This window comes from Streptomyces sp. NPDC052910 (assembly GCF_055585605.1).
Genome location: NZ_JBVJJR010000003.1, coordinates 567149 through 624819, shown reverse-complemented (window position 1 = coordinate 624819; position 57671 = coordinate 567149). Strand labels below are relative to the sequence as shown.

Below are 57671 nucleotides of genomic sequence, written 5' to 3'. Positions count from 1 at the left end.
AGGTGCCGGTGCTCTTGCGGTGCTCCGGTGGGTGACAGCCGCACGGCCTGCGCCCGGAGCACGGTGGGTGGCGTGGACGGCGCTTGGGCCGCGCGGGTCGTGTGGGCCGGTCGAGTCGGGCGCGCCGGATGAACTGGGGGAGCCGCGGGACCCGCGGGAGCCGGGGGAGCCGCGGGACCCGCGGGAGCCGGGGGAGCCGGGGGAGCCGGGGGAGTCGCAGGGGCGAGAGGAGCCTCGCATGTCGCGGGAGTTGTGCGGGTCTGAGCGGGCACAGACGTCACCTGCGGGGAGGGCGGCCCCTGGAACGGAGACGGCACAGACGGCGCAGACGGCCCCGGCGGCGAGGACGGCAAGGACGGCAAGGACGGCGAGGGCTGCTCCGGCGGCGCGAGCGACGAGGGCCGCTCCGAAGGCGGGGGCGCCGAGGGCTGTTCCGGAGGCGTGGACGGCGAGGGTCGTGCCGGAGAGAGGGACGGCGGTGGCATGGGCGATGAAGGGCGTTCCGGCTCCGACGAGGCGGGTGGCACTGGTGGTCGGGCCGAGGCGGAGGTGTCCGTCGGCGCGCACGGACCCGCCGGCACACACAGGTCCGTTGGCCCGTGGGGGTGCGCCGAACCGTAAGGGTGCGCCGACCCGTGGGGGTACACCGACCCGTTGGGGGTAGCTGCCCCGTAGGGGACGGCTGACCCGTACGGGACCGCCGTCCCACAGGGGCCCGTAGACCCGTAGGGGTCCGTAGACCCGTACGGCTCCCCTGGCCCGTACGGACCAGCGAGCCCGTACGGGCCAGGGGACCCGTACGGAATCGGTGACCCGTAATGGCCCGGCAGCCCGACAGGGCCCTGCGGCCCGGGCAGGATCTCCCCGCGCCGTTCCCGCCACGCCCGGTACGCCGCGTTCCCCCGTGCCAACTCCTCGTAGGCGTCGGTGACATCGCCGTACAGTGCGTCGATCTCGGTGATGGACAGCGCGCCCGTCCGTGACACCAGGGACAGTCGGGCCGTGAGGGGATCTCCGAGGAGGGGGCGGACGACCGTGCCGTCCGTCGGTTCGGCGGTGGCCTGGCAGAGGCGCACGGCCTCGCCGGAGGCGACGAGGTCGGCGGCCGTGGCGGTGTCGCGTACCTGGAGCAGCCGGGGGTTGAGGCCGGCCGCCGAGAGGGCGCGGCGCAGGGCGGCGCAGTCGTGGTCGGCGGTCGGGTCGACGATCCAGGATTCGTCGGCGAGTTCGGGCAGCGCCACGCACGTGAGCGCGGCGACCGGATGCCCGGCGGCCAGTGCGACGAACCGGGGCTCGCAGTCGACCACGACGCGCCGCTCCAGGCCCGGCGGCAGGTGCAGCGGGAAACCGGCCGGTTCCTGGACGAGGGCGATGTCCAACTGGTTGGTGGCGAGCAACTGGACGAGGGCGGCCGACGAGACCTCTATGTGGATTGTGGTGTCCGTGCCCGGGAGCCGTCGGTGGACGCGGCGCAGCCATGCGGCCACGGGCGGGCCGCCCACGCTGCCGAGGCGCAGACACATCCCGCCCATGCCGCAGGCGGCGTCACGCGCCGCCATCACCAGGGCGGTCATCTCGGCCACGATCGGCCGGGCGCGGGACAGCACGGAATGGCCGAGAGGCGTCGGGCGGCTGCCCGTCTGCCCGCGGGTGAACAGCATCCCGCCGATCGCTCCCTCGATGCGCCTGAGCTGAGTGGTGAGCGAGGGCTGGGTCATGCCCAGTTGTAATGCGGCCTTCCGTACGCTCCCGGTGTCGGCGATGGCGCACAGCGCACGGAGGTGCCTGACCTCAAGCTCCACGGTCCGGAGCATAACCGCGCCCCCTTGGCCACACCAGGCACATTCTCGGGCAGGTGTGGGAGCCACCCGTCAACCGCGCGCCGGTGCATGGGCGGTGGTGAAGCGGCATTGAGAGGCAGTGGTGCACGGCGGTGGGGGTGGGGCTGGAGGACGCGGACGGTGCCGGAGTGGGGCGTGTTCGCGGCGGGGCGGCGGCGGTGGAGCGGCGGCGTGAAGCGGCCCCGGACGGGCGCGTTCCGTTGAGGGCACGGGACGGGGCAGCGCATGGCGCGGGCGTCGGGGGGTGATTGGCCGAAGCTATCGCCGATTGGCATCATCCCGGGCGCCGAGGGCTCGGCAGACACTCTGCGGAACCAGAAAGTTCACCGGTGCGCCGTCCGGCCGTGCGTCCCACCCGCGCGGCTCCGAGGCCCACCGCAGGAAATGGAGTCCCCCACATGAACCACTCCATGCAGCGTTCCCTCAGGCGCTCCACGCAGCGCTCCGCCCTGGTCGCCGCGGCGGCCCTCGGCCTCGCCGTCGCCGCCACCACCGCGGCCGTCCCGGCGACCGCCGCCACCCAGGCGTCCCGGACCGGGCAGGGCATGACGAGATCGTCGTACGTCGGCTCCGCCCAGGAAGAGGCCAACAACAAAGCGTTCTTCGACGCCGTCATGAAGTCGGCGAAGGCGAAGCAGGCGGCGTCGCCCGGGCTGCGCACGGTCACGGTGACGTACGACGCCCGCCAGGCGCCGAGCTTCGCCAACCAGATAGCGCAGAGCGCGCAGATATGGAACAGCTCCGTCCGAAACGTCCGCCTCCAGGCGGGCTCCAACGCGGACTTCCGGTACTACGAGGGCAACGACTCGCGGGGTTCGTACGCGAGCACGGACGGCCACGGCCGCGGATACGTCTTCCTCGACTACCGGCAGAACCAGCAGTACGACTCGGTGCGCGTCACCGCCCACGAGACCGGTCACGTCCTCGGCCTGCCCGACCACTACTCGGGCCCGTGCAGCGAGCTGATGTCCGGCGGCGGCCCCGGCCCGTCCTGCACCAACCGCTACCCGAACACCAACGAGCGCAGCCGGGTGGACTCGCTGTGGCGCAACGGGCTGTCCCCCTTCGCCAAGCAGGGCGTACTGAAGAAGATCTACTGACGCGTTTCCGGCGGCGGCCGGCTCACTGACGGCCCATGTGGCCGACGGAGCCGGTGCGGCCGGCGGTGACGGCGTCGGCGACACTCCGGCGGCGGGCTCCGACGGGCCGCGTGACGGACGCGCGGGACGGCCTCGCGAGAGGTGACGCTCCCGCGCGGGCGGCCCGCAGGGGGGATGACGCAAGGACGATCCCGTAGGGGTGCTCTCGTAGAGGTGCTCCAGTAGTGGTCCCCCTGGTCTGTCGCCAAGGTCCGGCATCGAACGCGGTTCGATCCCGATCGGTGCTTGTGCGGTTCGGCGGACGGGAAAGCGGCCTCCCTCTGATCGTGTGCTCTGTCACAGAGGATCAGGGGGAGGTCGCGGCCGTGAGGCCGGCTATGAGGGCGTCTTGCGGGATGAGCGGGTTGGGCGGGATGGGTTCGCGAAAGCATCCCGCTTCCCGGGTCAGGCCTGGTACGCGGGTGGACGGCGGACCTCAGGGCTCATGCTGATCCGGAACACGTTCTCGGTGCGCCTGCCGGTGGTCGCGCTCGCAGCCACGGGCGGGCGGTGTCGAGCGTCACCTCGACGTCGTCGCTCCACGAACAGACCTCCAGCCACGACAGCAGACCGCCCTGGGTGAAGACGAGCACCTCGCCGGGACACTCTCCGTCGTCGGTGGTCAACTGCGCGGCGACGGCCACGACGGTGCCCTTGCCGGCCGGTGCCGGCGCGGGGGTCACATCGTCGGCGTCCAGGGCGAAGAACGCGGTGCCGCAGCCGCACCCGCAGCGTTCGGTCACCCGCACGTGCGGGACTTGCGCCCGCAGCGCACGGCGCACCGGGTCGTCCCCGCTGAACAGGATGCCGAGCGTCTCCTCGACATCGGCGGGCAGTTCTGTCGACACAATGTCAGGTTATGCGCGGCGTCGGGCGAACGCCGAACGGTTTCCGGCGCCATGCGGGCGGGCCGCGGGCGGCCCGCGGACGGGCTGCGGACAACGGAAGGCGGGGAGCGGAGAGCGGAGGGCCGAGGACCGAGGGCGGGTACCCGAGACGGACGCCGAACGGCCCGGCCCTCGGGTGAGGGCCGGGCCGTTCGTGTCATGACGGGTGAGTGCCGAGTGGGCGTACGGACGGATGCGCATCCGGCGGAAGGGCACCGGCCTCGCCTCCGGACGCCGTCCGGTCGTCCCACCGGACGCGGACCGCCGGCCGGTACTAGCCGGCCTCCACCGCCGCGGCCTCCGGCTCGTGCGGACGGCGGACGAGGAACGCCGCGCCCGCACCGGCCAGGAACAGGGCGAAGACGGAGACGGCCGTGCCGATCCACGTCGCGCCGAGCCACTGGCCCCCGAAGTACCCGAGGAACACGCTGTAGAGCGCCCAGGTCAGCCCTGCCAGGGCGGACCAGGGCAGGAACTCCCGCACCGTGCGGTGCATGACGCCCGCACCCAGGCTGACCACCGAGCGGCCGGCCGGCGCGAACCGGGCGACGACGACGAGCGCGCCGCCGCCGCGCAGCAGCGCGGAGCCGAGCCGTTCCTGGGCGGCCGTGAGACGGCGCGAACGGGCGATGGCCCGGTCGAAACGGTCGCCGCCGCGCCAGGCGAGGCGGTAGGCGACCAGGTCACCCAGGACCGAGGCCGTCGCGGCGCACATCACCAGCGCGAACATCTCGGGAAGGGCGGTGTGGCCGTGGGTGCCCACGGCGGAGCCGGCCGCCGCGGTGGCCGCGGTGATCACGAGCACTCCGCTCGGCAGCACCGGCAGAAAGACGTCGAGCAGTACCGAAAGCCCGACGATCGCGTATATCCATGGGGTGTCGGCCAACGCCCCCAACTGATCCAGCACGTCCGATCTCCTGGTACGGTCCCCCGCCGCGATGTCGCAGGGGAGCGGCAGGAGCGGCCTTCACAACCGTACAGAGTACGCCTGAGGCTGGTGGGGCAAGTGAAGGGGGCGCGCGATGTAGTGCGCATCACGTGCCCCCGGTTGCACCCTTGGTGGCTTTCGGTCCCGCCCTCTAAGGGCGGAAAGCGGTTCAGCGGCGGGAGTACAGCCGGCTGACGGCGATGGGGCCCGGGCCGGTGAAGACGAGCAGCAGGAAGGCCCAGCAGAACATCACCGAGGCCTCGCCGCCGTTCTGGATGGGCCACAGCGCCAGCTTCTGGTGCACGTCGAAGTAGGCGTACGCCATGGAACCGGAAGCGACCAGGGCCGCGCCGCGGGTGCCGATGCCGAGCATCACCAGGACACCGCAGACGAGCTGGATGACGGCCGCGTACCAGCCGGGCCAGGTGCCGGCGTCGATGGTGCCGCCGTTGGTGCCGGCGGCGCCGCCGAGGACGCCGAAGAGCGAGGCGGCGCCGTGGCAGGCGAAGAGCAGGCCGACGACGATCCGGAAGAGGGAGAGGACGTACGGCCGGGCGGCGTCCAGGCGGGCCGCGAGCGGTGCGGAGCCGCGGGGGAAAGCGGACGCCGAGTGGGGGGCGGCCTGAGTGGGTGTGGGGGGCATGGGACTGCTCCTCGTGTCGGGGACGGATACGACGAGAGGTCCAAAGGTTAGGTACCCCTAACGATACTTGCAAGTTCAAGTTTCTCGTTCGCTTCGAGCGCTCCGGTCGTGCGCCGGGCGCTCCGGCGTTTTCTCCTCACCCTCCCGGCTTCCTCGCGCATCCGGAACCGGTCGGTCGTCCGGTCCCTCTGATGACAGCGTGCGACGTACGGCGCGCCACCGAAAGCGGAACAACTGGTCGAATTTTCCGAAAGCGGGCGGGGTGGTTCTTTCCGGCTCCCACCCCGTGCGCCCGACCGTTCTGCGGTGCATGCCTGCCTCGCGTGTCCCGTACATCCCGCGTCTCCTCTCCCGCCCCGCGTCTCCTCTCCGCCGCGCGCGCCTCGCTCGGTCTCGCTCGCCTCATCCGTCCTCGCGGAAGCGTGAGGCGACGCCAGTCACGCTCGTCCCGTACCCTGAGGGGAGCAGAAGGGGAGTAGCTCTTCGCCGGACCGTCGACATACTGCTGGGCCTCAGGGTCCGGCCGGCGCCCGGAGGCCGTACCCGTAGGGGTGCAGGCCAGCGAGACCTTCGGCCGCAGTGTCCATGACGCTGCCGTGCCGAAGCGACCCCTGAAACCCCTAGGGCGAATCCCCCGGGACTCGGGGCGGGACCCTTCCGGTGCGGCAGCCCCACCGACGAGGAAACCCTGTGATCAGCCTCACCGTCACCGCTCTGGTCTTCGGCGTGATCTTCCTGGCCGAGCTGCCGGACAAGACCGCCCTGGCCTCGCTCATGCTCGGCACCCGTTACCGCGCCTCGTACGTCTTCGCGGGCGTCGCCGCCGCCTTCGTCGTGCACGTCGCCCTGGCGATCGCCGCGGGCAGCCTGCTCACCCTCCTCCCGCACCGCCTGCTCCAGGCCATCGTCGGCGCGGCCTTCCTGATCGGCGCGGCGATGCTGCTGTTCCAGAAGGATGAGGACGACGAGGAGGTCAGGAAGCCCGCCGATCAGTCCTTCTGGAAGGTGTCCGGCGCCGGGTTCATGCTCATCCTGGCGGCCGAGTTCGGCGACCTCACCCAGATCATGACCGCGAACCTCGCGGCCCGCTACGACGATCCCGTCTCGGTCGGTCTCGGCGCGGTCCTCGGACTGTGGGCCGTGGCGGCCCTCGGCATCGTCGGGGGCCGGACCCTGATGCGCTACGTGCCCCTGACGCTGATCACTCGTATCGCCGCTCTGGTGATGCTGGCGCTGGCCGGTTTCAGCCTCTACGAGGCGGCTGTGGGGTAAGTGGCACGGGGCCGGGTCCTGGGGGCGGAAGGCCGGCCGGTTCGCCGACCGACGCCCCCTCAGGGCAGCTCTCTGGCGCTCCAGCGGTTCGCCTCCCGAACGCGCCTGAGCAGTTCCGCGCGGCGGGTCGAAGCGGGGTCCGCAGGGCTGAAGGTCCCGGAGGGAGGTCGAGACCGACTGTCTGAAGGCCTGATCGTCACGTCGCCCCAGTGGTAGGCGGTCGGCTCCTGTCGGCGGATCCACTCCGGGGATCCAGGGCCAGGGCGAGCGCCCCGTAGTCGTCCGCTCTGCGCGTCCCGCACGCGCCGCAGGTCCGCATGCCGTCCGCCACCGACCAGGCGGAGGGCGGGTGGGCGCAGGAACGGTGCGGGATGGGGGAGACGAGGGAGCTGTTCTGTGTGTTCCGTGTGTTCCGCGTGTTCCACGGGCGCGTGGAGGTCCGGGCCGAGGTCATGAGCGGGCCGCCGTCCGCAGGCACGGAGTCGCCCCGACGGCCGGCAGGCCGACGGCGAACCGTCCGGCGGCGAACCGTCCGGCGGGGCCGGACCGCCCGGACCGCCCGAGGGGCGCGCATCGGAGGCGCCGGGAAGTGGAAGGCCGGGCCACCGCGGCCCGTGGGGCGTTATTCTGAGGACGCATCGAATCTCCTGGTGTTGTCAGGGGTTGGATGTCGGCCTCGGCGGGGCTCGTCCGGTGGTTGCGGCACCGGAGAGCGGATATCCGCCGGGGCTTTTTCTTGTCCGTTTTGCGTATCGCGTATTCCGTTGTGTGCGCCCGTTGTGCGTGTCCGTTGTGCGTGTCCGCCGCGCGCTTCCGTGGGGCGCGTTCGTCCTGCACGTTCGTCACGTGTGTCCGTTGTGCGGGTTCGTCGTGCGGGCCCGTCGTGCGGGTTCGTCGTATAGGCCCGCGAAGTGGCTTTCCGAGTACGCGTGTTGACGCCCTGCCGCAGTGGATCCGGCGCGCCCGGCGGCGTGACCGCGACGCTACTCGCAGTGTTTCTGCGAGTCAAGAAATACTGCGTCTGTACCGTCTCTCAACGCTCTGCGATTCTTGGTGCGACGCGAGGGGAGAGTGCCTATGGCTGCGCGTTTCGGCCTGGTCGTCAGGTCCGCCTTGTGCGGACCGGAAGCTGCGCACGCCTTCGGCACCCTGGTCTCGCGGACGGTCGAGAACATCAGACGGCGTGAATCCGGAACGCTCCTGCTCGCGACGCATCGCACGCCGGACGAATCCGACGTATGCGTCTCCTGCGAGCCGTACGCCGATCGCTCGGCATTCGGTGAACGTGAACGGCGGCCGCATGCCCGGCGGTTCTTCGCCGAGCGCGCACATCGCGTCTCCGGGGCCGAGGCCGCCTTTCCGGAGCGCGCCGACGGGAAGCACGCCGAGGGAGAAGGGGCCGGTGGCGTACCTGCCGGCGGAGGGATGTGAGCGAGCCGGTGGCCGACGCGGGACGCGGAATCGACGAAGACGCCGAGCAACGTGACAGGGAGAGGCGGGCGTTCGGCGCGCTGGTGGCGGAACTCCGGGCGCGGCGCGGCCTGACGCAGAAGGAACTGGCGGCCCGACTCGGCCGTACGACCAGTTGGCTCTCCCAGGTCGAGCGGGGGATCCAGCCGGTCAACCGGCTGGACGTGCTGCACCGGCTGGCGGTCGGACTCGGCGTATCCGTAGGCGAGTTGCGCCCCGACGCGCCGTCGGCCGGAGGAGCGGCGGACCGACCCGCAAGGGCGGCGGACCGACCCGTAGGGGTGGCGGACCGACCCCTGAGGGACGACCGTCTGAGCCGGGCGAGGCTCCTCCTCTCCGGACACCCCGCGCTCGGGACGCTGCTCTCCTCCGGTCCTGCGAACGCCTCCCTCCCGCCGCACACTTCGCCCCGGCCGGACGCCTCCACTGCGCCGGACGCACGGCACGGCGTCCCACCGCTCACCGACCTCCGGGAGGACGTCGAGCGCGTGTGGTCCCTGGCCCACGGCGACCGGTACGCGGAGCTGGGCTCGGCGCTGAACGCGCTGCTGCCCGTCCTCGAACGGCTGGCGCGCACGGCCGGGAAGCGCGAGCGGGCCATGGCGTACGGCCTCCTCGCGCGGACCTATCAGGCGCTCTCGGCCGCCTTCGCCCGGCAGAACGAGGCGGATGCCGCATGGGTGGCCGCCGACCGGTCCATCTCGGCGGCGGAGATGTCGGGGCACGTGCTCGACGTCTTCGCGGGGACCTACCGACTGGCACACGCCTGCGTCCGGCTCCGGAGGTACGAGCAGGCGGAGCACGTCGCGCGGGCCGCGGTGGACGCGCTCGGCCGGCACTGTGAGGAGGCGGCGTCCGCCCCGGAGGAACTGTCGCTCCTGGGCTCCTTCCACCTGGTGCTCGCCCTCGTCCACGCCCGGCGCGGCGACCGCGCGGCCGCCCTGCGGGAGACGGAACACGCCCGGTCGGTGGCGCGTCGCGTCGGTGGCGACCGGAACGACTTCAACCTGGAATTCGGCCCCACCAACGTGGAGATCCAGGCGGTGGCCGTCGCCGTGGAGCTCGGTGACGCCGGCGAAGCGCTCGACACCGGCCTGCGGGTGGACGCGAGCGGTCTGTCCGTGGAGCGGCGGGCGCGGCTGGCCCTCGACCTGGGCAGGGCGCATGCCCAGCTCCGGCACGTCGGCGACGCCGTGGAGTGCTTCCTCGCGGCCGAGCACCTGGACCCGGACATGCTCCGCGGGCACGAGGCGGCACGGTCCGCGATCCGTGACCTGACCCTCCTCGCCGGGCGCCCCACTCCACCGGCGCTGCGGGAGCTGGCGGAACGGACGGGGGCGAGGGGCTGATGCTCTTTGGGCCTTGGGGCCTTCAGGGCTGGGGGCTTCCGTAGTCCCGTAGGGGCGTTTCCTTTACGCCCCTACGGGACCCTTCTGAGCGGACGGTTCGTGAGCGTTCAGTAGCGGCTGTTCCGGCTGTTCCGGAGGGTGCGCACACTTCAGTGGCCACCCATACGGCGCCGGCCGGTGCACCGACGCGCCGTACTCGCCCCGTGGACTGGTTCGCAAGCGGCTCACGGCCTTGGCCCGGAGGACCAGTACGCACGCCGGATGGACGAGGCGCAGGTCACGCGAGGTCCTGTCACAACGCGCCGGGCTGTCCCGTCAGAGAGGTGACAGCGAAAGCGACGTGACACAGGAGTTCCCATGAACGCGCGCCTGAACCTCTTCGACGACCCGCAGACGGCCCGGTTCGTGAAGCACCTCGTCGGGGCGGGTGAGGTCGTGACGGATTCGGGGTTGCCGGCTGTGACGCAGGAGCTGGTGAAGATCCGCGCCAGCCAGATCAACGGCTGTGGCTTCTGCACCGACATGCACACCAAGGAGGCCGTCCAGGCGGGGGAGAACGCGACCCGTCTCCACCTGGTCGCGGTCTGGCGGGAGGCCACGGTCTTCACCGATGCCGAGCGGGCCGCCCTGGAGCTGACGGAACAGGGCACCCGCATCGCCGACGCGGCCGGGGGAGTGCCCGACGAGGTCTGGGCGAACGCCGCCCGGCACTACGACGAGCGGCAGCTCGCCGCCCTGGTGTTCCTCATCGGCCTCATCAACGCCTTCAACCGCATGAACGTCATCGTTCAGACGCCCGCGGGCGACTACCGGCCCGGCCGGTTCGCCTGAAGGGGGTCAGGGGCCTGGTAGCCCGCTGGTGTCCCGCCGTCCCGCCGTTGTGCCGGCCGGGCGCGTGAGAAGAACCGTTCACGCGTCCGGCCGGAGGAAGTCGGTGAGCGCGGAGGCCAGGGCCTCGGGGGCCTGTTCGGCGACGTGGTGTCCGGAATCGATGCCGTGGCCGCGGACGTCGTCGGCCCACCGGTTCCAGATGGCGACGGGGTCCCCGTACAGGTCTTCCAGGTCGTCCCGCAGCGACCAGAGGACGAGCGTCGGACATGTGACGCGCCTGCCGGCGGCCCGGTCGGCTTCCTCGTGCCGCCGGTCGACGGTGAGGCCGGCGCGGTAGTCCTCCAGCATCGCGCGGACCACGTCCGGCCGGCGTACGGCCTGCCTCCACTCGTCGTGGTTCTCCCGGCCCATGGCCTCGGGGTCGCCGTGGTACCAGCGGTCGGGGTCGGCGGTGATGACCCGTTCGGGAATGTCCGGCTGGGCGAAGAAGAACCAGTGCCACCACTGCGTGGCGAACTCGACGGTGATCCGTGACAGGTGTTCCGTCAGCGGCAGGCAGTCCGCGAACACCACCCGGGAGACGGCCTCGGGGTGGTCGAGCGTGAGGCGCAGAGCCACGCTGCCTCCGCGGTCGTGCCCGACGAGCGCGAACCGGGGGTGTCCGAGGTGGCGCATCAGGGCCACCACGTCCCCGGCGACCGCGCGCTTGGAATAGCCCGAGTGATCCGCCGTGAACCGCGGCCCCCGCGACCGTCCGTAACCCCGCAGGTCCGGGCAGACCACCGTGTGACCGGCCCGTATGAGCGACGGAGCGACCTTGTGCCATGTCGCCGACGTGCGGGGATGGCCGTGCAGCAATACGACGGGCGGACCGTCCCCGCCATGGCGGACGAAGAGGGACGCCTCGCCGACGTCGATCCGGTCCGCCTCGAAACCCTCGAACATCCGGCCTCCCGACAGGGCCCGGCGTACGCACCGGTCCCGCCACCGAGACGTACGGCATCAGCGGTCCCTCGTGCTCCGGCAGTCCCGCATGCCCCGGTCGGCAACGGTCATGCGCGGCGGTCTCACCGCTCTCATGGCGGGCGGCGGCGTTCTCGCCCCCCGGCGTCGGTGCTTCGCGGCGTCACCGTCGGTCGCCGAAAGGCGCCGACCGGGACGCCGGCCGGGAGGCGCTGGTCGGGAGGACACAGGACGGTTGCGGGGAGCGTGGCGGGCCGAGGTTAGGGCGGCCGATTCGGCGGTCAGTCGTCGCCGGCGGTGATGTGGAGGGTGAGGGTGCCGTCGGCCGCGGACTCGACGCGGACCCCGGTGAGGTCCAGGACGTGTGCGTCGGGGGCGTGAGCCGCCGCGCGCGGACCGACGCCGATCACGCGCATGCCGGCCGCGCGGCCGGCTGCGATGCCCGCGCCCGAGTCCTCGAACACCACACACTCGTGGGGGCCGAAGCCCAGCTCGGCGGCGGCCTTGAGGAACCCCTCGGGGTCGGGCTTGCTGGCACCGACGCTCTCGGCGGTGACGCGGACGGTGGGCATCGGCAGCCCGGCGGCCGCCATGCGGGCCTCGGCGAGGGGGCGGTCGGCGGAGGTGACGAGGGCGTGCGGGAGGCCGGCGAGGGCGCTCATGAAGGCCGGTGCGCCGGGGACGGGGACCACGCCGTCCATGTCGGCGGTCTCGGCCTCCAGCATGCGCCGGTTGTCCTCGTGGTTGAGCTCCATGGGCCGGTCGGGGAGCAGGAGCGCCATGGTGGCCCAGCCCTGGCGGCCGTGGACCACCTTCAGCGCCTCGTCGGCGTCCAGCCCGTGTTCCTCGGCCCAGCGGCGCCAGCAGCGCTCGACGACCACGTCGGAGTTGACGATGGTGCCGTCCATGTCGAGGAGCACGGCCTTGATCGCACCTATGGACTCTGACCTGGGCATACTGCACTCCTGCGGGGGTGGGGCGGGCGTCGCCGGACTCGCCCCGGGCGAGCGGGGACGCTTTGTTTCTCCACGATACAAAACAGGAGAGGGCGCGCCAATACCGCAGCTCAGTGGTGTTCGCCCCACCCTGCCCGGCGGTAACGGCGGTGATGCGGTGCCGGCGGCGGCGGTGGAGTGCCGCGACGGTGAGGGCCGGGAGCGGGGCCTTGGGTGGGCAGGGCATGCGGTGCTCCGACCAGGAAGGTACGCCGCGAGTGCGGTGGCCGGTCCCGGACGGTTTCCCCGGAGTGGATCAAGCCCGCCGATCACGCCCGGCGGAGTACCTTCACCATGACCTGTTCCCTGGTCACCCCATCCGGCAGCACGCTGCCGGGCTCTCCCGTGACCGTGAACCCGTTGCGCCGGTAGAGGGCGATGGCGGGTTCGTTGCCCGGGAGCACCGCGAGCCTCAAGGCCGTTCCGCCCGATCCCAGAGCCCAGGTCTCGACCGCCGTGATCAGCCGGTTGCCGATGCCACGGCCCCGCGCCTCGGAGCTGACCCAGACGGACCGCAACTCCCTGGTGTCACCGGCGCCGGGAAGGCCGCTGGCCATGCCGACGGCGTGCCCGTTCAGCAGCGCGGCGACGTGGTAGGCGCCGGGAAGCTCCAGGCGCGCACGCCAGCGTTTTTCCTCGCCCCTGTCCCAGTCGGCGAGCCGGACTCTGAATGCGTTCGGCGCGTCAGTCAGCGCCGCGAGGCGGAGCGTCCGCCACAACGGCCAGTCGTCTTCCGAGAGAACCCGCAGAGTCATCATGCCCGCGAGTCTTTCGCCGCGCGCCCGGTGGGTCCACCGTGTTCTTCAACACCCGGCCTCTCGGGGTGGCCCTTACACGTGCACCCGACGGCGTCCCACCCCCGCCGGTCGGTGGCCCTTACATCCTGCCTGCGGCTGACGTGGCGTCACGCGGTAGGCCTCGTAAGGGGCCAGGGCTCGTTCCCCTGGCCGATGCCCGGCCCTTCGGGGATTTCTACCGTGACGGGCATGACGAAGAATTTTGCACGTCGTTCCGCACGTCGTTCCACGCGTTGTTTCGTGCCTCGTTCCGCACGTGGTTTCGCCCCGCATTCCGTGCGCCCCGGACGCGGCCGGGCGAGTACGGTCGCCGCCGCGACCCTGCTCGCCGCGCTCGCCGGTTCCCAAATACCCGCCGTCGCCGCGGCGGCACCGGCCGCCTCCGCCACTTCCACCGCCTCCGCCACTCCCACCTCCACCACCCCCGCCTCCGCCGCCGGCAGATCCGCCGGGCCCGAGGTGCCCGTGCCCACCGTCCGGCAGCCGATCGGGGAGAAGGTTCTCCGGCTGGTCGACGGGTCCCGGGCGGACCCGTGGAAGCCGTCCGCGGGGAAGCGCGAGCTGATGGTCTCGGTCTGGTACCCGGCGCGGTCCGGGCGCGGTGCCACGGCGCCGTACGTCTCGCCGGGGCTCTCCGAAGCGCTGTACGGCAACACCAAGTTGAGCACCGTACGGACCCACGCCGTCGTCGACGCCGTACCGGCGGCCGGCGGGGCGCGGCCGCTCGTGGTGCTGTCGCCGGGCTTCGGGCAGAGCCGGGCGTCGCTGACCTCCGTCGCCGAGGAACTGGCGAGCCGCGGCTACGTGGTGGCCGGTGTCGACCACACCTACGAGGCCGCGGTCGAGTTCCCGGGCGGCCGCATCGAGCAGTGCGCGATCTGCGGCCCCGAGCAGCGTGACAACGCGGCGGTGGTCCGCAACCGCGCCAAGGACCTCCGCTTCGTCCTCGACCGGATCGTCACCGGCTCCCCGGTCGTGCCGGGCCTGCGGGTCGACCGCGCCCGCGTCGGCATGGCCGGCCACTCCATCGGCGGTGCGAGCGCCGTGGAGGTGCTGGGGCAGGACGCCCGGGTGTCCGCCGCCGCCGACATGGACGGTGACTTCTTCACCGATCCGCCCGCCGAGGGTGCCGGGAAGCCGGTGCTGCTGCTCGGTGCGGCCCGGGCCGGCGACCTCGGCGGGCCCATGGACACCTGGAGTCCCGCCTGGAAGCGGATGACCGGCTGGAAGCGCTGGCTGGACGTGGGCAAGGGCGGCCACATGACCTTCACCGACATGCACTGGCTCGCCGACCAGGTGGGTCTGCCGGAGGGCGTGCCGCCGGAGGACGCGGCCGGCGCGTTCGGCACACTCCCCAGCGGCCGCGCCAACGCGCTCACCCGGGCGTACCTCGTCGCCTTCTTCGACAAGCACCTGCGCGACGCGCCCGGGAAGCTGCTCGACGGTCCGTCGGCGGAGTTCCCGGAGGTGGCGTTCCTGAAGCAGGAGGAGGGCGGGAGCCCGGCCCGTCAGCGGTAGCCCTGAGGGGGCACGGACACACGGAGAGAGGGGGCGCGAGAGAACAAGCGGTTCCGCCCGCCGGTCAGGGAGTGCGGGCGGAACCACTTTGTTTCCCAAAGATACAAAAAATCTCGCCCTTCGCGCCAACGCCCCAGGTCAGATGGGGCGTGAGGGGTCCGTGGGGCCGTCGTGACGGCGTAACCCGGCGGGCCCCGGGCGGCCATTCGGACGACGATGGGAAGGCGACGCGCCGGAACCGGTCCGCACCCCGGACCCCGTCCCCGAGGAGGCGCTGCCATGTCCCAGGAGACCCCGGGCACCCCGGGAAGCCCGAGCACCCCGGGAAACCCGAGCACTCCCGGAGTCCCGGGCGCCCCGGACACCCCTGGTGCCGCGACGACCGCGGCGCCCCTCCCCGGCGAGGAGCACCCCGCCCGTACCGTCCGCCTCGCGATCGGGGCCCTGCTGCTGGGCATGCTGCTGGCGGCGCTCGACCAGACGATCGTGTCCACCGCCCTGCCCACGATCGTCAGCGATCTCGGCGGCCTGGAACACCTGTCCTGGGTGGTCACCGCCTACATGCTCGCCTCCACGGCGGCCACCCCGCTCTGGGGCAAGCTCGGCGACCAGTACGGCCGGAAGAAGCTCTTCCAGACCGCCATCGTGATCTTCCTGATCGGCTCGGTGCTGTGCGGCATCGCGCGGAGCATGCCGGAGCTGATCGCCTTCCGGGCCGTCCAGGGCCTGGGCGGCGGCGGCCTCATGGTGTTGTCGATGGCGATCGTCGGCGACATCGTCCCGCCCCGCGAACGCGGCCGCTACCAGGGCCTGTTCGGCGCGGTCTTCGGCGGGACGAGCGTGCTGGGCCCGCTGCTGGGCGGGCTGTTCGTCGACCACCTGAGCTGGCGCTGGGTGTTCTACATCAACGTCCCCGTGGGCATCGTCGCGCTCGCCGTCATCGCGGCCGTCCTGCACATCCCCGTCCGCCGCACCCCGCACCGCATCGACTACCTCGGCACCCTCCTCATCGCGGGCGTGGCCACCTGCCTGGTGCTGATGACCTCGCTGGGCGGGGTGAGCTACCCCTGGTCGTCCTGGCAGATCATCGGGCTCGGGGTGCTCGGGGTGCTGCTGCTGGTCCCGTTCGTCCTCGTCGAACGACGGGCCGCCGAACCGGTGCTGCCCCTGGGGCTGTTCCGGAACCACACCTTCACGCTCTGCTCGGTGATCGGCTTCGTCGTCGGCTTCGCGATGTTCGGGTCGATGACCTACCTGCCGACGTTCCTCCAGGTCGTGCACGGCGTGACGCCGACGCTCTCCGGCGTCCACATGCTGCCCATGGTCGCGGGCATGCTGATCTCCTCCACCGCCTCCGGACAGATCGTCAGCCGCACCGGCCGCTACAAGGTCTTCCCGGTCGCCGGAACCGCCGTGATGTGCGTCGGACTGCTGCTCCTGCACCAGTTCCGGCCGTCCACCAGCACCACCGTGATGAGCGTCTGCTTCTTCGTGTTCGGCTTCGGGCTCGGCCTGGTCATGCAGGTGCTCGTGCTCATCGTGCAGAACTCCGTCGCCTACGAGAACCTCGGCGTCGCCACCTCCGGCGCCACCTTCTTCCGCTCCATCGGCGCCTCGTTCGGCGTCTCCGTGTTCGGCACGATCTTCAGCAACAAGCTCGCCCCGCGCGTCACCGACGCCCTGGCCGGCGTCCCGCTGCCGCCCGGACTGAGCCCCGGCACGCTCACCGCCGACCCGCGCGCCGTCGACCGGCTGCCCGCCGCCGCCAAGGGCGGCGTCCTGGCCGCGTACTCGGACTCCATCACCGACGTCTTCCTCTACGCCGTCCCCGCTGGGATCGCCGCGTTCGTCCTCGCCTGGTTCCTGCGCGAGGAACCGCTGCGCGCCGGGGTCACCGCCCCCGACCACAGCGAGGTCGTCTCCAGCAACCCCGTCGAACGCTCCTCCCACGACGAGGTGGCCCGCGCCCTGTCCGTGCTCGGCAGCCGCGAGGGACAGAAACGGATCTACGAGCGGATCACCGAACGCGCCGGGCTCGACCTGCACCCCGCCGCGAGCTGGCTGCTGCTGCGCACCCGACGGCACGGGTTCGCCGAGCCGGCCGCCCTCGCCGAACGCGTCGACGTCCCGCTGCGCGTCGTCACCGACGCCGTCCGGCAGCTCGAAGCGGGCCGGCTGGTCCGGCGCGAAGGGCTGCGGATCTTCCTCACCGACGAGGGACGGGACCAGGCCGACCTCCTGTTCCGGGTACGGGAGGAGTCACTCGCGGAACTGCTCGGCGACTGGTGGGGCCCGGAGCGGCCCACGGACCTCGACGCCCTCGTCCACGAGCTCTGCGGCGAACTGTGCGGCTCGGACGCGGAGCAGCCGCACGACGGGCACCGGTGGCGGAGCCTGGCCGATCACCGGCACCCATGACGGCGGACCGCGCTGCCCGGTGACGGCCCGTCCCGCCCCCTAGGGGACGTCGCCCGGGCGGCCGGCGCCGTCCTCCAGTTCCTTCCCCAGCCACACCTCGGCGTAAGGGCCACGCACATAGGGCTCGACTGCGGTGAACCCGTGCCGGGCGTACAGCGCCCGGGCCTCGGTCAGGTCGCGGCGCGTCTCCAGCACCACCCGTTCCGCGCCCCGGCCGCGCGCGGCCTCGGCCACGGCACCCAGCAGCGCGTCCCCCAGCCCCCGGCCGCGGTGCGCGGGCCGGACGAACATCCGTTTGAGCTCGGCGGTACGGGCGTCGAGCAGCCGCAGCCCGGCGCAGCCCGCCGGCTCGTCCCCGTACCGGGCGAGCAGGAAGACGCCGTCGGGCGGGGCGAGGTCGTCGCTGGAGTCCTCGGCCAGGTGCCGTTCGATCTCCTCCGGGGTGGTGGTCCGCCCGTGGTGCAGCAGGTACCAGCGGTCCGCGACGTCGATCAGGTACTCGCGGAGGAGGAGGGTGGCCTCGGGCGAGGTGATGGGGTGCGGGGTGACGGTGAGCTGGGGGGTGACGGCGGCAGTGAGTTGTGGGGTGCCGGCGAGCTGCGGGGTGTCCGTGAAGTGCGGGGTGGTCGTGTGTGGCAGGGCTGTCGTGAGTGGCGGGGCTGTGGTGAGTGGTGGGGTGGTGGCGAGCCGCGGGGTTGTCGTGCGTGACGGGGTGGTGGTGAGCTGCTGGGTGGTGGTGAGAGGCCCAGGAGCGGTGAGGGGCTTGGGAGCATCGAGTGGCCCGGGAGCAGTGAGGGACCCGGGAGCAGCAAGTGTCTCGGGAGTAGTGAGGGGTTGAGTGCCGGTGCGAGGGCGCCCGCCGCTGTCGTCGCCGGTGTCGCCGCCTGTGGTGGGACGTGTGGTCGTCATGGAAGGGGAGGGTGGCAGCCGGACCGGGAGGGCGCGCGGGAATTTCCGGGCGGCCGGCGCCGGTGTCCGAGTCACCGGGACGGCGGGGCCGGCGCTCGCCGGCGTATCGGGGGGCCTGGGAGAAGTCGGGAGACCTGAGAGGTCCTGGAGGGAACTTGATGGTCGCCGCACCCTACGGAAAGAGCCCGAACGTCCCGTAAGGGCGACGCCCCCGCCCTCCCGTACGGGGGAAGGATCCGCCGTCCTTTACAACGAGCAATCCGCCGCCCCGTAAGGGAGAAACCCCGTCGTCCCCACCCCCACGGGAACCCTCGGCACCCCTAATGGGCGGGAATGTCGGCACCGCGCCCCCTAGGGGGACGCCTTCCGGCCACGTTCGGCGGCTTTGAGGTGACCTGGGGGTGACCTGCGGCTGTTCTCCAGGACTCAGTAAGGTCTCAAAGAGCCGGACGAGGGTGACCGTCAGGGTGACCGCGATGGGCGACCGGAGGAGCGGCAAGGCGTGGTGGAAGCAGAACGGAGCGGGGCGGCCGATGCTCCGCGGGCGGGTTCACGGACCTTCGTGGCCCTGGGAGCCCTCTGGCTGATCGCCGGGTTCCTGGCGGTGCGCCAGGCGGCGGTGGTGCTGCGACGGCCGCCCGACCGCCGGTTCACCGACCTCGGCGCCTGGATAGGGGAGCACGGCGTCCTGCGGACGCGCGGCTCCTTCTACGAGGACGACCGGTTCACCGGTACCCCGGTCGGCGGCCTGGTGCTCAGACCGCTGACGAACGCCGCCGAGCGCAGCCTCGGCATCGGCTGGACGCTCGCGACGCTGCTGCTCGTCGTCGCGCTCGCACTGGTCGCCGCCCGCGCGCTCCCCGGGCCGCTCTCCCGCCGCACCGCCCTCCTGGCCGCCCCCGTCGCGGTGATCCTCACCGTGCTCTCGCTGCCGGTCCGCAGTACCTTCAGCCTCGGCCAGACCAGCATCATCCCCGTCCTGCTCGTCCTCCTGGCCTGCTGCCTGCCGTGGTTCGCCCGGGGCGACGGGCGGGCGGCCGGCGTCCTCGTCGGCGTCGCGGCGGCCCTGCAGCCGGCCGTCCTCCTCTTCACCCCGCTGCTGTGGCTGACCGGCCGCCGCCGCGCGGCCGTCACCACCGGCGTGACGTTCGCCGCCGCCACCGCCGTGGCCTGGGCCGTGGCGCCCGACGACTCCTGGACGTACTGGGTCCACCACATCGCCGGCGCAGGCCTCGGCGACAAGCCCGACGGGCTGACCAACCAGTCGCTGCACGGCCTGCTGCTCCGCCTCGGCCTGCACGGCCCGGTGGAGATCGCGCTGTACGGGGTGCTGGCCGTCCCGGTGGCCGTCCTCGGGCTGCGCCGGGCCGTGCACTACGCCCGCGACGGGCAGCCGCTGCTCGCCACGGCCATCACCGGCTGCGTCGCGGTCGCCGTCTCGCCCACCGCCTGGCAGCACCAGCAACTGTGGATCCTGCTCGCCCTCGCCGGGCGCGTCGGCAAGCGGCGCGCGGACCGGCTGGTGTGGCCCGTCCTCGTCGTGCTGGTCATGACGCTGAACCACACGATCATCGTCCCGGACCACCCCGTCCTCGTCCCGATCGGCGACAACGCGCCGCTGCTCGCCGCGCTCGCCGCCGCCTGCGCGGTGCCGTTCCTGACCCGCACGTCACCGCTGTGGGACCGGCCGGCGCCGACCCCGGTCGCCGAGCCGCAGCCCGGCCGCTTCTCGTGGGTGCCGCTGCTGCGCTTCTGGAAGCGGCCGCTCAACCGGCCGAACCTGTTGCTGGAGTTGATGCTGATACGGGTGGGTTACTTCGCCTACTCGTACATCCGCGGCAGCGCCCCCGACGAGCGGGCCCTCGCCGAGGCGCACGGGCGGCAGATCAGCGGTGCCGAGGAGTTCCTGCACATCGACTTCGAGCATGGCTTCAACCACTTCGTGGCGGGCATCGGCTGGCTCAAGGACGCCATGAACTACTACTACGGCACCTTCCACTTCCTGGTGCCGCTGTCCCTGCTGGCCTTCATGTACGTACGCCGCCCGGCCACCTACCGGTGGGCGCGCACCGCCCTCGCGCTGGCCACGCTGCTGGCGCTGGTCGGCTTCTGGGCGTACCCGCTGGCACCGCCGCGGCTGATGCCGGGCCGCGGCTTCATCGACACGGCGAACGGTCCCCAGGACCTGTCCAATCCCGACTTCGGCGCGCTCACCGAGCTGTCCAACCAGTACGCGGCGATGCCCTCGCTGCACATCGGCTGGTCGCTGTGGTGCGGCGTGATGATCGCCGTCGTGGCGCCGAAGGTGTGGATGAAGGTGCTGGGGATGGTCTACCCGATGATGACCTTCCTGGTGATCATCGGCACGGCCAACCATTACGTCCTCGACGCGTGCGGCGGCGCACTGGTGGTGGCCTCCGGGTTCGGCATCCAGTACGCGCTGAGCGGCCCGGGCCGGACGGCCCGCGCCCGGATCCCGGCGGCCCGCAGCGGGAGCGACGCACCGGAACCGGCGCCCGCGGCACGGGTCTGACCCGGGCGGTGGCGCGGTCGGGGGTCGCGCCGCGGGCGGGCGGTCGCGTCCCGGGCGGGCGGCGGCTTCCTGGGCGGGCGGTCGCGCTGCGGGCGAGCCGTCGTCCTGCGGACGAGCCGTCGTCCTGCGGACGAGCCGTCGTCCTGCGGACGGGCGGCCGCGCTGCGGGTCCGTGCGACCGGGCGGGAGCCGGAGTTCCCGATCGTCCGGGCGATCGAGGCGCGGGACGGGCGGATCGCCCGCGTGCGGCCGTTCCCACGGGACAGCGCCGCGATCACCGAGGTGTGCGAGGAGCCGGCCCCGGCCCACCGACGGGGGCGCGGCGGGCGGGGGCCGGAGGAGGGGTGACGGCCTCCCGGCGGCGTCTCGGCCGCCGGTCGGTCGTCTGCCCTGGAGAGGGCGTGTCAATCGCCGGTCGTCCGGCGATGTGCGCTGGTCATGCGCCGGTTGTTCGGTGCTGTGCGGCGGTCGTGCGGCGGTCGTGTGGCGGTTGTAGGTCGGTCGTTCGTCGGACGTTCGTCGGTGATCCGCTGATCACTCGCTGATCACCCGCGGGTCGTTCGTCGCCGGCCACCGATCGCCCGCCGTCCATCCGCCGATCCCCGGCCGGTCAATCACCGATCCCCGGCCGGTCTATCGCCGATCTCCGGCCGGTCACCCGCCGGTCATTCGCCGACGAGGACGCGTGACGCCGGGTCGGTCACGTCGGTGACGTCGTAGACCGCGCTGAACGCGGACGTCTTGGCGGCCGTCGGGCACCCGAAGCCGCCCTCGACCTTCACCGGCGTGGGGGCGCCGGAGAGGGTGATCCTCGACGGGTTGTCGGCGTCGCCGTTGGTGAAGACGGCCGGCAGCGCCGCCGGCGCGGTGGGTGCCGCCGTGACGGTGCAGGTCGCCAGGCCCGTCGTGGAGAGCTTGAAGCCTCCGGCGGGCATGCCGAGCGTGGCGATGATCGGGGCGCCGTTCTGCATGGCGACGGTCCAGGTGCCGTAGGTCTCCACGGTCGCTCTGACACCCGGCATGCTGGTCGTGCAGCCGCTGAAGGTGGGCGGGTTGATGTCGTTGCTGACCGGGCCGGAGGCGTTGTGGTTGCCGGGTGCGTCGGGGATCCGGTTGTTGGCGCTGCCGGCCGTGGGCGCGGAGCCGGAGGCCGTACAGGTGACGGTGACGGAGCCGGCCTTGAACGTCGCCTTGCCGTTGAGCGTCGCGGCGAACGAGTGGCCGGCCGGCGTCACGGTGGTGGACGGGGCGTCGGCGGCCGTGGCGGTTCCGGCCGTGGCGGTCCCGGCGCCGGTGAGGGCGAGCGCGGCGGTCAGGGATAAGCCGGCCCCGGCGGCGAGCAGGGTACGGGCGCGGAGGCGGGGGAGCGGTGTGGTCATTGCGGCTCCTTCGGGGGGAGGGGTGGTGCGTGGGGGACCTTGCGAAGGGGGACGCGCGGGGGTGCGGCGGGTGGGGCGGGTGCAGTGGTCGGGGCCGAGGGGGACGTTGTGGGCTCGACGGGTTCGTCCTCCGGTTCCGCCGTCGCCGACGCGGGTGGCGGCGGGGGCGGTGGGTGCGGCTGCCAGGCGAAGACCATGCTGCCGCCGATGACGCCGAGCAGGGTGCCCAGCAGGAACCCGCCGAGGTTGGAGAGCACCAGCGCGGCGGCGGCGCACATGACGGTGACGATCCCGGCGAACATCCGGTAGGAGGGGGCGAACCAGGCGCTCAGCCCCATCATGATCATCACCAGCCCCATCAGGATCGACAGGATGCCGGTGATCCCCTGGACCAGCATGATCTTCAGCGGCCCCAGCGGAATGGCGCAGATCTCGGCCCCCGCGAGGGCGCTGAGCAGACCGCCCCAGAAGGGGCGGCCCTTGCGCCACGTCCGCCAGGCCGACCAGGGGTGACGGCGTGCCTCGGTGCCGGACGTCACGTCAGAAGCACTCCGACTTGCCCTTGTGCAGTGTCAGGTTCAAGCCCGACAGCTTGAACTTCGCCGCGGTGGTGGCGACGGCGGTCTGCTTGACATCCTTGATGGTGACCGTCCTGGCCTGCTGGGCGAAGAGGTCCTGTATGCCCTGTGCCGTATCGGGTCCCTTGTCGAGAGTCGAAGCGTCACGGCCGATCTCGATGTCCTCGAACTCCGCGTCACCCGACAACTGGGTGACGTCCAGCACCAGATCCTCCGCCTTGACCGGGTTGTTCGGGTCCCTGCCGGCGGAGATGTTCAACGAGAACGTGCCGATGATGGGGATGTCGGTCACCACCGACTGGCAGAGGTTGACGATGGTCGCCTTCTTGAGCGCGGTCACCGCCACGGGAAAGGGATGCTCGTCGGTGCTCCGCACGGTGTAGTCCATCCCGCCGTACTGCGCGAACCCCTCACCCTTCATGCTCTTCGCCGAGACCTTGAACTCCTGCCCCGACACCGCGAACGACGCCGCCAGCGCGCCCTGCGCGAGCGCCACGGCCAGCGCGCCCGTGACCGCGAACCCGGGAACGGCCAGTACGGCGAATCTGCGCCACCTGACCCGGCCCGTCACCTGTCTTCCCTGTACGTCCTTCATGCTGCGTCGTCCCCTCGGTGGGCGGTGCGACAGCGCTGCCGGAGTGCCTTGCGTGCCCGTGCCGGCCGCGATGCCCGCGTGGTGGCAGAGGTGCGAGGTGCGAGGTGCGTTGCTATGTGCTGGTGTGCGTGATGCCGGTGATCCATGAGGCGTCCGCCGCGCCAGGCGCGACACGACGGACGCGCGGGGGACGAACTCGCCGTCCCGCAAGGTGTACCCGAGAGTAAGTCCGCCGCCGGGCAGTGGCAAGGCCTGCGGTGGTCGGCTATTTCAGTCAACAACAAAGGGAGTTGGGGTGAATGTGCCAGCCGCATGCTCCGGTTCTGGTGGCGATGACGGCGGCTTGCACTCGGTTGGTGACTCCCAACTTGGCAAGTACGGCCTTGACGTAATCCTTGACGGTGGTCGTGCTGATATTCAGTTGCCTCCCGATCTCGGCGTTCGTGTGCCCGTGCCCGAGCAGGTGGAGGGTCTGACGTTCGCGGGCCGAGAGCGCTCTCAACTTGCCCACCAGATGAACGGGGGCGTCTCCGGAAGCGAACCCTTGACTCAGTCGTCGGACGATCGGCGCGGACAGGCAGCCGGCCCCGGTGGCCAGAGCCCGGACCGACCGCGTCAGTACATCCGGATCGGTGTCCCTGAGCAGGAATCCGGTCGCTCCCAGCCTCAGGACTTCTCCGATATGGCTGTCGCTGTCGAGAGAGGAGAGCACCGCCACGTGAGGCGGAGTCTCCAGCGAGCGCAAGCGGCCGAGCACCGTGAGACCCACTGCCGCGGGAGGCTGAATCCCGAGGAGCACGACGTCCGGGCGCAGATGTGTGGCTGACGAGACCGCTTCCGCGATGGTGCAGGTCGTCGGCACCGTAAGGCCGGCAGCGGCTTCAAGAATGAGCCTGATGCCGGTCCTCAGCAGTGTTTCGTCGTCGGCTATCAGGACATTGACCGTGTTGGGTGCCTCTTTCGGATCGATGTTCCTCACCCCCATGAATGACGCATGGTCCCCACTTGGGATCTCGAGCGAGCGTAACGGCGCTCGGGGCTCGGCCAAGGTGTCCTGACCGCTCGGCCGCACGTCCCGGCTGCCGCACTCCGGCGGTGACCACCCCTCCCATCGGGTGGGGTCCCCCACCGATCGCAGGCTTGGCGACCCTCCCCCGGGGGGTACCGGTGCCTGCCGGCACGGGCGAGGATCCAGCCGCTTCCCTCCGTTCCGCTCGCGGTGACGCCGCGTCAGCCGGGCGTGCGGCTTCCCCGGCCGGCGCCGACGGTCGCGCCGTTCGCTCATGCGCGGAGGAGCACTGTGATCCATTTCCCGTCGGTGCGCGACCCGGAAGAGGTCCGGAATGCACAGAACGACGTCAAGGGCACGGAACCCGAGAGAAGGTGGTGGCACGACGTGGAAGGCGCTGCCGACCACCCTCAGATGCATAGCGCTGGCCACTGTTGCGTCACTCACTTTGAGCATCGCGGCGGAAGCCGCACCCTTGGAACCACGCAAGCCGGCTTCTCCGCGTGGCTTGCGAGTCGCGGGAGAGGAAGAGCCGGACGATTCCACTCAACTGGGTAGGCAGGCACGTAACGACCGTTGCCTGGCCGGTCAGTTGCTCAACTGGGGCGAGGTGGAGACGAAGACCGTGGCCTCCGGCCTGCTGGACGGCCCGGAAGACAAGCTCCACGAAGCCGTCGACGGCGGTTTGTGGTCGCACGGCGGGCCGTTGGGCGAAGCGAAGTACCGCGACGAGAAGGAAGTCCGTGCCTATTGGAAGGCATGGGACACCCAGTACACGGACTGGGCGAAGACGCTGGACCCGTTGAACAAGTACTGGTTCCTCCCGGAAAAGCTGTGGCGCGCGCCGGAGTTCGGCGAGCCGATCCGTCAGTACCTGATCCACGACATCCCCTTTCGGTACAAGCTTCCCGAAGCCACTCAGGCAGCCAAGGATCAGGCCAAAAAAGTGGCAGAGGGGGTGGACGGCGAAGACCGGAAGGTCTTCGACATGCTGGGGCACGCCCACGGTCCCGGCGACATCCGCGCTTTCATCGAACACGGCGGGTATCTGAAGGTCGCTCCGGAACCCGGCACCGTCGAGTTCCGCACGGAGGTCGAGGCTGCCAAGGCCAAATGGGCCGGGTGCGATGTCGGTACGCCTTTCGACGCGTACCGGGTACTGGGCCCTGTCATCACCGCCGCACACCAGGAATGGCAGTCGGAGCTGGCGGCACAGGCGAAGGCCCGTACCGCCATAGTGCAGGCTCAGATCCAGTCGGTACGCCACCTGCGGAGCGCCACTGATGCCATGGTGAAGGCGTCGGGGCAGGCGTGGGTGGCCGATGCCGTACTGCAGTGGCAGAAGTACCAGAATGACCGCCGAAAGGCGAAGCAAGAGGTCCCCGACGCCTCGGTGTTCAGGCAGGCCGATGCGATTCTGAAGGACGCCAGGACAAAGGCCGAGGTCGAGGCCAAGCGCGCCGAGCAGGCGTCCACGGCGGCCAAGGGCGAGGGTGCGAAGATCACCGCGGCCCAGGACGAGGCCGCCAAGGCGGCCGACGCCATCGGGGCGCCGCGCGGCCGGGGTCTGGAGTACGCGCAGCAGTCCGCGCAGGTCGCCCGGGCCTCCGTCGCCGCCACGGAGGCGGCGGCCAAGTCCGCCCGGACGGCCTCCCATGCCACCGAGGCCACCGTCAAGGACAGCAAGACGCTGGCAGCACTCGCCGAGACCCAGGCGCACGCCGTCCAGGCCGAGTATCACCGGGCGGCGGCCCAGGAAGCGGCCGCACAGGCGAAGGCGGCGGCCGACTCGGCCGGCCGGCAGGCCACCGAGGCGAAGGGCGCGGCGGCGAAGGCCGTGGCCGCCCAGGCGACGGCGGAGAAGGCCGAGACCACCGCACGCGATGCGGCGAAGGACGCCTCCGAGAAGCGGGCCGTCGCCGAACGCGAACGGGACAACGCCAAGAAGTACCGGGCCGACGCCGATGCCGAGCGGAAGCGGGCGGCAGAGGCCGACAAACGGGCTCAGGAACAGAGAACACGGGCGGCGGAGGCGCTGGACAAGGCCCGTGGCGCGGGCGGCACGGCGGCCGAGAAGGCCGGGGCGGCCGAGGACGCGGAGTACCGGGCCAGTCAGGCTCGTCACGACGCGGAGGTCGCTGAACAGCGGAAGGCCGCTGCGCAGGCCCGGTCCAAGGCCCTGGAGGCGGCCGCCGCCGCCGCGCAGGGCACCGAGGCCGCCAAGGACGCCAGATCCGCGGCCGACGAGGCGAAGACCGAGGCGGCTGAGGCGACGGATGCCGCGTCAAAGGCGCGTCACGAGGCCGACGAGGCAACGTCCGCCGCTGTCGCCGCTCGTGAGGACGCCATCAAGGCGACCGGTGCCGCACAACGGTCCCGTGCCGCGTCGGATGCCGCCGCTTCCGACGCTGCCACGACGCGCTCGGCGCTCGCGACGGCACACGCCGCCGCCGCCGAGGCGATCGAGGCGTCCGAACAGGCGGCCCGGAACGTGCGCAACGCCGAGAAGGAGGCCAAGAAGGCGGCAGAGGCCGCGGAGACGGCACGCAAGGAGGCCGAAGCAGCACGGTCGGAGGCTCGTCAAGCCGCCGCCACCAGCGCCGAAGCGACCGGGCACGCTCACGCGACGGCACAAGCAGCCGCAGCGGCCCGGGACTCGGCGGCGGAGGTGACGCGGCCGGCGGCCGTGGCCATAGGGCTCGGCGGTCCGTACCAGGAGAAAGACTCCTCGGCGGGCCTGTCGGTGATCGTGGGGCAGACGTCCAAGTCGCTTGCCGAACAGCAGGAAGCCGCGGCGCAGGCGAAGGCGGAGGAGGCGGCCCGCGCCGCCAAGGAGGCAAGAGAACTCGCCGTGAAGGCGTCCAAGGACGCCAAGCTCGCGGCCGAGGCAGCGGCGACGGCAGCGGAAGACGCCGCGCGTGCCGCACGCTCCCTCGCCGAAACCCGCACGTATGCGGCACGGGCCAAAGCAGCGGCCGAGGCGGCGCAGCGAGCCGAGGCGAACACCAATCGGTACAACGAACAGGCCGGTAAGGACGCGTATCTCGCCAACGCGGCCGCGGGGACGGCCGAGTCCGAAGCCTCCGCAGCCCGTGACAGTGCCGATGAGGCGGAAAAGGACGCCGGCAGCGCACGAAAGGCGGCCCGCGCCGCGGAAGGTGACGCATCAGCCGCCCGCGGCGTAGCCGAACGGGCCGACGATTATGCGACGGCAGCCGAGACCTCGGCCTCTCACGCCCGTGACGAGGCGAAGAAGGCGAGCGACGCCGCTACTCGTGCCGAGGCCGAGGAACGGGCGCGCCTGGAAGCCGAACGCAAGAAGGCCATGGAGGCCGGGAACTTCCCCGTTCCCGGCGGTGGCGGCCCCGACCTGGGCACCGACGACGAAGCGATCCTGCTCAAGGCCTGCGGCCAGACCTGCGTCGACGACTTCCGGGAAGCGCGCAAGGCCGCCTCCATGAGTGTCGTCGACTGGGTCAAGGAGAACGGCGCCGAGATCCTCCTCGAGGTGCTCGGCGTCAACAACGTCAAGCGCTGCCTTGGCGAACGGCACATAGAGAGCTGCCTGTGGGGGCTGGTCGACGCCGCGGGCTGGTTCACGCTCATCACCAAGATCAAGCCCATCGGCAAGGCGATCTACCGTGTCGCGACCGGGATCAGCGGGTTCTTCGAGAAGGCCGAGTGGGGCCGGAAGACGACCGACCGGATGCGCCGGATCGTCGAGCGGGCGAAGGCGGAAAAGCCGGCTCCGGAGAAGCCGCAGCCTTGCCTCAAGCCGGCGGCCGGGCTGGGGTCGCGGCAACCGGTCAGCAAGGCCGGGGGCGACCCCAACCCTTGTGGACCGGTCACTTTCCCGCACAAGGGAGACCGGGCCAAGCTGGGGTCCGATGGCAAGTACCACCTGAAGGAGGGGGACCGGAACTCGAAGATAGACAACCCGAACGACTTCGGTGACACCATCACCGACATCGACGTGATAGAGGGCGGGGTGCTGTGGGAAGAGAAGACGGCCGTGCACCCGAATATCGACCCTGTCCGTTGGGCCAGTGAGACGGTGGGGAAGAAGCTGTCCGTGTACATCCGGGCCCGGCAGTACGTCAAGGGATACGAGAAAGCCCCCATCGGCATGTGGTTCGTCAAGTCCGGCACGACGCCCGAACTCCGCAGACAGGTGGAGTTGCGTCTCAACGAGTTCCGTGCGCTGCATCCGGACGTGGACATCCGTTTGAGGTGGACCGATTGAGTTATCTGTTCAACGTTGGTGACAAGACCATCTGGATGCCGGACCTCCGGCTGGGTGCTCTCTACTCAGGCATGGCAGAAGCCGCCGGTGCGGCCCTGGAACGCCCCACAGGGCTGATCGCCATTCCGGGAGAGCTGTACCGGATCGACGTCCCCGCGTTCGAGGATTTCGTCAGGGCGGTGCTGGCCTACCGCGCGGAGCGCCAGGACGATCTCATCGACCGGCTGCTGGACGGGGTGCTCCCGATCTCCATCCGGCTGTTGGAACGCTCCGGCGTCTCCATCGAAGGACGGACCGAACAGGAGCGGCGATACCTCGCCGAGGTCTCCGGCATGAATCTGCGCCTGGTGGCGCCCTGAGGGAAGGCGGGAAGGGAGACCGTTCGGGTCCTGGTCGCGGCGGGGGCGCGGACCCGGGGGTGAGGCAGGCGAAACGGCGGTGGCCGCCCTTCCCGTGCCGGGGAGGGCGGCCACCGCCGTTGTCGTACGGGGTCCGTCAGTACGACTTGTGGGCCTGCCAGTAGGACCAGGCGCCGCAGGGGCTGCCGTAGCGGTCCTTCATGTAGTCCAGGCCCCACTTGATCTGGGTGGCGGGGTTGGTCTGCCAGTCGGCGCCGGCCGTGGCCATCTTCGACGCCGGGAGGGCCTGGACCAGGCCGTAGGCGCCGCTGGAGGGGTTGGTGGCGGTGGGGTTCCAGCCGCTCTCATGCTCGACGATCTTGCTGAAGCACTGGAACTGACCCTCATCCTTGATCATCTGCCGGGCGGTCTCCTGCGCGGCGGCCTGCGGCGCGGCGGTCGCGGCCTGGGCCGGACCGGAGGCGAAGACGGCACCCGCGGCGGCCAGGGCCACGGCGGCACCGGCGCCGGCGGTCAGCTTGCGGGAGGCGAAGCGGCTGATGGTCGAGAACGTCACGGAGGAGAACCTTCCGTCGGGGGCAGGACAGCGCCGCCGGACCGTGGGGTCCCTGGCGGCTCAACCAACCTGCGGGACGGTTCCGGGGCGGTGCAACGACCGCTGTGTACTAGGGCGGGGCGGAGAAAGGCGGGAGCGATCGGGGTCGGGGGTGGGGCCGCGGGTTGGTTCGCTACGAAAGACGGTCGTTTGTGGGGCGGGTCACGTGGGGGCCCTCACGGGGAGGTAATACCCTCGTACCGTGCACATCTCTTACGTCATACGGCGTGCCCAGGCATCCGACGCGTCCGCGCTCACCCGGATGGTCCGGTCCTCCCGCGCGTACGACGGTCACTACGCGCCGATGGTCGAGGGCTACACGGTCGGCCGGGACTACCTCGCCGCCCACCCGGTCTTCGTCGCCGTGGCCGAGGACCCCGCCGTCGGCGCCGGCAGGCGGCTGGGTTTCTACGCGCTCCTGCTCGACCCGCCCGAGCTGGACCTCATGTTCGTCGCCGACGCGGCGCAGGGGATGGGGGTGGGCCGGGCCCTCGTGGCCCATATGAAGGAACAGGCCCGGGCCGCCGGTCTGACCTCGGTGCGCGTCGTCTCGCACCCGCCGGCCGAGGGCTTCTACCGGTCGATGGGGGCCGTGCGCACGGGAACCCTGCCCGTGGTGCCGTCGAGGATCATGTGGGAGCGCCCGGAGTTCACGTTCCGGATCGGCCCGTCGGCGGAGGGTGCGGCGGACGTGGCGGTGGCCTGAGGCCGCCGTCCGGGTGGCTGTGCGCCCGTCCGTCCGCCCCGGTACGCCCCCGCCTCCGTTCGCGCCCGCTACGCCCCGCCTCCGTCCGCGTCCCGCGCGGGGCTGGTCTTCGCCGTCGGCTCCTCGGGTGTCTCCGGCTTCTCGGGTGTCCCCGGTCCCTTAGGCGTCTCCGGCTTCTCGGGTGCCGCTTGCTCCTTGGGTGTCCCCGGCTTCTCGGGCGTCTCCGGCCCCTCGGGGGTCTCCGGTCCCTCGGGTGTCCCCGGGCCCTCGAACCTCACCGGCGCCGCGAAAGCGGCCCGGCGCGTCGCGCGGCGCAGCGCCTTGAGGACCGCCGGGCCCAGGAGAAGCGTGGCCAGCAGCGTGACGACCGCGCGCGGCAGGTCCCAGCCCAGGGACGTGGTGAGGCAGTAGGCGGCGAAGCGGGCCAGGTTGTCGCCGAGCGGATCGCCGGGGACGAAGGAGATGCCCGTGCCGAGACCGGCGATGTAGGGCCAGCCCTGGAGATTCATGACCGTGCCGTAGCCGACCGACGCCACCGCGCCGTACGCCGCCAGCATCAGCAGCTCGCGGCGGCCCCGCAGCCGGTCCGCGCCCGGCAGCAGGCCCGCGCCCAGGGACACCCAGCCCATGGCCAGCATCTGGAACGGCATCCACGGCCCGACCCCGCCGGTCAGCAGCGCCGACGCGAACATCGACAGCGCCCCGAGGACGAACCCGAAGCCCGGGCCCAGCACCCGTCCCGCCAGCACCATCAGGAAGAACATCGGTTCGATCCCGGCCGTCCCGGCCCCCAGCGGGCGCAGCGCCGCGCCCGCCGCCGCGAGGACGCCGAGCATGGCGATGGCCTTGGCGTCCAGGCCGGTGTCGGCGATGGTCGCCACGACGACGGCGAGGAGCAGCGGCAGCAGCGCCGCGAACAGCCAGGGCGCGTCGCGCGAGTGCGCCAGGCCGGACGACGGCGCCGCCAGCAGCGGCCAGCCGAACGCCATGACGCCCGCGATCGTCAGGAGCAGGAGCGCCACGGCCGAGCGGCGGCCGAGGCGGACGGCGCGAGCCTGTGCCGTCACGTGGGTCTGTGCCTTCATGCCGGTCTGTGCCCTGTGTGCCTTCACGCCGGTCTGTGCCGTCACGCCGGTCTGTCTCTTCGCGCGAGACCGGGCCGCCGCCGTCATGAGGGCGCCCCTGGGGAGTCCGGTGAGGAGTCCGGTCCCGTGGGGCCCGGTCTCGTGGAGTCTGTTTCCGTGGGGTCCGTTCCTGACGGGTCCGCTCCTCCGTGTGGCCGCGGGCCCCGGGGGCCCGCCCCTGACGCCTCCGGTCCTGTCGGGGAGGCCCCCGGCGCCCCCGGCCCTGTAGGGGATGTCCCTGACGGGTCCGGTCCCGTAGGGGTCGCCCCTGACGGGTCTGCTCCGTGCGGCCGCGGACCCCGTGGGCCCGCCCCTGACGCACCCGGTCCTGTCGGGGAGGCCCCCGGCGCCTCCGGTCCTATAGGGGATGTCCCTGACGGGTCCGGTGCCGCGGGGGGCGCCTCCGCCACGGCCGCCCCCGCCGTCCCGTCCACCCCCGCCGTCACCGCTGCCCCCGCCGTCCCCAGCGCGTCCCGCACCTGCGCGACGGTCAGCCACCGCAGGGGCGCCAGTACCTTCGCCACCTGCGGTGCGAAGGCCGGGGAGGCGACGACGACGTCGGCCGTCGGTCCGTCCGCGACGATCTCGCCCTCCGCCAGGACGACGACGCGGTGGGCGAGCTCGGCGGCCAGTTCGACGTCGTGGGTGGCCAGCACGATCGCGTGGCCCCCGGCGGCCAGGCCGCGCAGGATCTCCACCAGGCGGGCCTTCGCCGCGTAGTCCAGGCCACGCGTCGGCTCGTCGAGGAGCAGCAGCGGCGGCCGGGCGGCGAGGACCACGGCGAGGGCGAGGGCGAGCCGCTGGCCCTCGGAGAGGTCGCGCGGGTGGGTGTCGTCGGGGACGCCGGGGAGCAGGTCGGAGACGAGGTCGCGGCAGGTGCCGGGGGTGACGGAGGCGTCACGGTCGGCGGCGGCGCACTCGGCGCCGACCGTGTCCGCGCACAGCAGGTCGCGGGGCTCCTGGGGGACGAGGCCGACGTGCCGCAGCAGTTCGCGCGGGCCCGTGCGGTGCGGCGCGGCGCCGCCGACGGCGACCGTGCCGCGCGCCGGTTCGTGCATCCCGACGAGGGTGCGCAGCAGCGTGGACTTGCCCGCACCGTTGCGGCCCATGAGGGCGACGGTCTCGCCCGGCCGGACGGTGAGGTCCACTCCCCTGAGGGCGTCCACCCGGCCGTGCCGGACGGCCAGGCCTGTCACCTCGGCCGAGGCGGCAGGGGAAGTGGCCGGAGCCCCGGCCGGGGCGCCCGTCGGCGCGGTGCGCCGGAAGCGGCGGAACAGGCCGCGCGGCTCCGCCGCCATTGCACGGGCGGCCTGCCCGTCCCGCCCGTCCCGCCCGTCCCGCCCGTGCGGGGCGGGCGCGGCCGGCGGCGGGACGTCCGCGAGGCGCGCGCGGAGCGGTGCCGCGGCGCGCCGGGCGTCCCGCACGGTCAGCGGCGGCGGCGTCCAGCCGGCGAGCCGGCCGAGAGCGACCACGGGTGGGTGCACGGGGGAGACGGCCATCACCTCGCCCGGCGGCCCGGCGACGGGCGGCTCGCCCGGCCCGGGCAGCAGGACCACCCGGTCCGCGTACTGCACCACCCGCTCCAGCCGGTGCTCGGCCAGCAGCACGGTGGTGCCCAGGTCATGGACCAGCCGTTGCAGCACCGCGAGTACCTCCTCGGCGGCGGCCGGGTCGAGCGCGGACGTCGGCTCGTCCAGGACCAGCACCCGGGGGTGCGTCGTGAGCACCGAACCGATGGCCACGCGCTGCTGCTGGCCGCCGGAGAGGGTGCGCAGCGCGCGGTCGCGGAGGCCGGCCAGGCCCAGCAGGTCGAGGGTCTCCTCGACGCGGCGCCGCATGGTGTCGGCGGGGAGCCCCAACGACTCCATGCCGTACGCCAGTTCCTCCTCGACGGTGTCGGTCACGAAGTGCGCGAGCGGGTCCTGTCCCACCGTGCCCACGACGTCCGCGAGTTCACGCGGCCGGTGGGTACGGGTGTCCCGCCCGTCCACGGTGACCCGGCCGTGCAGCGTGCCGCCGGTGAAGTGCGGGACCAGCCCGCTCACGGCGCCCAGCAACGTCGACTTGCCGACCCCGGACGGCCCGACCAGCAGGCACAACTCCCCTTCGGGGACGGTCAGATCGAGATCTCGGAGGGTCGGGGCGGCGGCGTCGTGGTACGTCACGGTCACCTGCTCGAAGCGGATCACCGGGTACGGCTCCTTCGGGGTGCTGCGGTCGCGTCGGGGTCGTGCGGGGTGTCCGGGGCGTCCGGGCGCGCCTCGTGCGGCCCGTCGCCGGAGGACGGGCGGCCGGGGACGGCGGACGGGTGGCCGGGGACGGCGGACGGGTGGCCCGAGGCGGGAGACGGGGGGTCCGTGTCGGGGGAGGGGCGGCCCGGACCGGGGGACGCGTTCCCGCCGGGTGAGAGGCGACCACGGCCGGACGGCGCGTGGTCCCGGCGGCGCGTGGGGTGGCTTGGGTCACCGTGTGGTGAGGCGTCCGGCTTGGGCGCGGGGTGGCTCGGGCCGTGTGGTGAGGTGTTCGGCTTGGGCGTCGGGTGGTTCGGGCCGCCGTGTGGCGAGGTGCCCGGTTCGGGCGTGGGGTGGCTTGGGTCACCGTGCGGTGAGGCGTCCGGCTTGGGCGCGGGGTGGCTCGGGCCGTGTGGCGAGGTGTTCGGCTTGGGCGTCGGATGGGTCCGGCCGTCGTGTGGCGCGGTGCCCCGTTCGGGCGTGGGGTGGTTCGGGTCGGGCTGTGAGGCGTGTGGTTCCGACGCGGGGTGGCTCGGGCCGTGTGGTGAGGTGTTCGGCTTGGGCGTCGGGTGGGTCGGGCCGCGGTGCGCCGAGGCGTCCGGCCCCGCCGCAGGGCGGCCCGGGCCGTACGGCGAAGCGCCCGGTCCGGGCGTCGGGCGACCCCGGCCGTGTCGCGTGCGCTCTCCGCCCCCGCCCCCGCCCCGGCGCCCCGGGAGGGGCAGGGCGGGCAGCAGGCCGACGAGGACCGAGGCCGCGGGCCACAGGGGGAGGTCCGGGGCGGTCAGGGGGACGGCCGGCGGGTGGAGGGCCTCGGGGGCGTACGCGCCGGCCCACACCATCAGGGCCGTCACCGCCGCGCCCGACCCCGCGACCAGCCACGCGGCGGCGTCCCAGCGGTCCGGACGGTAGCGGGTGCGGACCGAGCGGCGGCCGCCCAGCCGCAGCCCGGTCAGCGCGGCGACGACGCCGGCGAGCAGCAGCGGCGTCCCGTATCCGGCCCCTTCGTCGGCCAGCAGCCCGTACGTGCCGGCGCACACGCCCAGCAGGCCGCCCAGGGTGAGGACGGCCGTGGTGCGCCGCACCGCGGGCGGGACCTCGGCCGTACGGCCGTAGCCGCGCGCGTCCATGGCGGCGGCCAGGGCCACAGAACGCTCCAGGGCGCCCTCCAGCACCGGCAGCCCCACCTGGAGCAGCCCCGCGAACCCGCGGTCCGGCCGGCCGCGCAACCTCCGCGCGGCCCGCACCCGTTGGACGTCCGCGACGAGGTTCGGCGCGAACGTCATGGCGACGACGACCGCCACCCCCGCCTCGTACAGCGCTCCCGGCAGGGACTTCAGCAGCCGCGCCGGGTTGGCGAGCGCGTTGGCGGCGCCCACGCAGACCAGCAGCGCGGCGAGCCGCAGGGCATCGTAGAGGGCGAAGAGCAGGCCCTCGGCCGTCACCCGGCCGCCGAGCCGCACGCCCCGCGCCCAGTCGGGGAGCGGGACTTCGGGCAGGACGACGACGGTGTGGGTGCCGGGGACCGGCGAGCCGAGGAAGAAGGCGAACAGCAGCCGGATGCCGATGACGGCCAACCCCAGCTTGAGGAACGCTCCGTAACTGCGCGCCCAGGGCGCGTCCGTGCGCCGGGCCGCCACCACGTAACCGGCGACGGCCACCAGCAGCGCCAGCAGCAGCGGGTTGGTCGTCCGGGACGCGGCGGCGGCCAGGCCCAGCGCCCAGATCCACCACGCGCCGGGGTGCAGCGCCGGCGTCACCGCGCGCGCCGGCGGCGCGCCTGCCACACGGCGGCGGCCCCGAGCGCGACGACGGCCGCGACGCCGCCGATCAGACCGGCGGACGGGCCGGAGCCGTCCTTCTCGCCGGCCTCGGGCGCGGCCGAGGCGCCGCTCGTCTCCTCGGCCCTCTTGTCGGCCTTCTTGTCGGCTTTCTCGCCGCAACCGGTCCGCGGGTAGCCCTCGATGGCGCACAGCAGGGCCGACGAGTCGTAACGCAGGGGCTTGGCGACGGCCGCGAGCGCGTCGGCGGCGGTGGCGTCGTCCGCGACCCGCGCGCAGGCGGTCCGGGCCGCCGGGGGCCGTTCGCCGCCGGGGGCGTCGGCGGGCGTACCGAAGTCGAGGACGACGGCGACCCGCTTGCCGCCCTCCCGGGCGGGCTCGCGGCCGCAGACGGCGGTGAAGTCCGGTGCGGTGCGCGGCTTTTCGGCGTCGGAGGAGTCCGCGCTGACGGCGAACCGGAAGCCGACCGCGTCGCCGTCCCCGGGCCGCGCCTGGGACGGGCCCTGGGTGGCGTACGTCCAGTCCCCGCCCTTGCCCGCGGTCTGCCAGAACGACCAGTAGCGGTACCCGGCCGCGTGCGCGGGCGCGGCGCCCGCCAGCCCGGCGGACACGGCCAGGAGGCAGGTGAGTACGGCGACGAGAGCGGCGCGTGCGGCGGCCGGGAGGCCGGTGCTTGCTGTCGGCGGGCGGCCGGTACGCATGGTCGACGGGCGGCCGGCGTGCATGGTCGACGGGCGGTCGGCGCGCGCCATCGGCGGAACGCCGCCTGTCGCCGGGTGGCCGCCGCGTGTCGCCAGGCGACGGCCCGGAGTGGTCGGGTGGTCGCCGCGTGTCGCCAGGCGACGGCCCGGAGTGGTCGGGTGGTCGCCGCCTGTCGCCGGGTGACCGCCGGGAGTGGCCGAGTGACCGCCGGGAGTGGCCGGGTGGCCGCCGCGCGCGGTCGGGAGACCGGCGCGGAGAGGGATTCCGGTCGTGCTTCGTACGGCAGCGGTCACCGCTGCTTCTTCCGCCGGTTGCTGAACAGGAAGCCCACGCCGGCGGCGGCGACGAAGCAGACGCCCGCGACCCACCAGGCGCCCGTGGACGAGCCGTTGCCGTCGTCGTTCTTCTCCTCGTCCGCCTTCTCGGCGGACTCGGGGGCGGGTCCGGTCGCGTTCAGCTTGCGCACCAGGTCGGCGCCGCCGAAGTCGCGCGGGTCGGCGCCCGCCGCGCGGGCCGCGAGCACCAGCTTGGCCAGCCGGCCGGGGTCGCCCTTGCGGTTGTCGCCCTCGGCCCAGGCCAGGGTCTTGCTGTCGGCCGACTTGAGCCAGTCCAGCGCCTTGCCGGCCGCCTCGCGGTGGCCGGCCGCGGCGAGCGCGGTGACCGCGTCGGCGGTGGTGCCGTAGTCGGGACCCTTGGGGGCTCCCGGCAGGGACGTCTCCAGGCGGCCGTGTCCGGCGTCCAGCTTCTTCGCCAGGTACGCGGCGGAGGCCGCCGCCGCGGCGGGCGCGTCCTTCGGCTTGCCCTTGTCGCCGTCGGAGCAGGCGAGCGGCTTGACGGGCGCGTCGCCCTTGCCGGCACCGGCCGGCTCGACGAGGTAGCCCTTGCCGAGGGCGGCCGTGGTGGCCGCCGCGGAGGCGAAGTTGTCGGCGGTGAGCTTCCCCTTCTGCGGCGCCCAGCCGAATCCGCCGCGCTGGTCCTCGGGCGCGTCGCAGCCCAACTGGAAGGTGAGGAGCGCGTCGTAGGGGCTCTTGCCGTCCTTGGACCGGATCTTCGCCGGGTCCTGGCCGGTCGCGGCGAACGCGCCGACGGCGGCGGCCGTGGAGTTGGCGTTGCTCTCGGCGCCGGGGTTCATGCCCCAGCCGCCGTCCGCGTTCTGGTGGCCCTTGAGCCAGGCGAGACCCTTCTCGACCTGCGCGCCGCGTCCGCCGACCGCCGCGAGCGCCTGCACGGCGGCGGCGGTCTGGTCGGGGAACTCGTCCTTGGCCGCGTCGCACGGCTTCCCCGTGTCCGCGCGGAAGCCCGGGAACCCGCCGTCCGCACACTGCTGCCCGGCCAGCCAGTCCACCGCCGGCTTCGCCGGGGTGACGCCCGTGGCGTGCTGGGCGAGGAACGCCAGCGACTGCCGGAAGACGCCGTCGAACTTCGGGTCCGCGCTGCCGTAGAGACCGGGCACGGCGCTTGAGGGCGACGGGGCCGCGGGGGACGCGTCGGCGACGGCCGCCGGGACCGCGACGGTGCTCAGGACGGCCGCGCCGGCCAGGGCCATGGCACCCCTGCGGGCACGGGAGGCCCAACGGGGACGAACGGCGGGGGAGGGAGCCATGGGGGTGGTGTGCCTCTCGGGGTCGCGGGGGCGTAGGGCGGTCTTGGGTGCCCGCCCACTTTAACCGGGGCGGTGCGCGAGGGCCGGGGGCCGGGCGGCGGGGCAAGGGGCGCGAGGGCCGGGGGCCGGGCGCGTGGGGCAAGGGGCGCGAGGGCCGGGGCCGGGCGCGCGGGGCAAGGAGCACGAGGGTCGGAGGCCGGGCGGCGGGGCAAGGAGCGCGAGGGCCGGGGGCCGGGCGGGGCAGGGGAGCCCCGTAGCCCCGCGCGCCGTCCCCCGCCATTCCCTCGGGGCAGCCCCCGCGCCATTCCCCCCGCGCCATTCCCCCCGCGGAGTCTCCGCGCTGTCCCCCGCCGTCCCCTCGGCGCCGCGCGAACCGTCGCCTCAGCGCCGTTCTCTCAGCGCCGCTTCAGCACCCCTTAAGCACTCCGCCAGCCCCCTCAACGCTCTCCGACCCGCCCCCTCAAACGCTCTTCGACCAGCCTTCTCAACGCTCCCCGACCAGCCCGCACACCGTCTCGATGTCGATCTTCACCTGGGCGATGGACGCCCGCCCCGACAGCCAGGTGATCAGTGCCGAGTGCCAGGTGTGCTCGATGACCCGGACCACCGACAACTGCTCCGGGCCGGGCGGCACCGGCAGGCCCATGGCGTCCACGATGATCGCCGTGGTCAGCCGGGAGACCGCGTCCACCTCGGCGCTGACCGAGCGGTCGGCGAAGGTCAGGGCGCGGACCATGGCGTCGGCGAGGTGGGGCTCGCGCTGCATCGCGCGGAAGGCCCGCATCAGGGTCCCGGCGACGCGGGCGGCCGGGTCGGCCTCGGTGGGCGGGCGTTTGCGCAGTGTCTCGTGGAGCTGCTCCAACTGGTCCTGCATGGTGGCGACCAGCAGGTGGATCTTGGAGGGGAAGTAACGGTAGAGCGTGCCCAGGGCGACGTTCGACGACTCGGCCACCTCGCGCATCTGCACCGCGTCGAAGCCGCCGCGGCTCGCCAGCCGGGTGGTGGCGGCGAGGATGCTGCGCCGCCGGGCCTCCTGACGCTCGGTCAGCGGGGCCGCCGGGGCGGAGGCGGCTCTCGGGTCTGCGGTCTTCTGTCCCACGTCGGTGCGTTTCCTCTGCAGGGGGCGGTCGCCAGCATGATGGCAGGGCGCGGTTCCGTGACACGAATCACTGGAACGTGTTCCACATTAGCGGGCCGGACGGCCCGCGCCCCAGGTCCGCGGCCGGACGGGGACGAGGTGGGGCGAGGGTGGGGCGAGGGTGAGACGAGGGGGGCGCGGCGGTGAGGGGTGCCGGGCGGGGGGTGGCGGGGCGTGGGGCGGAGTCCCGTCCGGGGGCCGGGTGGGGGTGGTGCGATCGCCGCTTGTCGGCGCCTCGGGTACGTTCTGGACTTGTCGGTCTTTCCGCCGGTTTCCGATAGTGAAACTTGTTCTAGAGAATCGGGAGCGGTTACGCTCCCGCTGAACCGCAGGAAGAATGGGGGCCGCGAGTGACCGCTGAGACCGCCCAGGCAGTCGGGTCAGGTCCGCTCGCCGCGGTGTCCCCGGCCGGGGGCGACGCGCCGCTGCGCATCGCGCTGCTGTCGTACAAGGGCAACCCGTTCTGCGGCGGCCAGGGCGTCTACGTCCGTCACCTCTCCCGTGAGCTGGCCCGGCTCGGCCACTCCGTCGAGGTCATCGGTGCCCAGCCGTATCCCGTCCTGGACGAGGGTGTCACCCTCACCGAGCTCCCCAGCCTGGACCTCTACCGCCAGCCCGACCCCTTCCGCACCCCGAAGCGTGACGAGTACCGCGACTGGGTCGACGCGCTGGAGGTCGGGACCATGTGGACCGGCGGCTTCCCCGAGCCGCTGACCTTCTCGCTGCGCGCCCGGCGCCATCTGGCCGCCCGCCGCGGCGACTTCGACGTCGTCCACGACAACCAGACGCTCGGCTACGGCCTCCTCGCCGACCTCGGCGCCCCGCTGGTCACCACCGTCCACCACCCGGTCACCGTCGACCGGCGGCTGGAGCTGGACGCCGCGGGGGACTGGAAGCGCCGGCTCTCCGTCCGCCGCTGGTACGGCTTCACCCGCATGCAGGAGCGGGTGGCCCGCTGCCTGCCGTCGATCGTCACCGTCTCCGGCTCGTCCCGGCAGGAGATCGTCGACCACCTCGGGGTGCGCCCGGAGCGCGTCCACGTGGTACCGATAGGCGCCGACACCGACCTCTTCTCGCCCGACCCGTCGGTCCCCGTGGTCCCGGGCCGGATCGTCACCACCTCCAGCGCGGACGTTCCGCTCAAGGGCCTGGTGTTCCTGGTCGAGGCGCTGGCGAAGGTACGGACGGAGAACCCGGACGCGCACCTTGTCGTGGTCGGCCGGCGCGCGGACGACGGGCCGGTGGCGCGGGCCATCGAGACCTACGGGCTGGAAGGCGCCGTGCGGTTCGTCAAGGGCATCAGCGACGCCGAGCTGGTGGAGCTGGTGCGCGGCGCCGAGGTCGCCTGTGTGCCGTCGCTGTACGAAGGGTTCTCGCTGCCCGCCGCGGAGGCCATGGCCACCGGGACGCCGCTGGTGGCCACCACCGGTGGGGCGATCCCCGAGGTCGCGGGGCCCGACGGCGAGACCTGCCTCGCCGTGCCGCCGGGCGACGCCGACGCGCTGGCCGGTGCGCTGAAGCGGCTGCTCGGTGACGAGGAACTGCGCCGGCGCCTCGGCGCCGCCGGGCGGGAACGGGTGCTGTCCCGCTTCACCTGGCGGCAGGCGGCCATCGGGACCGCCGAACGCTACCGGATCTCGATCGAACGGGCCGCCGAGGCGAGAGCCCGGGCCCGGAGCGGCGCGGGGCCCCTGCCCGTCCGCCCCTCGCGCGCCCGCCCCTAGAAGTGGGTGGTTCCCTGCCCGCCCCCAGGGCCGCCCCCAGGGGTGGGCGGCCCCCCGGAGGCCGGGTTCCCGAGGGGGAGTGGTTCCCTTGGGAGCGGGTTCCTTGGGGAGCGCGGTTTCCCAGGGGGCCGGGGCCCTTACGGGCGGCCGGTTCTCTTGGGGGAAGTTCTCTTGGGGGAAGGCGATCCCGTAAGGGAGAGGTCGTCCCGTAAGGGAAGCGGCCGCCCGTAAGGGAGAGGCCATCCCCCAGGGGGCGCTGAACCCTTGAGGGGCGACCGACCCGTAAGGGTCAGGCCGCCCTGGAGGCCGGACCGCCCCAAGGGACGGGCTCCGCAAGACTGGGCCACCCGCAAGGCTGGGCCACCCGCGAGGTCGCGCCGGCCGCAAGAGCCGGACGGCTTCCCAGGGAACCGGCCGGCCGCCACCGGGCGGCGCCGCACCACCCCGTACCGCACCACCCGCCGCCCCCGGCGGCACCGCTTCCGCGCGGCAGCCCGCCCGGCCGGGCGCCGACCGTCACTGACCTGCCCCGTCGGACGAAAGCAGAACTCCGTGCTGACCGTCGATTTCTCCCGCTTCCCGCTCGCCGCCGGCGACCGCGTCCTCGACCTGGGCTGCGGTGCGGGCCGGCATGCCTTCGAGTGTTACCGGCGTGGCGCCCGGGTGGTCGCCCTCGACCGCAACGCGGACGAGATCCGCGAGGTCGCCAAGTGGTTCGCCGCCATGAAGGAGGCCGGCGAGGCCCCGGCCGGCGCCACCGCCACCGCCATGGAAGGCGACGCGCTGGCCCTGCCCTTCCCCGACGACAGCTTCGACGTCGTCATCATTTCCGAGGTGATGGAGCACATCCCCGACGACAAGGGCGTGCTCGCCGAGATGGTCCGCGTCCTGAAGCCGGGCGGCCGGATCGCCGTGACCGTGCCGCGCTACGGCCCCGAGAAGGTGTGCTGGGCGCTCAGCGACGCCTACCACGAGGTCGAGGGCGGCCACATCCGCATCTACAAGGCCGACGAACTGCTGCGCAAGATGGAGGAGGCCGGGCTGAAGCCGTACGGCACCCACCACGCGCACGGCCTGCACAGCCCCTACTGGTGGCTCAAGTGCGCCTTCGGCGTGGACAACGACAAGGCGCTGCCCGTCCGCGCGTACCACAAGCTGCTGGTCTGGGACATCATGAAGAAGCCGGCGGCCACGCGGATCGCCGAGCAGGTCCTCAACCCGGTCATCGGCAAGAGCTTCGTCGCCTACGCCACCAAGCCGCACCTGCCCGCCGACGGCCCGTCCGCCGCCGAGGCCGCGTCCGCGAAGGACCGCGCGTGACCACCTACAGCCGCCGCCCCGGCCGCCTCGAACGCCTCGTCCTCCCCGGTGTGCTGTCCGCCGAACAGCTCGACGCGACCGTCGCCGGCATCGCCGCCGGGCAGCGCGCGGACGGCGCCATACCCTGGTTCCGCGGGCACCACCTCGACCCCTGGGACCACGTCGAGGCCGCCATGGCGCTGGACACCGCGGGCGAGCACGACCGCGCCGAGGCCGCCTACCGCTGGCTCGCCGAGCACCAGAACCCCGATGGCTCCTGGTACGCCGCGTACGCCGACGGCGACCACCGGCGGCCCACGGACCGCGCCCGCGAGACCAACTTCGTCGCCTACGTCGCCGTCGGCGTCTGGCACCACTACCTCTCCACCGGCGACGACGCGTTCCTCGACCGCATGTGGCCGACGGTCTTCGCGGCCGTCGAGTTCGTCCTCTCGCTCCAGCAGCCCGGTGGCCAGATCGGCTGGAAGCGCGAAGCGCCGGACGGCGAGGGAGGCGGTGGCGCCGACGTCACCGACGCGCTGCTCACCGGTTCGTCCTCCATCCACCAGGCGCTGCGCTGCGCCCTGGCCATCGCCGAGCACCGCGAGGAGCCGCAGCCGGACTGGGAGTTGGCCACCGGTCTGCTGGCGCACGCGATACGCCGGCATCCGGAGCGGTTTCTGGACAAAAGCCGTTACTCCATGGACTGGTACTACCCGGTGCTCGGCGGTGCCGTCGCCGGTGCGGAGGCGGCGGCCCGTATCGCGGAGGGCTGGGACCGCTTCGTCGTCCCCGGCCTCGGCGTGCGCTGCGTCCTCCCCAACCCCTGGGTGACCGGCGGCGAGAGCTGCGAACTCGCCCTCGCCCTCTGGGTGATGGGGGAGTCCGACCGGGCCGTCGAGATCCTGCGCTGGATCCAGCACCTGCGCGCCGACAACGGCATGTACTGGACCGGCTACGTCTTCGAGGACGACGCCGTGTGGCCCGAGGAACTCACCACCTGGACGGCCGGTTCGCTGCTGCTCGCGGTGGCGGCGCTGGGCGGCGACGAGGCGACGACGGCGGTGTTCGGCGGCGAACGGCTGCCGCGCGGGCTCGAACCGGACTGCTGCGGCTGACGGACGGACGAGCTGGCGGGCGAGCTGACGGGCGGACGAGGTGACGGGCGGGCCGGCGTAAAGGGCCGGTGAGCGGGGGTCGACGGCACGGGCCGACGAGCGGGCGGGCGGGCCGACGCAGGGGCGGCCGAGCGGGCCGGCGCAGGGGCGGACGGAGCGGGTGGGCCGGACGACGGCACACGACGCCGGCCGGCTCGCCGGCGGATGCCGCCCCGCCCGTTTCTGGCCCGTTTTCGACGTGTACCTCCGCACCCGGTAGCCCGAACGATGCGATCCGGATGCGCCGGGCCGCCGGGCGGGCCACGCTGGTTCCGTACCGTGCCCGCCGGCCCCGGAGGCAAGCGTGTCCGACCGTGCCCGTGCCCGCCGCACCGTTGTCGTCCTGCCGCTGGTCTGCGGCCTGCTGCTGGCCGGTTCGGCCTGCGGTGGCGACAAGAAGGAGAAAACCACCGGCGAGGCGAGCCCGACGAGCTCGATCGAGAAGCAGAAGTTCGCCAAGACCCGGTTCGTCACCAACGCCGGGCTCGCCGCCGGCGCCGCCTACCAGTGGATCGTCAAGCCGTACCGCAACGGCGCGTTCAAGAAGGGGGCGGACGGCCGGACGGGCGCGCTCGTCAAGGCGGGTCTCGCCGGGGCGTTCACGTACAACCGGCTCAAGGCCGCCACCCGCAACGCCCAGGGCGATCCGACGCTCGCCAAGGCGCTGGCCCCCGTCAGCGCGGGCATCGACTCCCTCAAGGGCCTCGGCGGCAAGCTCCGCAAGGGCGAGGCCACAGACAGCGACGTGAACTCCGTCGACAGCGTCATCGGCAAGGTCAAGGACGCGGGCAAGAGCGCGGGAGCCCCCGTCACCGACAAGGTGCCGTCGGCGAGCGAGCTTCAGAAGGGCTGACCGGCAGCATCCGCCCGGGGACCCGGCGGGCGCCAGGCCTTGGCAGGCGCCAGGCCTTGGCAGGCGTCCGGCCTCGGCACGCGCCGGCCCGGTTCCCGGGCGGACGTCCGGGAGCCGATGACAGCATGGGCCCATGAACCGGACGACGGAAGCCTCCCGCCCCGCCCGCCGCTCGGCCCGCCGCCGGGCCCTGCCCGCCGCCCTCGCCCTCGCGTTCGTCGCGGCCTGTGGCGGGGGAGGCGGAGGGGGCGGTGGGGACGACGGCCCGGAGGAGGGCGGTACGGGCGTCGGCGATCCGGTCTTCCCCACCCTCGGCAACCGCGGTTACCAGGTGGAACATTACGGTCTCACCCTCGACTACGAGCCCGAGGGCAACGACCTCGACGCGACCGCCGTCATCACCGCGCGGTCGACCAAGAGCCTGAGCGCCTTCACCCTCGACCTGAAGGGGCTCAAGGTGACGTCCGCCAAGGTCGACGGAGAGCCCGCGAAAACCTCCCGCTCGGGGACCAAGCTGAAGGTGAGGCCAGCCCAACCAGTGCGCAAGGGACGGGAGTTCCGGACGGAGATCGCTTACGAGGGCAAACCGCAGACGATCAGGGACCGGGACGGCGCCAAGGAGGGCTGGATCGAGACGGACCACGGGGCGGTCGGGCTGGGCGAGCCGGAGGGCTCGATGGCCTGGTTCCCGGGCAACCACCACCCGTTCGACAAGGCCGCCTACGACTTCACCGTCACCGTCCCCAAGGGTTTCACGGCCGTCGCCAACGGCGAGCCGAAGGGGACGGAGGAGAAGGAGGACGAGGACGGGGACGCCTGGACCACCTTCCGCTGGCACAGCGGCGAGCCGATGGCGAGTTACGTGGCGAGCGTCGCGATCGGCGAGTTCACGGTCCTGGAGACGGAGGCGACCGCGGGGGAGACGGCCACCGGGGACACGGGCACCGGGAGCACGGACGCCAGGGGCACGGACGCGGTGCGGAAGGTGCCGGTCTATATCGCCTACGCGAAGGGCGAGGACGCCGCCGGGCGGCACATGAAGGAGATGGTGCCCAAGGTGCTGGCGTGGGAGGAGAAGATGTTCGGCCCCTACCCCTTCACCTCGTCGGGCGCGGTCATCGACCGGAACCCGTACGTCCACTACGCGCTGGAGACCCAGACGAAGCCCTACTACCAGGTACCGCCGTCCGACGAGATCATCGCGCACGAGCTGGCCCACCAGTGGTTCGGCAACTCCGTGACCCCGCGCACCTGGCGTGACATGTGGCTCAACGAGGGCTTCGCCGAGTACACGGAATGGATGTGGGAGGCGCGGCAGGAGAAGAAGCGGACGGAACGGCAGATCTTCGACGAGTTCTACGACGGCAGGACCGAGCGGTCCCGCGGCGAGGAGAGCGACGACATCTGGGCCTTCCCGCCCGCCGCTCCTACCGCCGAGACGGTATCCGGCCGGCCGGTCTACGTGCGGGGCGCGATGGTGCTGCACAAACTGCGGGAGACCGTCGGCGACGACACCTTCTTCGACATCCTCCGGACCTGGACGCGCGACCACCGCCACAGCACCGCCGCGACCGACGACTTCATCCGGCTCTGCGAGAAGAAGGCGGGCAAGGACCTGGGCGGCCTCTTCGACACGTGGCTCTTCAAGGCCGGCAAGCCCGGCCACCGCTGAGGGCCGCCCATCCGGGAACGGCGAAGGCCCGCCGGGAAGTCCGGCGGGCCTTCGGTCAGGCTGGGCGCGGGCGCGTCAGCCGCGCTGGATGCCCGAGGTGTCCTGGAGGACGCCGCGGCGGCCGTCCTGGGTCTGCGCGACGAGCGCGGCACCGCGCTGGTCCACCGCCAGGTACCAGGTACCGGGGGTCAGCTCGGCCATCGGCGTCTGCCCGCCGTCCTCCGGGAACAGCGGACGGTTCACCGGCACCGCGAACCAGAACGGCGCGAAGTCCGTGGCACCCGCCGCCGGAGCCTGCCCACCGGCCGCGGGAGCCCCGCCCGTACCACCGGCCGGCTGCCCGGCCGCCGGCTGCGGACCGGTCTGGTCGGCCGGCTGCGGCGCGCCGTGCTGCGGCGCACCGTACGGCTGCCCGCCGAAGGAGCCACCGGCCGGACCGCCCGGACCCGGGTAGCCGTAGCCGGGGTGCGAGCCCGTCCCGTAGGGGGACTGCACCTGGGGGGAGGGGGCACCGAGGAGGGGGGCCTTGAGGGCGGGGACGCGCGGGGTGAAGAGGGCGGCGCCGGCCATCGCCAGGTTGGCGATCAGGGCCAGGATGAGGCCGATGCCCGGGTCGTTGCGGTCACCGCCGGCGCCGAGCGCCCAGAGGGAGGCCCACAGGGCGGACACGGCGAGCACCGCGCCCCACTGGTCGAAGCCGATGCCGAGGAGCTTGCGGTCCTGCGGCAGGAGACGCGCGGTGACGATCAGGGCGGCACCGATGATGCCGGCGAGGAAGATCGACGGCAGGTCGGGGAAGAGGGCCGACTCCCAGGCGTTCGGGTTGTCGACGTTTTCTTCACAGAACTTGCGCGCGAGACCGGCGCCGAGCTGGGAGGAAGCCCCCGACGGGACCTCGCACTTGTCAGAGAAGAGGTCGAGGAACGACGCGATGAACAGCAACACCGCTGCTCCGATCACCACGCCGTCGCCTCTAGTGAGGGAGCGGAAGTTCACCTGAAATCCTTTGTCAGTGCCTTCAGAGTCGGTCGGTCTCGTCGCTGTCGCCGGACGCGAGACGGAGGGCGCGGACGAACGCGGCCCCCCATCGTACGGGGGAACCTATCGTCCCGATGCCCGGGGCGTCTCTTCGTTTCGCCCTCGTGACACGCCCGTGGCCTGCCGTTATACGGCCCGCCTAAAGCCGGCGAGGCGCCACCCCGGGATCGTCGGCGGAACGGTCGCGTCCGGGGCGCGGGGTCAGGACCGGCTCAGCACGAAGTCCCCGATCCCGTCCGCGATCCCCTGGGCCGCCTTCTGCCGCCACCCGTCGTCCGTGAGCTGGGCGGCGTCCTGCGGATCGCGCATGTTGCCGCACTCGATGAACACCTTCGGCACGGTGGAGAGGTTGAGACCGCCGAGGTCGCTCCGTACGTCCAGGCCGGTGTTGTGGCCGACGTAGTTGGACGGCATGCTGCGGGTGGCCCGGACGAACCGGCCGAGGACGCGCTCCCCGAGTTCCCGCGACGGCTCGACGATCGGAGCGGTGTCCGCCCGGCCGCCCTTGACCTTGGCGGGCAGGATCACGTGGACGCCGCGCTGCCCGGGTGCCGCGCCGTCCGCGTGCACGGACAGCGCGGCGTCGGCATGCGCCTTGTTGCCGATCGCGGCCCGTTCGTCCACGCAGGGGCCGAACGGGCGGTCGTCGTCGTGGGTGAGGGTGACCCGGGCGCCCTGCGCCTGGAGGATCGACCGGATGCGGTGGGCGACGTCCAGGCTGAACGAGGCCTCCGCGTAACCCGAGTTGGTGGACGTACCGGTGGTGTCGCACTCCTTGCGCCCGGTGCCGATGTCGACGGACCGGTCGATCTCGGCGGTGTGCTGCTGGTTGCGGATGTTGTGCCCCGGGTCGATGACCACGACCTTCCCGCGGAGCGGGCCGTCGCTCACGGGCGCGTCGCCGGCGGGCGGGACGGAAGGTTTCGCCCGATCCGGTTCCGGTTCCGAGGAGGAGGACGGGGACGACGGTGCGCTCTTCGCCGTCGGCGGCTGTGACGGCCGGTCCGGGGCGGGGGAGCGGCCGGCCGCCGCGGACGGGGAACCACCGGCCGGCGCGGACGCCTTGGCGTCGGCCGGCCCGTCGTCGTCGCACCCCGCGACCGCCGCCGCCAGCAGCAGCGCGGTCAGGGCCGCGACGGCCGGGCGGGCGCGGCGGGCGGCGCCGCGGGGGCGGCCGTCGTGGCTCGGGTGACGAGGAGAGCTGGCGTAGGACACTCGGGCGATGCTAGCGCCGCCCGTCAGGTCGCGGGGCCCGTCCGGCGCAGAACCCGCATCGACCCCGTCACGGACACCTCCGTGAACCCACCCGATTCCAGGGCCCGCAGATAGACGCGGTACGGAGCCTGGCCGCCGTCCGCCGGGTCCGGGAAGACGTCGTGGACGACGAGCAGCCCGCCCTGCGCGAGGTGCGGCGCCCACCCCTCGTAGTCCGCCGTCGCGTGCTCGTCCGTGTGGCCCCCGTCGATGAACACCAGCCCCAGCGGCGTCCCCCACAACGCGGCCACCTGCGGGGAGCGGCCCACGATCGCCACCACGTGATCCTCCAGGCCCGCCCGGTACAGCGTCCGGCGGAACGTGGGGAGCGTGTCCATGCGGCCGACGCCCGGGGCGTCGTCCACCAGGGACGTGTCGTGGTACTCCCAGCCGGGCTGCTGCTCCTCGCTGCCGCGGTGGTGGTCCACCGTCACGACCGTCGTGCCGGCCTCGCGGGCGGCGTCGGCGAGGAGGAGGGTGGAGCGACCGCAGTAGGTGCCGACTTCGAGGAGCGGGTGGCCGAGTTCGGAGGCGGCGGTCACCGCCGCCTGGTGGAGGGCGAGTCCCTCATCCAGGGGCATGAAGCCCTTTGCTTCTTCGAAGGCGGTCAAGGTGGCGGGTTTGGGGGGCACGGTCGTCCTTCGGTGGTCGGTAAGTGGGTGGTGGGGCGCCTGCGGCGGGCTGTGCCCCGGTCCCTCCCCCAGAGGGGGCACCCCCACTTCGCCGATTCCCGGGGGCGGGCCCCAGACCCCCGAAGCGCGCTGCGCGCGCTGTCCTCAAACGCCGGACGGGCCGAGGTCCGCCCGTCCGGGGGTGCGGGGGCTCGCCCCCGCGGGAAACGGTGAAAGGGCGGGACCGGGGCGCACCCTACAACCACCCGTTCTGCCGGGCAGCCCGCACCGCCTCCATCCGGTTCCGCGTCTGGGTCTTGCCGATGGCGGCGGAGAGGTAGTTCCGTACGGTCGCGGGCGACAGATGCACCTTCGCCGCGATGTCCGCGACCGTCGCCCCGTCCACCGCCGCCGAGAGCACGTCCCGCTCCCGCTGCGTCAGCGGGTTCGGCCCGGCGCTCAACGCCGCCGCGGCCAGCGCCGGATCGATGACGCGTTCGCCGGCGAGCGCGCGCCGGATGGCGGCGGCGAGGTCCTCGACGGGACCGTCCTTGACGAGGAAGCCGGACGCGCCGGCCTCCATGGCGCGGCGGAGGTAACCGGGGCGCCCGAAGGTGGTGAGTATCAGCACCCGGCACTCGGGCAGCCGCTGCCGGAGGTCGGCGGCGGCGTCGAGGCCGCTGCGGCCCGGCAGTTCGATGTCGAGGAGGGCGATGTCGGGGCGCGCCTCGAGAGCGGTGGGCACGATCTCGTCGCCGTTGCCGACCTGGGCGACGACCTCGATGTCGTCCTCCAGCCCGAGCAGCAGCGCGAGAGCGCCCCGCATCATGCCCTGGTCCTCGGCCAGCAGTGTCCTGATCACGCCGCTCGCTCCTTCTCACCGCGCCGGTCGCCGGTCGGGTCGCCGGTCTGATCGCTGTTCGTGTCGGGGTCGCCGGGTCTGGCGTACGGCTCGTCGTCCACCGGCAGTTCGGCCACGAGCCGGAAGCCGCGCCGCCCGTCGGGGCCCGTGCGCAGGGAGCCTCCGGCGGCGGCCAGCCGCTCGGTGAGGCCCTTGAGCCCGTTGCCCCCCACGTTCGAGGACGCGCCCACCGCCTCCGCCGAGCCTACGCCCGCGCCGTTGTCGATGATCTCCAGGTGCACCCGGTCGGGTTTGCCGCGCACCTCGATCTCACAGCGCGACGCGCCGCTGTGCCGGACGACGTTGGTGACGCCCTCGCGCACCACCCAGCCCAGCAGCACCCCCGTCTGCGGCGGGAGCGGCGGGCCGGACTGCCGGATCTCGGCCGTGATGCCGGACGCGTCGAGCAGGGAACGGGCGTTGTCCAGCTCGGTGGTGAGACTGCCCTCGCGGTAACCGGTGACCGCCTCGCGGATCTCGGTGAGCGCCTGGCGGCCGACCGCCTCGATGTCGGCGGCCTGCCCGAGGGCGGCGTCCAGGTTCCGGGGGCCGAGCCGGCGGACCGCCTCCGCCTTGACGACGATCACGGACATGGTGTGCCCGAGCAGGTCGTGCAGGTCGCGCGAGAACCGCAGCCGCTCGCGTTCGACGGCGGCGTGGGCCAGTTCCTCGCGGGTGTCGCGCAGGACGGTGATGGCTTCGAAGAGGTTGAGGACGGCCGCCGCGACCAGGCCGCCCAGGGCCGTTCCCCAACTGACGGCGAGGACGCTGCCCACGCTGTCGTCGTCGGGCCGGACGAACCACGACAGCCCGCAGGTGATGCCGAGCGCCCCCAGGGCGGCCCCCATCACCCGGTGCCGGTCGCGGAGCACCATGCCGGTGGCGACGGACAGCAGCGGGAAGCACATCTGCCAGTTGCTCCGGTAGCCGATGTTGAGGGCGAACGCGAGCACGGCCAGTCCGAGCAGGGCCAGCAGGGGGACGCGGGTGTGGCGCCGGTGTTCGTCGAGGGAGGTGAAGACGACGGTCACGTACAGGGCGACGAAGGCCAGTTCGCCCAGGCCGCCGAGCCAGGGCAGCGGCATGTGGCCGAGGAACATGTCCACCGTGTCGCCGCTGAGCGAGAAGAGCCACGGCAGGAAGGCCCTCCTGCCCGGGGCCCTCATCCGTTCGATCTCCTCGGGCATGCGCTTCATACGCCGCATCCTAAGCAGCGCCGCTGTGACCTGGGCAGATGCCGGATGTGTGGGGAAGGCCGTGACATTTGTCCCGGGCCGGGGCGGGTGCGCGGCGGACGCGGTGGCGTCGGGGACCTTCCCTCGGCCGTGGCGGAGCGGTTATAAGGGTTCGGTTGGTGGAACACGTTCCTGTTCCGGGGGCTGCGGCGTCTTCGGAGGCTCCGGTGTCTTGGGAGGCTCTGGTGTCTCGGGGGTCTTCGAGGTCTTCGGGGTCTGCGGCGGCTCTGGTGCCTCCGGGGGCTCCGGGGGCTCCGGGGGCTCCGGGGTCTTCAAGGTCTCCGGGGTCTTCGGCGTCGGCCGCGTCTCCGGTGACGTTCCCGTTGCGCCGCCGCTTTCGCTTTCCTGCGACCGGTGCCGAGTCCGTCAGTGCGCGACCGATGTTCCGCCTCCTGATGTCCCGCCTTCCGATGCTCCTCCCGAAGCCCCGCCCGTGCTGCCCCGTCCCCGATGTCCCGTCCCCGATGTCCCGTTCCTGATGTCCCGTCCCGGCGAAGGAGTCCCTCTCCATGCCCATCGACGCAGCCAAGGCCACGGCCGCCGAACCGCGGACCGTCTCCCTCTCCTGGGATCACAAGGACGTCCTCCTCTACCACCTCGGCATCGGCGCGGGCGTCCCCGCCACCGACCCCGCCGAGCTCCGCTACACCCTGGAGAGCGGGCTGCACGTCCTGCCCTCCTTCGCCACCGTCGCCGGCGGCGGCATGGCCCTCGCGGCCGGGCTCTCCACCCCCGGCATCGACGTCGACCTCGCCCGCGTCCTGCACGGCGGGCACGGCATCACCCTGCACCGGCCGCTGCCCGTCCGCGCCGACGGTGTCACCCAGATCTCACGCGTCGCCGCCGTGTACGACAAGGGCAAGGCGGCCGTCGTCGTCCTGCGCACCGACGTCGACGACGTGGACGGGCCGCTGTGGAGCGGCGAGGCGCGGATCTTCGTCCGCGGGGAGGGCGGCTTCGGCGGCGAGCGCGGCGAGTCGGCGCGGCTCGGGCTCCCGGACCGGGCGCCCGACCTGACCGTGGAGCGGGCCGTCCGCGAGGACCAGGCGCTGCTCTACCGGCTGTCGGGGGACTGGAACCCGCTGCACGCCGACCCGGAGTTCGCCGCCCGCGCCGGCTTCCACCGGCCGATCCTGCACGGGCTCTGCACCTACGGGATGACCCTCAAGGCGGTCGTGGACACGGTGCTGGAGGGGCGGGTCGACCGGGTCCGCTCGTACGGCACCCGTTTCGCGGGAGTCGTCTATCCGGGCGAGACGTTGCGGGTGCGGATGTGGCGCGAGACGCCGGGGCCCGGGCGGGTGCGGGTGTCCGTGACGGTCGTGGAACGGGACGACGCGGAGGTGCTGGCCGACACCGTCGTCGAGCACGTCTGAGGAGTCCGTGGACGGCGTCGGGGCGGGGCCGCGGTCCGGGGCCGGAGACAGCCGGCCCCGGCGGGGAGCGGACCGGTGGGCCCGCCCCCGCGCCGGGGCCGTGCTGCTCTCGGGACCCGCCCGTCAGGCGGCGTCGGCGGTGCGCCGGTGCTTGCCGCGGGCGGGGCCGCCGGCGTCGTCGGACGACGCGGGGCCGCGGTGCCTGCCGGAGCCGGCGGCTGCGGCCTGGGCGGACGCCTCCAGGGGGCGCGCCTCGGTCGTGTCGGTTCGGACTTCGGACATGTCGGGAGTCACTCCGTGGGATGTGGGTGCGTGCTCTGCGCGTCGGGGGCCGCGGCGTCGGCCGACGCCCGTGGACGCCGTCCTCGGGTGGCACCCGTAGGCGCCTCCCCTGTGAGGGGCACCCGTAGGTGTCGTCCCGGGGTACGGTCAACGTACGGTCAACGCCCGTACCGCGCGCGGTCGTTCGGCGCACCGCGGTGCTCCGCCGGTACCACGTGCGCAACCCCCGGCCCCGAAGTCTAACGGGACCTTGATCGCGTGAGCCACCCCCCGGGCGGCCGGCGGGCGCCCGGTATGGGCGGATCGCCCGGCGCCTGCCGGAGGCCGGTGCCCGGCACCCGTTCACTGCCGGCACCCGGCGGGGAGTGTGCCCCGGTCCCGCCCTTCCTCCGTTTCCGCGGGAGGACCCGCACCCGCGCGGAAGCGCACTCCGCGGAGAGCGGGCGCACGCGCCTCGGGGCGCGGGGGCGTTCCCTTTGGGGGCGAGGCCGGGGGAACTCTCAAGCGGCCTGGCGCATGGGACCGGCAGGGGCCCGGCTGGGGTCTGGCTGGGTGGGGCTTGGTAGGCGCCCGCCCGGCCGGAGTCCGGCAAGTGCCCGGCCGACGACCGGCCACCGGGTCACCTTCCCTCGCGCCGGGACGTCGCCCCCCGCCGGGCCGCCGCCTCCGCCGGGTCACTGCCCCCGCCGGGTCACCGCCCCTCCCGTGCCGCGCCCGCCCCCCGCGCCCGGTCGTCGCGCTGCCCCTGTCACACCCGGACGTGCGGCTGCGGCGCCTACTGGAGTGACGCCTGCCGGAGCGGCCTCTGCCGGAGTGACACCCGCCGGAGCGGCTCCACCGGAACAGTGCCTACTGGTGCGGCCCTCCCGGTGCGGCCCTCCCGGTGCGGCCCCTCCCGGTGCGGCCCCTCCCGGAGCGGCCCCCCCTGGAGCGGCCCCCCTGGAGCGGTTCCTACCGGAGGGGCACCTACCGGAGGGGCTCCTACCGGAGCGGCGCCTGCTGAAGCGGCACCGGCCGAGGCGTCGGGGACCCCCCGTTCCCCGTCATCTCCCCCAGGGGGTCACTCCTTTCCCCCAGGGGGCCGGCCCCTTCCCCTTCGGGGTCCGGCAGGCGCAGCCGGGCCAGTCCGCAGGGGACGTGGGGCGTCACGTAGGGGAGCCGCAGCTCCCCGCCGGCCGTCCACAGGCCGGCTCCGGCCACCCAGCCCAGCGGGCCGGGGAACTGCCGCAACTGCCGTTCCGCCGGCCGCCAGATGCCCACGGAGGTGCCCGACTCGCGGTCGACGCGGAACGCCACCGAGCACACCTCGGGGGTCAGCGTCTGCCCCGGCTGGACGGCGAACGGCGTCACCGCCGCACCGGGCTGCCGCAGGCACTCGGGGAAGCGCACCGGCCGGGCCGAGCCGAGCACTCCCCAGCCGAGCCGCTCCTCCCCGGGCGCGTCCGACCGGACGAGCAGCAGGCCGCTGTCGGGGTCGGCGAGCACCAGCCGGTCGTTGCTCGTGTCGGCGATCTGCAACAGCGGGGTGGTCTCCCCGCCGCGCCCGAGGTCGACGACGACGGCCTTGGTGAGCCCGTCCAGCTCGCGGTCGAGGGCGAGCAGCCGGCCCGGCCGGTCGAGCCAGGCGCCGCCGGAGCAGCGTCCCGGCACCCGGGCGAGCAGCTCCGGCCCGGTGGGCGAGCCGTACACGCGCCACAGCGTGGTGGTCCGCTCGCCGTGCACCAGCGCGTACGCGGAGAGGCCGTCCGGCGCGGGCGGCAGCAGCGACAGGTACGGGCACTCGATGGTGCCGAGCGGCAGCTCCCCGGTACCGGGGCCGGTGGGGTAGAGCAGCGACAGGGCGTACCGCTCGGCCACCCGGCGCCGGATGAGCACCCGGCCGTCGGTGAGCGGCAGCACCTCGCTGTCCGGCTCCTCGGGCTGGCTGCCGGGCAGCGGGACCGCGTACGGCTCCGGGCCGTCGAGGGTCCAGCGCTCCGGGAACCAGCCGCCCGTGGCCCGGCTCAGCGCGAGCCACGCGGCGTACGAACCGTCGGCCGCGATGGTGAACGCCGGACGTCGGGAGTCCATCGGCGCACGCCGGGGAGTGGTCTCCGGAGTGCTCTGGGGGGCACAGACCGTCATGAGAAACGTCACCTCCGGCACAGAACGTAGTTTTCGCGCCGGGTGCCCCACCCTGCGAGTGAGGCGGCTTCACGCGTAAGGGTGGAGGTTGTCCGATTCGCCGGAGGAACGTGGGGTGGGTGTGCTTGCGGTGGTCCGTCCCTCTTGATGGCGGGGCGTCCTGACCCTCTAAAGTAAGGGTGGCCTAACCCCTTGAAAGTCCCCAGGGACCCGTAGGAAACCCGTAAAAAACCCGCAGGAACCCCCAGGAACCCGCAGGCCGGACCCCTCCGGCGCCCCCTCAGCCCTCAGGAGTGCCCTCATGTCCCTCCGCCGCCGCGGTACCGCCGCCGCAGCCCTCGCCCTCGTCGCCGCGCTCTCCCTCGCGGCCTGCGGATCCGACGGCGACGGCGACAAGGGGAAGGACGGCGGCGCCGGGTCGAAGGACGTGGCCCAGGGCGGCAAGGACTTCGGCAAGGCCGCCGACCTCACCAGGAAGATGGGCACCGACGCCGCCGCCGGGCAGTTCCCCCGCACCGTCACCCACGCCCTGGGGAAGACCGAGATCAAGTCCAGGCCCAAGCGGGTCGTCGTCCTCGACGTCGGCGAGCTCGACAACGTCGTATCGCTCGGCATCAAGCCCGTCGGCTACGCCCCGGCCGAGGGCGGCGACGGCATACCGGCCTACCTGCGCAAGGACGCGGGCGACCCCAAGAGCGTCGGGACCATCAACGGCCTCAACCTGGAGGCGATCAACAACCTCCACCCCGACCTGATCCTCGGCAGCAAGCTCCGCGCCGAGAAGCACTACAAGGACCTGTCGAAGATCGCGCCGACCGTCTTCTCCGTCCGCCCCGGCTTCACCTGGAAGGAGAACTACCTCCTCAACGCCGCCGCCCTCGACGAGGCCGCGAAGGCGAAGGCCAACCTCGCCGCGTACGAGGCGAAGGCGAGGAAGCTCGGCGAGGACGTCGGCGAGAAGAAGCCGACCATCAGCATGGTCCGCTACATGCCGCAGTTCACCCGGCTGTACGCGCAGAAGTCGTTCATCGGCACCGTCCTCAAGGACGCCGGCCTGCCGCGGCCGAAGAACCAGCAGGCCGACGAGCTCGCCGTGCAGATCGGCCCGGAGAAGATCGACCAGGCCGACGCCGACTGGATCTTCACCGGTGTCTACGGCGACCCCTCCCGCACCAAGCGCGACGTCGCCCGCGACAACCCGCTGTGGAAGAACCTGAAGGCGGTCAAGGAGGGGCGGGCGCAGGACGTCAAGGACGAGACGTGGTACCTGGGGCTGGGGGTCACGGCGGCGAACAGCGTGCTGGACGATCTCCGGGGCTTCCTCGTGAAGTAGGGGTATTCAGCCCGTCCGGCGTTTGAGGACAGCGCGCGGAGCGCGCTTCGGGGGGTGCGGGGGGCCGGCCCCCCGCAAGAAACGGAGAATGGGGGTGCCCCCTCTGGGGGAGGGGCAGGGGCACCCCCCGCCGAAGGCGGCCCGAAGGCGGCCCGCCGGGAGGCAAGCCTCCCGCCCCCGTAAGCCAGGTAGCCTTTCCCCGTGCCCGTACTGTCTGAAGTCATCGCCGCCCTCGACGCCCTCTGGCCCCCGGAGCGGGCCGAGCAGTGGGACGCCGTCGGTACGGTCTGCGGCGACCCCGACGCCCACGTCGGCCGGGTCCTCTTCGCCGTGGACCCCGTCCAGGACGTCGTCGACGAGGCCGTGAAGCTCGGCGCCGACCTGGTCGTCACCCACCACCCCCTCTACCTGCGCGGGACGACCACGGTCTCGGCCGGCACCTTCAAGGGCCGCGCCGTGCACACCCTGATCAAGAACGACATCGCGCTGCACGTCGCCCACACCAACGCCGACCGCGCCGACCCGGGTGTCTCGGACGCCCTCGCCGGCGCCCTCGACCTGCGGGTCATCGGCCCCCTGGTGCCGGACCCCACCGACCCCACCGGCCGCCGCGGCCTCGGCCGCATCTGCGAGCCCGTCACGCCGCTGACCCTCGCCGAGTTCGGCGAGCGCTGCGCCGCGAGGCTGCCCGCCACCGCGCAGGGCATCCGCGTCGCCGGCGACCCGCGCCGGGTGCTCCGTACGGTCGCCGTCTGCGGCGGCTCCGGCGACTCCCTCTTCGACGAGGTGCGGGCCGCCGGCGTCGACGCGTACGTCACCGCCGACCTGCGGCACCACCCCGTCTCCGAGGCGCGGCAGCACACCCCGCTCGCCCTGGTCGACGCCGCGCACTGGGCCACCGAGTGGCCCTGGACCGAGCAGGCCGCCGCCCAGCTCGACGAGATCTCCGACCGGCACGGCTGGGGTCTGCGCACCCACGTCTCCCGGCTGGTCACCGACCCCTGGACCGCCCACGCGGCGTCCCCCGCCCCGACCGATCACCCCGATCACCAGTAAGAGGAGCCCCCAACTGAACGCCGCGCCCGCCGACCAGATCCGCCTTCTGGATCTCCAGGCCCTCGACACCCGCCTGGGTCAGCTCGCCCACAAGCGCCGGACCCTGCCCGAGCACGCCGAGATCCAGGCCCTCGAAGGGGACCTCACCCAGCACCGCGACCTCCTCGTCGCCGCGCAGACCGAGGAGAGCGACACCGCCCGCGAGCAGGCCAAGGCCGAGCAGGACGTCGACCAGGTCCGCAAGCGCGCCGCCCGCGACCAGCAGCGGCTCGACTCCGGTGCCGGGATGACCCCCAAGGACCTGGAGAACCTCCAGCACGAGGTCGCCTCCCTTGCCAAGCGCCAGGGCGACCTGGAGGACGTCGTCCTGGAGATCATGGAGCGCCGCGAGGCCGCGCAGGAGCGCGTTACCGAGCTCACCGCCCGCGTCGAGGCCGTCCAGGGCAAGGTCGACGCGGCCGTCGCGCGTCGCGACGAGGCCCTGGCCGAGATCGACGCCGAGGTCGCCACCGTCACCAAGGAGCGCGGCATCGTCGCCAACTCCGTCCCGGCCGACCTGCTCAAGCTCTACGACAAGCTGCGCGAGAAGGAGGGCGGCGTCGGCGCGGCCCGCCTCTACCAGCGCCGCTGCGAGGGCTGCCGCCTGGAGCTCAACATCACCGAGGTCAACGAGGTGCGCGCGGCCGCCGCGGACGAGGTCGTCCGCTGCGAGAACTGCCGCCGGATCCTGATCCGCACCCCCGAGTCGGGGCTGTAGGCAGCGCATGGCCCACCGCTTCGTCGTCGAGGCCGACGGCGGTTCCCGGGGCAACCCGGGTCCCGCCGGGTACGGCGCGGTCGTGCTGGACGCGGCGACCGGCGAGGTCGTCGCCGAGGCCGCCGAGTACATCGGCACCGCCACCAACAACGTGGCCGAGTACAAGGGGCTCATCGCCGGCCTGGAGGCCGCGCGGGCGCTCGACCCGGACGCGGAGATCACCGTCCGGATGGACTCCAAGCTCGTCGTGGAGCAGATGTCCGGCCGCTGGAAGATCAAGCACCCGGACATGCGGCCGCTGGCCGCCCGGGCCCGGCTGGTCTTCCCGCCGGACCGGGTCGGCTACGAGTGGATCCCGCGCGAGCGCAACAAGCACGCGGACCGGCTCGCCAACGAGGCCATGGACGCGGGGAAGAAGGGCCTGGCCTGGGAGCCTTCCGGGCGGCCCCGGCCCTCCGTCGGCGCG

At 73.1% G+C, this 57671-nt stretch carries 47 protein-coding genes and 1 pseudogene (2 of these 48 running past the window's edge); 21 read left to right on the top strand and 27 right to left on the bottom strand.

Annotated features, from left to right (window positions below; all coding sequences use genetic code 11):
- On the bottom strand, positions 1-1814 hold the 5' portion of the coding sequence (locus ACZ6X9_RS13765) for a LysR substrate-binding domain-containing protein (protein WP_469778189.1). It extends 10 nt beyond the left edge of the window; only the first 1814 of its 1824 coding nucleotides appear in the window; it begins with the start codon at positions 1812-1814; the stop codon falls past the left edge of the window.
- Positions 1815-2239: 425 nt separating this feature from the next.
- Here ACZ6X9_RS13765 and snpA point away from each other — a divergent pair, with 425 nt between their 5' ends.
- The gene (gene snpA, locus ACZ6X9_RS13760) at positions 2240-2941 is read left to right on the top strand and encodes a snapalysin (RefSeq protein WP_469778188.1); all 702 of its coding nucleotides are present in this window, start codon (positions 2240-2242) and stop codon (positions 2939-2941) included.
- 482 nt (positions 2942-3423) lie between these two features.
- Here snpA and ACZ6X9_RS13755 read toward each other — a convergent pair whose 3' ends face one another.
- From ACZ6X9_RS13755 to ACZ6X9_RS13745, 3 genes are all read right to left on the bottom strand, one after another.
- A complete protein-coding gene (locus ACZ6X9_RS13755; RefSeq protein WP_469778187.1) occupies positions 3424-3828 on the bottom strand; it encodes a hypothetical protein in 405 nt (134 codons plus the stop codon).
- Positions 3829-4141: 313 nt separating this feature from the next.
- A complete protein-coding gene (locus ACZ6X9_RS13750; RefSeq protein ID WP_469778186.1) occupies positions 4142-4774 on the bottom strand; it encodes a DedA family protein in 633 nt (210 codons plus the stop codon).
- Between the two features lie 190 nt (positions 4775-4964).
- Entirely contained in the window at positions 4965-5438 is a 474-nt protein-coding gene (locus tag ACZ6X9_RS13745; RefSeq protein ID WP_469778185.1) for a DoxX family protein, read from the bottom strand.
- Between the two features lie 690 nt (positions 5439-6128).
- Between ACZ6X9_RS13745 and ACZ6X9_RS13740 the strand changes: the two genes are divergently transcribed.
- A complete protein-coding gene (locus tag ACZ6X9_RS13740; protein WP_469778184.1) occupies positions 6129-6710 on the top strand; it encodes a TMEM165/GDT1 family protein in 582 nt (193 codons plus the stop codon).
- Positions 6711-6906: 196 nt separating this feature from the next.
- Here ACZ6X9_RS13740 and ACZ6X9_RS13735 read toward each other — a convergent pair whose 3' ends face one another.
- On the bottom strand, positions 6907-7164 hold the full coding sequence (locus tag ACZ6X9_RS13735) for a DUF6255 family natural product biosynthesis protein (RefSeq protein ID WP_469778183.1): 258 nt from the start codon (positions 7162-7164) through the stop codon (positions 6907-6909).
- A 623-nt stretch (positions 7165-7787) separates the two neighbouring features.
- Between ACZ6X9_RS13735 and ACZ6X9_RS13730 the strand changes: the two genes are divergently transcribed.
- The 3 genes from ACZ6X9_RS13730 (at position 7788) to ACZ6X9_RS13720 (ending at position 10360) form a co-directional block, all read left to right on the top strand.
- A complete protein-coding gene (locus ACZ6X9_RS13730) occupies positions 7788-8141 on the top strand; it encodes an antibiotic biosynthesis monooxygenase (RefSeq protein WP_469778182.1) in 354 nt (117 codons plus the stop codon).
- On the top strand, positions 8138-9529 hold the full coding sequence (locus ACZ6X9_RS13725; protein ID WP_469778181.1) for a helix-turn-helix domain-containing protein: 1392 nt from the start codon (positions 8138-8140) through the stop codon (positions 9527-9529). The genes ACZ6X9_RS13730 and ACZ6X9_RS13725 overlap by 4 nt, the downstream gene beginning before the upstream one ends.
- Before the next feature lie 357 nt (positions 9530-9886).
- Positions 9887-10360: a carboxymuconolactone decarboxylase family protein gene (locus tag ACZ6X9_RS13720; RefSeq protein ID WP_469778180.1), complete on the top strand. Its 474-nt coding sequence runs from the start codon at positions 9887-9889 to the stop codon at positions 10358-10360.
- A gap of 78 nt (positions 10361-10438) precedes the next feature.
- Here the strand turns inward: ACZ6X9_RS13720 and ACZ6X9_RS13715 are convergent, their stop codons facing one another.
- From ACZ6X9_RS13715 to ACZ6X9_RS13705, 3 genes are all read right to left on the bottom strand, one after another.
- Positions 10439-11305: an alpha/beta fold hydrolase gene (locus ACZ6X9_RS13715; protein WP_469778179.1), complete on the bottom strand. Its 867-nt coding sequence runs from the start codon at positions 11303-11305 to the stop codon at positions 10439-10441.
- Positions 11306-11604: 299 nt separating this feature from the next.
- On the bottom strand, positions 11605-12279 hold the full coding sequence (locus ACZ6X9_RS13710; RefSeq protein WP_469778178.1) for an HAD-IA family hydrolase: 675 nt from the start codon (positions 12277-12279) through the stop codon (positions 11605-11607).
- Between the two features lie 308 nt (positions 12280-12587).
- Positions 12588-13076 (bottom strand): GNAT family N-acetyltransferase, encoded by a 489-nt coding sequence (locus ACZ6X9_RS13705; RefSeq protein WP_469778177.1) that lies wholly within the window; start codon positions 13074-13076, stop codon positions 12588-12590.
- A gap of 315 nt (positions 13077-13391) precedes the next feature.
- Between ACZ6X9_RS13705 and ACZ6X9_RS13700 the strand changes: the two genes are divergently transcribed.
- Positions 13392-14633 (top strand): alpha/beta hydrolase family protein, encoded by a 1242-nt coding sequence (locus ACZ6X9_RS13700; RefSeq protein ID WP_469778176.1) that lies wholly within the window; start codon positions 13392-13394, stop codon positions 14631-14633.
- Positions 14634-14912: 279 nt separating this feature from the next.
- Entirely contained in the window at positions 14913-17051 is a 2139-nt protein-coding gene (locus ACZ6X9_RS13695) for an MFS transporter (protein WP_469778175.1), read from the top strand.
- Positions 17052-17090: 39 nt separating this feature from the next.
- Here ACZ6X9_RS13695 and ACZ6X9_RS13690 read toward each other — a convergent pair whose 3' ends face one another.
- On the bottom strand, positions 17091-17960 hold the full coding sequence (locus ACZ6X9_RS13690) for a GNAT family N-acetyltransferase (RefSeq protein WP_469778174.1): 870 nt from the start codon (positions 17958-17960) through the stop codon (positions 17091-17093).
- 502 nt (positions 17961-18462) lie between these two features.
- Between ACZ6X9_RS13690 and ACZ6X9_RS13685 the strand changes: the two genes are divergently transcribed.
- Positions 18463-20493: a bifunctional glycosyltransferase 87/phosphatase PAP2 family protein gene (locus ACZ6X9_RS13685; protein WP_469778173.1), complete on the top strand. Its 2031-nt coding sequence runs from the start codon at positions 18463-18465 to the stop codon at positions 20491-20493.
- A 665-nt stretch (positions 20494-21158) separates the two neighbouring features.
- Here the strand turns inward: ACZ6X9_RS13685 and ACZ6X9_RS13680 are convergent.
- The 4 genes from ACZ6X9_RS13680 to ACZ6X9_RS13665 form a co-directional block, all read right to left on the bottom strand.
- Positions 21159-21872 carry a hypothetical protein gene (locus tag ACZ6X9_RS13680; RefSeq protein WP_469778172.1) on the bottom strand — a complete coding sequence of 238 codons (714 nt, stop codon included), beginning with the start codon at positions 21870-21872 and terminating at the stop codon, positions 21159-21161.
- On the bottom strand, positions 21869-22411 hold the full coding sequence (locus ACZ6X9_RS13675; protein WP_469778171.1) for a DUF6114 domain-containing protein: 543 nt from the start codon (positions 22409-22411) through the stop codon (positions 21869-21871). Before ACZ6X9_RS13675 ends, ACZ6X9_RS13680 begins: the two co-directional genes overlap by 4 nt.
- Position 22412: 1 nt before the next feature.
- Entirely contained in the window at positions 22413-23045 is a 633-nt protein-coding gene (locus tag ACZ6X9_RS13670; protein WP_469778170.1) for a DUF6230 family protein, read from the bottom strand.
- 274 nt (positions 23046-23319) lie between these two features.
- On the bottom strand, positions 23320-24024 hold the full coding sequence (locus tag ACZ6X9_RS13665) for a LuxR C-terminal-related transcriptional regulator (protein WP_469778169.1): 705 nt from the start codon (positions 24022-24024) through the stop codon (positions 23320-23322).
- A 505-nt stretch (positions 24025-24529) separates the two neighbouring features.
- On the opposite strand from ACZ6X9_RS13665, the gene ACZ6X9_RS13660 reads away from it, so the two are divergent.
- Both ACZ6X9_RS13660 and ACZ6X9_RS13655 read left to right on the top strand, forming a co-directional pair.
- A complete protein-coding gene (locus ACZ6X9_RS13660; protein WP_469778168.1) occupies positions 24530-28297 on the top strand; it encodes a coiled-coil domain-containing protein in 3768 nt (1255 codons plus the stop codon).
- A complete protein-coding gene (locus ACZ6X9_RS13655) occupies positions 28294-28656 on the top strand; it encodes a DUF6086 family protein (protein WP_469778167.1) in 363 nt (120 codons plus the stop codon). Before ACZ6X9_RS13660 ends, ACZ6X9_RS13655 begins: the two co-directional genes overlap by 4 nt.
- A gap of 136 nt (positions 28657-28792) precedes the next feature.
- On the opposite strand, the gene ACZ6X9_RS13650 is transcribed toward ACZ6X9_RS13655, so the two are convergent.
- Positions 28793-29212: an aggregation-promoting factor C-terminal-like domain-containing protein gene (locus ACZ6X9_RS13650; protein ID WP_223770134.1), complete on the bottom strand. Its 420-nt coding sequence runs from the start codon at positions 29210-29212 to the stop codon at positions 28793-28795.
- A 241-nt stretch (positions 29213-29453) separates the two neighbouring features.
- Here ACZ6X9_RS13650 and ACZ6X9_RS13645 point away from each other — a divergent pair, with 241 nt between their 5' ends.
- A complete protein-coding gene (locus ACZ6X9_RS13645) occupies positions 29454-29957 on the top strand; it encodes a GNAT family N-acetyltransferase (protein ID WP_469778166.1) in 504 nt (167 codons plus the stop codon).
- A gap of 68 nt (positions 29958-30025) precedes the next feature.
- On the opposite strand, the gene ACZ6X9_RS13640 is transcribed toward ACZ6X9_RS13645, so the two are convergent.
- From ACZ6X9_RS13640 to ACZ6X9_RS13615, 6 genes and pseudogenes are all read right to left on the bottom strand, one after another.
- Positions 30026-31042, bottom strand: a complete 1017-nt coding sequence (locus ACZ6X9_RS13640) for an ECF transporter S component (RefSeq protein WP_469778165.1) — start codon at positions 31040-31042, stop codon at positions 30026-30028.
- 83 nt (positions 31043-31125) lie between these two features.
- Positions 31126-33270 (bottom strand): ABC transporter ATP-binding protein, encoded by a 2145-nt coding sequence (locus ACZ6X9_RS13635; RefSeq protein ID WP_469778164.1) that lies wholly within the window; start codon positions 33268-33270, stop codon positions 31126-31128.
- Between the two features lie 704 nt (positions 33271-33974).
- Positions 33975-35096 (bottom strand): annotated as a pseudogene (locus ACZ6X9_RS13630) (energy-coupling factor transporter transmembrane component T); the annotation flags it as partial.
- Entirely contained in the window at positions 35066-35842 is a 777-nt protein-coding gene (locus tag ACZ6X9_RS13625; protein ID WP_469778163.1) for an SCO2322 family protein, read from the bottom strand. The gene ACZ6X9_RS13625 and the pseudogene ACZ6X9_RS13630, both read right to left, overlap by 31 nt.
- Positions 35843-36081: 239 nt before the next feature.
- Entirely contained in the window at positions 36082-37338 is a 1257-nt protein-coding gene (locus ACZ6X9_RS13620) for a prenyltransferase/squalene oxidase repeat-containing protein (RefSeq protein ID WP_469778162.1), read from the bottom strand.
- A gap of 541 nt (positions 37339-37879) precedes the next feature.
- Positions 37880-38494 carry a TetR family transcriptional regulator gene (locus tag ACZ6X9_RS13615; RefSeq protein WP_469778161.1) on the bottom strand — a complete coding sequence of 205 codons (615 nt, stop codon included), beginning with the start codon at positions 38492-38494 and terminating at the stop codon, positions 37880-37882.
- Positions 38495-38883: 389 nt separating this feature from the next.
- Here ACZ6X9_RS13615 and ACZ6X9_RS13610 point away from each other — a divergent pair, with 389 nt between their 5' ends.
- From ACZ6X9_RS13610 to ACZ6X9_RS13590, 5 genes are all read left to right on the top strand, one after another.
- A complete protein-coding gene (locus ACZ6X9_RS13610; RefSeq protein ID WP_469778160.1) occupies positions 38884-40257 on the top strand; it encodes a glycosyltransferase family 4 protein in 1374 nt (457 codons plus the stop codon).
- A gap of 552 nt (positions 40258-40809) precedes the next feature.
- Complete coding sequence (locus ACZ6X9_RS13605; RefSeq protein WP_469778159.1) at positions 40810-41577, top strand: class I SAM-dependent methyltransferase; 768 nt, start codon at positions 40810-40812, stop codon at positions 41575-41577.
- Positions 41574-42674 (top strand): prenyltransferase/squalene oxidase repeat-containing protein, encoded by a 1101-nt coding sequence (locus ACZ6X9_RS13600; protein ID WP_469778158.1) that lies wholly within the window; start codon positions 41574-41576, stop codon positions 42672-42674. Before ACZ6X9_RS13605 ends, ACZ6X9_RS13600 begins: the two co-directional genes overlap by 4 nt.
- A 343-nt stretch (positions 42675-43017) precedes the next feature.
- The gene (locus ACZ6X9_RS13595) at positions 43018-43566 is read left to right on the top strand and encodes a hypothetical protein (protein WP_469778157.1); all 549 of its coding nucleotides are present in this window, start codon (positions 43018-43020) and stop codon (positions 43564-43566) included.
- Positions 43567-43699: 133 nt separating this feature from the next.
- Complete coding sequence (locus tag ACZ6X9_RS13590; RefSeq protein ID WP_469778156.1) at positions 43700-45238, top strand: M1 family metallopeptidase; 1539 nt, start codon at positions 43700-43702, stop codon at positions 45236-45238.
- A gap of 75 nt (positions 45239-45313) precedes the next feature.
- Here ACZ6X9_RS13590 and ACZ6X9_RS13585 read toward each other — a convergent pair whose 3' ends face one another.
- The 5 genes from ACZ6X9_RS13585 to ACZ6X9_RS13565 form a co-directional block, all read right to left on the bottom strand.
- Positions 45314-46234, bottom strand: a complete 921-nt coding sequence (locus tag ACZ6X9_RS13585) for a DUF5336 domain-containing protein (RefSeq protein ID WP_469778155.1) — start codon at positions 46232-46234, stop codon at positions 45314-45316.
- Between the two features lie 243 nt (positions 46235-46477).
- On the bottom strand, positions 46478-47491 hold the full coding sequence (locus ACZ6X9_RS13580) for an N-acetylmuramoyl-L-alanine amidase (RefSeq protein WP_469778154.1): 1014 nt from the start codon (positions 47489-47491) through the stop codon (positions 46478-46480).
- 23 nt (positions 47492-47514) lie between these two features.
- Complete coding sequence (locus ACZ6X9_RS13575; protein WP_469778153.1) at positions 47515-48111, bottom strand: class I SAM-dependent methyltransferase; 597 nt, start codon at positions 48109-48111, stop codon at positions 47515-47517.
- A gap of 286 nt (positions 48112-48397) precedes the next feature.
- The gene (locus ACZ6X9_RS13570; protein ID WP_223767104.1) at positions 48398-49003 is read right to left on the bottom strand and encodes a response regulator transcription factor; all 606 of its coding nucleotides are present in this window, start codon (positions 49001-49003) and stop codon (positions 48398-48400) included.
- Entirely contained in the window at positions 49000-50238 is a 1239-nt protein-coding gene (locus ACZ6X9_RS13565; RefSeq protein ID WP_469778152.1) for a sensor histidine kinase, read from the bottom strand. Before ACZ6X9_RS13565 ends, ACZ6X9_RS13570 begins: the two co-directional genes overlap by 4 nt.
- 548 nt (positions 50239-50786) lie before the next feature.
- On the opposite strand from ACZ6X9_RS13565, the gene ACZ6X9_RS13560 reads away from it, so the two are divergent.
- Complete coding sequence (locus ACZ6X9_RS13560) at positions 50787-51653, top strand: MaoC/PaaZ C-terminal domain-containing protein (RefSeq protein ID WP_469778151.1); 867 nt, start codon at positions 50787-50789, stop codon at positions 51651-51653.
- Positions 51654-51776: 123 nt separating this feature from the next.
- Here ACZ6X9_RS13560 and ACZ6X9_RS13555 read toward each other — a convergent pair whose 3' ends face one another.
- Positions 51777-51935: a hypothetical protein gene (locus tag ACZ6X9_RS13555; protein ID WP_436782370.1), complete on the bottom strand. Its 159-nt coding sequence runs from the start codon at positions 51933-51935 to the stop codon at positions 51777-51779.
- Between the two features lie 981 nt (positions 51936-52916).
- Entirely contained in the window at positions 52917-54059 is a 1143-nt protein-coding gene (locus tag ACZ6X9_RS13550) for a hypothetical protein (RefSeq protein ID WP_469778150.1), read from the bottom strand.
- A 301-nt stretch (positions 54060-54360) separates the two neighbouring features.
- Between ACZ6X9_RS13550 and ACZ6X9_RS13545 the strand changes: the two genes are divergently transcribed.
- The 4 genes from ACZ6X9_RS13545 to ACZ6X9_RS13530 all read left to right on the top strand — a co-directional run.
- A complete protein-coding gene (locus ACZ6X9_RS13545; RefSeq protein WP_469778149.1) occupies positions 54361-55392 on the top strand; it encodes an ABC transporter substrate-binding protein in 1032 nt (343 codons plus the stop codon).
- Positions 55393-55593: 201 nt separating this feature from the next.
- The gene (locus tag ACZ6X9_RS13540) at positions 55594-56448 is read left to right on the top strand and encodes a Nif3-like dinuclear metal center hexameric protein (RefSeq protein WP_469778148.1); all 855 of its coding nucleotides are present in this window, start codon (positions 55594-55596) and stop codon (positions 56446-56448) included.
- Between the two features lie 13 nt (positions 56449-56461).
- Positions 56462-57205 (top strand): zinc ribbon domain-containing protein, encoded by a 744-nt coding sequence (locus tag ACZ6X9_RS13535; RefSeq protein WP_469778646.1) that lies wholly within the window; start codon positions 56462-56464, stop codon positions 57203-57205.
- Positions 57206-57212: 7 nt separating this feature from the next.
- Positions 57213-57671: the start of a bifunctional RNase H/acid phosphatase gene (locus ACZ6X9_RS13530; protein ID WP_469778147.1), read on the top strand. 783 nt of this gene lie beyond the right edge of the window; the window shows 459 of its 1242 coding nt (coding positions 1-459); it begins with the start codon at positions 57213-57215; its stop codon lies off the right edge, out of view.

What these genes read in the sequence shown, in the direction of transcription:
- ACZ6X9_RS13710 (WP_469778178.1), bottom strand. Translation starts at nt 12,279, where the DNA reads ATGCCCAGGTCAGAGTCCATAGGTGCGATCAAGGCCGTGCTCCTCGAC.
- ACZ6X9_RS13715 (WP_469778179.1), bottom strand. Translation starts at nt 11,305, where the DNA reads ATGTTCGAGGGTTTCGAGGCGGACCGGATCGACGTCGGCGAGGCGTCC.
- ACZ6X9_RS13640 (WP_469778165.1), bottom strand. Translation starts at nt 31,042, where the DNA reads ATGAAGGCACAGACCCACGTGACGGCACAGGCTCGCGCCGTCCGCCTC.
- ACZ6X9_RS13545 (WP_469778149.1), top strand. Translation starts at nt 54,361, where the DNA reads ATGTCCCTCCGCCGCCGCGGTACCGCCGCCGCAGCCCTCGCCCTCGTC.
- ACZ6X9_RS13670 (WP_469778170.1), bottom strand. Translation starts at nt 23,045, where the DNA reads ATGAAGGACGTACAGGGAAGACAGGTGACGGGCCGGGTCAGGTGGCGC.
- ACZ6X9_RS13730 (WP_469778182.1), top strand. Translation starts at nt 7,788, where the DNA reads ATGGCTGCGCGTTTCGGCCTGGTCGTCAGGTCCGCCTTGTGCGGACCG.
- ACZ6X9_RS13690 (WP_469778174.1), bottom strand. Translation starts at nt 17,960, where the DNA reads ATGACGACCACACGTCCCACCACAGGCGGCGACACCGGCGACGACAGC.
- snpA (WP_469778188.1), top strand. Translation starts at nt 2,240, where the DNA reads ATGAACCACTCCATGCAGCGTTCCCTCAGGCGCTCCACGCAGCGCTCC.
- ACZ6X9_RS13575 (WP_469778153.1), bottom strand. Translation starts at nt 48,111, where the DNA reads ATGCCCCTGGATGAGGGACTCGCCCTCCACCAGGCGGCGGTGACCGCC.
- ACZ6X9_RS13550 (WP_469778150.1), bottom strand. Translation starts at nt 54,059, where the DNA reads ATGACGGTCTGTGCCCCCCAGAGCACTCCGGAGACCACTCCCCGGCGT.
- ACZ6X9_RS13720 (WP_469778180.1), top strand. Translation starts at nt 9,887, where the DNA reads ATGAACGCGCGCCTGAACCTCTTCGACGACCCGCAGACGGCCCGGTTC.
- ACZ6X9_RS13735 (WP_469778183.1), bottom strand. Translation starts at nt 7,164, where the DNA reads ATGACCTCGGCCCGGACCTCCACGCGCCCGTGGAACACGCGGAACACA.
- ACZ6X9_RS13555 (WP_436782370.1), bottom strand. Translation starts at nt 51,935, where the DNA reads ATGTCCGAAGTCCGAACCGACACGACCGAGGCGCGCCCCCTGGAGGCG.
- ACZ6X9_RS13590 (WP_469778156.1), top strand. Translation starts at nt 43,700, where the DNA reads ATGAACCGGACGACGGAAGCCTCCCGCCCCGCCCGCCGCTCGGCCCGC.
- ACZ6X9_RS13625 (WP_469778163.1), bottom strand. Translation starts at nt 35,842, where the DNA reads ATGGCGCGCGCCGACCGCCCGTCGACCATGCACGCCGGCCGCCCGTCG.
- ACZ6X9_RS13680 (WP_469778172.1), bottom strand. Translation starts at nt 21,872, where the DNA reads ATGACCACACCGCTCCCCCGCCTCCGCGCCCGTACCCTGCTCGCCGCC.
- ACZ6X9_RS13560 (WP_469778151.1), top strand. Translation starts at nt 50,787, where the DNA reads ATGCCCATCGACGCAGCCAAGGCCACGGCCGCCGAACCGCGGACCGTC.
- ACZ6X9_RS13620 (WP_469778162.1), bottom strand. Translation starts at nt 37,338, where the DNA reads ATGGCCCTGGCCGGCGCGGCCGTCCTGAGCACCGTCGCGGTCCCGGCG.
- ACZ6X9_RS13745 (WP_469778185.1), bottom strand. Translation starts at nt 5,438, where the DNA reads ATGCCCCCCACACCCACTCAGGCCGCCCCCCACTCGGCGTCCGCTTTC.
- ACZ6X9_RS13695 (WP_469778175.1), top strand. Translation starts at nt 14,913, where the DNA reads ATGTCCCAGGAGACCCCGGGCACCCCGGGAAGCCCGAGCACCCCGGGA.
- ACZ6X9_RS13565 (WP_469778152.1), bottom strand. Translation starts at nt 50,238, where the DNA reads ATGAAGCGCATGCCCGAGGAGATCGAACGGATGAGGGCCCCGGGCAGG.
- ACZ6X9_RS13705 (WP_469778177.1), bottom strand. Translation starts at nt 13,076, where the DNA reads ATGATGACTCTGCGGGTTCTCTCGGAAGACGACTGGCCGTTGTGGCGG.